Annotated in this window: 56 protein-coding genes (2 of these 56 only partly in view); 10 read left to right on the top strand and 46 right to left on the bottom strand. The window is 69.1% G+C overall.

Features of this window, described 5'->3' with window-relative positions; all coding sequences use genetic code 11:
- The 3 genes in view from H3309_RS13470 to H3309_RS13480 are tightly spaced (each overlapping or abutting the next) and all read left to right on the top strand, a layout consistent with a single transcriptional unit that may run on beyond the window.
- Window positions 1-604, top strand: partial view of a SufS family cysteine desulfurase gene (locus tag H3309_RS13470; RefSeq protein ID WP_182295192.1) — the end only. 620 nt of this gene lie to the left of the window's left edge; the window shows 604 of its 1224 coding nt (coding positions 621-1224); its start codon lies off the left edge, out of view; it ends in the stop codon at window positions 602-604.
- Window positions 601-1068, top strand: a complete 468-nt coding sequence (locus H3309_RS13475) for an SUF system Fe-S cluster assembly protein (protein WP_182295193.1) — start codon at window positions 601-603, stop codon at window positions 1066-1068. Before H3309_RS13470 ends, H3309_RS13475 begins: the two co-directional genes overlap by 4 nt.
- Window positions 1065-1433, top strand: coding sequence for a HesB/IscA family protein (locus tag H3309_RS13480; RefSeq protein ID WP_182295194.1), 369 nt, complete (start codon window positions 1065-1067; stop codon window positions 1431-1433). The genes H3309_RS13475 and H3309_RS13480 overlap by 4 nt, the downstream gene beginning before the upstream one ends.
- A gap of 3 nt (window positions 1434-1436) precedes the next feature.
- Here the strand turns inward: H3309_RS13480 and H3309_RS13485 are convergent, their stop codons facing one another.
- Window positions 1437-2936 carry an alkaline phosphatase gene (locus H3309_RS13485; RefSeq protein WP_182295195.1) on the bottom strand — a complete coding sequence of 500 codons (1500 nt, stop codon included), beginning with the start codon at window positions 2934-2936 and terminating at the stop codon, window positions 1437-1439.
- 54 nt (window positions 2937-2990) lie between these two features.
- Window positions 2991-3902 (bottom strand): isopenicillin N synthase family dioxygenase, encoded by a 912-nt coding sequence (locus H3309_RS13490; protein WP_182295196.1) that lies wholly within the window; start codon window positions 3900-3902, stop codon window positions 2991-2993.
- Window positions 3903-3993: 91 nt separating this feature from the next.
- Here H3309_RS13490 and H3309_RS13495 point away from each other — a divergent pair, with 91 nt between their 5' ends.
- Complete coding sequence (locus H3309_RS13495; RefSeq protein ID WP_182295197.1) at window positions 3994-5628, top strand: GMC family oxidoreductase; 1635 nt, start codon at window positions 3994-3996, stop codon at window positions 5626-5628.
- A 12-nt stretch (window positions 5629-5640) separates the two neighbouring features.
- Here H3309_RS13495 and H3309_RS13500 read toward each other — a convergent pair whose 3' ends face one another.
- From H3309_RS13500 to H3309_RS13525, 6 genes are all read right to left on the bottom strand, one after another.
- Window positions 5641-6030 (bottom strand): MerC domain-containing protein, encoded by a 390-nt coding sequence (locus tag H3309_RS13500; protein ID WP_182295198.1) that lies wholly within the window; start codon window positions 6028-6030, stop codon window positions 5641-5643.
- 44 nt (window positions 6031-6074) lie between these two features.
- Window positions 6075-7352, bottom strand: a complete 1278-nt coding sequence (locus H3309_RS13505; protein WP_182295199.1) for a right-handed parallel beta-helix repeat-containing protein — start codon at window positions 7350-7352, stop codon at window positions 6075-6077.
- 306 nt (window positions 7353-7658) lie between these two features.
- The gene (gene nadB / locus H3309_RS13510) at window positions 7659-9284 is read right to left on the bottom strand and encodes an L-aspartate oxidase (protein WP_182295200.1); all 1626 of its coding nucleotides are present in this window, start codon (window positions 9282-9284) and stop codon (window positions 7659-7661) included.
- A complete protein-coding gene (locus tag H3309_RS13515) occupies window positions 9281-10228 on the bottom strand; it encodes an ABC transporter ATP-binding protein (RefSeq protein WP_182295201.1) in 948 nt (315 codons plus the stop codon). The genes nadB and H3309_RS13515 overlap by 4 nt, the downstream gene beginning before the upstream one ends.
- A gap of 196 nt (window positions 10229-10424) precedes the next feature.
- On the bottom strand, window positions 10425-11834 hold the full coding sequence (leuC, locus tag H3309_RS13520) for a 3-isopropylmalate dehydratase large subunit (protein WP_182295202.1): 1410 nt from the start codon (window positions 11832-11834) through the stop codon (window positions 10425-10427).
- Window positions 11835-11943: 109 nt separating this feature from the next.
- Complete coding sequence (locus H3309_RS13525; RefSeq protein WP_207791510.1) at window positions 11944-12183, bottom strand: ribbon-helix-helix domain-containing protein; 240 nt, start codon at window positions 12181-12183, stop codon at window positions 11944-11946.
- A gap of 95 nt (window positions 12184-12278) precedes the next feature.
- Here H3309_RS13525 and H3309_RS13530 point away from each other — a divergent pair, with 95 nt between their 5' ends.
- Window positions 12279-12761 carry a GNAT family N-acetyltransferase gene (locus tag H3309_RS13530; RefSeq protein ID WP_182295203.1) on the top strand — a complete coding sequence of 161 codons (483 nt, stop codon included), beginning with the start codon at window positions 12279-12281 and terminating at the stop codon, window positions 12759-12761.
- A gap of 165 nt (window positions 12762-12926) precedes the next feature.
- Here the strand turns inward: H3309_RS13530 and mltG are convergent, their stop codons facing one another.
- From mltG to H3309_RS13555, 5 genes are all read right to left on the bottom strand, one after another.
- A complete protein-coding gene (gene mltG / locus H3309_RS13535) occupies window positions 12927-13901 on the bottom strand; it encodes an endolytic transglycosylase MltG (RefSeq protein WP_182295204.1) in 975 nt (324 codons plus the stop codon).
- 1 nt (window position 13902) lies between these two features.
- Window positions 13903-15159: a beta-ketoacyl-ACP synthase II gene (gene fabF / locus H3309_RS13540; protein WP_182298770.1), complete on the bottom strand. Its 1257-nt coding sequence runs from the start codon at window positions 15157-15159 to the stop codon at window positions 13903-13905.
- A gap of 123 nt (window positions 15160-15282) precedes the next feature.
- Window positions 15283-15519 (bottom strand): acyl carrier protein, encoded by a 237-nt coding sequence (locus H3309_RS13545; RefSeq protein ID WP_182295205.1) that lies wholly within the window; start codon window positions 15517-15519, stop codon window positions 15283-15285.
- Between the two features lie 228 nt (window positions 15520-15747).
- Window positions 15748-16482 (bottom strand): 3-oxoacyl-[acyl-carrier-protein] reductase, encoded by a 735-nt coding sequence (gene fabG, locus H3309_RS13550; protein ID WP_182295206.1) that lies wholly within the window; start codon window positions 16480-16482, stop codon window positions 15748-15750.
- 2 nt (window positions 16483-16484) lie between these two features.
- Window positions 16485-17375: an ACP S-malonyltransferase gene (locus H3309_RS13555; RefSeq protein ID WP_243453933.1), complete on the bottom strand. Its 891-nt coding sequence runs from the start codon at window positions 17373-17375 to the stop codon at window positions 16485-16487.
- A 249-nt stretch (window positions 17376-17624) separates the two neighbouring features.
- Here H3309_RS13555 and H3309_RS13560 point away from each other — a divergent pair, with 249 nt between their 5' ends.
- On the top strand, window positions 17625-18713 hold the full coding sequence (locus H3309_RS13560; protein ID WP_182295208.1) for a tetratricopeptide repeat protein: 1089 nt from the start codon (window positions 17625-17627) through the stop codon (window positions 18711-18713).
- Here the strand turns inward: H3309_RS13560 and pgeF are convergent, their stop codons facing one another.
- Genes pgeF through H3309_RS13590 form a run of 6 tightly spaced genes read right to left on the bottom strand, consistent with a single transcriptional unit; the run spans window position 18714 to window position 23792 of the window.
- The gene (gene pgeF / locus H3309_RS13565; protein WP_182295209.1) at window positions 18714-19466 is read right to left on the bottom strand and encodes a peptidoglycan editing factor PgeF; all 753 of its coding nucleotides are present in this window, start codon (window positions 19464-19466) and stop codon (window positions 18714-18716) included.
- On the bottom strand, window positions 19463-19978 hold the full coding sequence (locus H3309_RS13570) for a GNAT family N-acetyltransferase (RefSeq protein ID WP_243453730.1): 516 nt from the start codon (window positions 19976-19978) through the stop codon (window positions 19463-19465). Before H3309_RS13570 ends, pgeF begins: the two co-directional genes overlap by 4 nt.
- Window positions 19975-20826, bottom strand: coding sequence for a formyltetrahydrofolate deformylase (gene purU / locus H3309_RS13575; RefSeq protein WP_182295211.1), 852 nt, complete (start codon window positions 20824-20826; stop codon window positions 19975-19977). The genes H3309_RS13570 and purU overlap by 4 nt, the downstream gene beginning before the upstream one ends.
- Window positions 20823-22001, bottom strand: a complete 1179-nt coding sequence (locus H3309_RS13580) for an acetyl-CoA C-acyltransferase (protein ID WP_182295212.1) — start codon at window positions 21999-22001, stop codon at window positions 20823-20825. The genes purU and H3309_RS13580 overlap by 4 nt, the downstream gene beginning before the upstream one ends.
- The gene (locus tag H3309_RS17685) at window positions 21994-22668 is read right to left on the bottom strand and encodes an acyl-CoA dehydrogenase family protein (protein WP_182295213.1); all 675 of its coding nucleotides are present in this window, start codon (window positions 22666-22668) and stop codon (window positions 21994-21996) included. Before H3309_RS17685 ends, H3309_RS13580 begins: the two co-directional genes overlap by 8 nt.
- Window positions 22665-23792, bottom strand: coding sequence for an acyl-CoA dehydrogenase family protein (locus tag H3309_RS13590; RefSeq protein ID WP_243453731.1), 1128 nt, complete (start codon window positions 23790-23792; stop codon window positions 22665-22667). The genes H3309_RS17685 and H3309_RS13590 overlap by 4 nt, the downstream gene beginning before the upstream one ends.
- A gap of 55 nt (window positions 23793-23847) precedes the next feature.
- Between H3309_RS13590 and H3309_RS13595 the strand changes: the two genes are divergently transcribed.
- Complete coding sequence (locus H3309_RS13595; protein ID WP_182295214.1) at window positions 23848-24645, top strand: crotonase/enoyl-CoA hydratase family protein; 798 nt, start codon at window positions 23848-23850, stop codon at window positions 24643-24645.
- Window positions 24646-24714: 69 nt separating this feature from the next.
- Here the strand turns inward: H3309_RS13595 and ftsZ are convergent, their stop codons facing one another.
- From ftsZ to H3309_RS13700, 21 genes are all read right to left on the bottom strand, one after another.
- Window positions 24715-26280, bottom strand: coding sequence for a cell division protein FtsZ (gene ftsZ / locus H3309_RS13600; RefSeq protein ID WP_182295215.1), 1566 nt, complete (start codon window positions 26278-26280; stop codon window positions 24715-24717).
- Between the two features lie 15 nt (window positions 26281-26295).
- A complete protein-coding gene (gene ftsA / locus H3309_RS13605) occupies window positions 26296-27621 on the bottom strand; it encodes a cell division protein FtsA (protein WP_182295216.1) in 1326 nt (441 codons plus the stop codon).
- Window positions 27621-28436, bottom strand: coding sequence for a cell division protein FtsQ/DivIB (locus tag H3309_RS13610; protein ID WP_182295217.1), 816 nt, complete (start codon window positions 28434-28436; stop codon window positions 27621-27623). The genes ftsA and H3309_RS13610 overlap by 1 nt, the downstream gene beginning before the upstream one ends.
- 43 nt (window positions 28437-28479) lie before the next feature.
- Complete coding sequence (locus tag H3309_RS13615) at window positions 28480-29445, bottom strand: D-alanine--D-alanine ligase (protein WP_182295218.1); 966 nt, start codon at window positions 29443-29445, stop codon at window positions 28480-28482.
- On the bottom strand, window positions 29442-30500 hold the full coding sequence (gene murB / locus H3309_RS13620) for a UDP-N-acetylmuramate dehydrogenase (protein ID WP_243453732.1): 1059 nt from the start codon (window positions 30498-30500) through the stop codon (window positions 29442-29444). Before murB ends, H3309_RS13615 begins: the two co-directional genes overlap by 4 nt.
- Complete coding sequence (murC, locus tag H3309_RS13625; RefSeq protein ID WP_182295219.1) at window positions 30497-31909, bottom strand: UDP-N-acetylmuramate--L-alanine ligase; 1413 nt, start codon at window positions 31907-31909, stop codon at window positions 30497-30499. The genes murB and murC overlap by 4 nt, the downstream gene beginning before the upstream one ends.
- Window positions 31906-32997, bottom strand: coding sequence for an undecaprenyldiphospho-muramoylpentapeptide beta-N-acetylglucosaminyltransferase (murG, locus tag H3309_RS13630; RefSeq protein ID WP_243453733.1), 1092 nt, complete (start codon window positions 32995-32997; stop codon window positions 31906-31908). Before murG ends, murC begins: the two co-directional genes overlap by 4 nt.
- A 76-nt stretch (window positions 32998-33073) precedes the next feature.
- Entirely contained in the window at window positions 33074-34246 is a 1173-nt protein-coding gene (locus tag H3309_RS13635) for a peptidoglycan glycosyltransferase FtsW (protein WP_182295221.1), read from the bottom strand.
- Entirely contained in the window at window positions 34243-35592 is a 1350-nt protein-coding gene (gene murD, locus H3309_RS13640) for a UDP-N-acetylmuramoyl-L-alanine--D-glutamate ligase (protein ID WP_182295222.1), read from the bottom strand. The genes H3309_RS13635 and murD overlap by 4 nt, the downstream gene beginning before the upstream one ends.
- Window positions 35589-36662 carry a phospho-N-acetylmuramoyl-pentapeptide-transferase gene (gene mraY / locus H3309_RS13645; protein ID WP_182295223.1) on the bottom strand — a complete coding sequence of 358 codons (1074 nt, stop codon included), beginning with the start codon at window positions 36660-36662 and terminating at the stop codon, window positions 35589-35591. Before mraY ends, murD begins: the two co-directional genes overlap by 4 nt.
- A complete protein-coding gene (locus H3309_RS13650) occupies window positions 36662-38008 on the bottom strand; it encodes a UDP-N-acetylmuramoyl-tripeptide--D-alanyl-D-alanine ligase (RefSeq protein ID WP_182295224.1) in 1347 nt (448 codons plus the stop codon). Before H3309_RS13650 ends, mraY begins: the two co-directional genes overlap by 1 nt.
- Window positions 38009-38084: 76 nt before the next feature.
- The gene (locus H3309_RS13655) at window positions 38085-39530 is read right to left on the bottom strand and encodes a UDP-N-acetylmuramoyl-L-alanyl-D-glutamate--2,6-diaminopimelate ligase (protein WP_182295226.1); all 1446 of its coding nucleotides are present in this window, start codon (window positions 39528-39530) and stop codon (window positions 38085-38087) included.
- Window positions 39531-39534: 4 nt separating this feature from the next.
- Entirely contained in the window at window positions 39535-41247 is a 1713-nt protein-coding gene (locus H3309_RS13660; RefSeq protein ID WP_243453734.1) for a peptidoglycan D,D-transpeptidase FtsI family protein, read from the bottom strand.
- A gap of 7 nt (window positions 41248-41254) precedes the next feature.
- Complete coding sequence (locus H3309_RS13665) at window positions 41255-41866, bottom strand: hypothetical protein (RefSeq protein ID WP_182295228.1); 612 nt, start codon at window positions 41864-41866, stop codon at window positions 41255-41257.
- Complete coding sequence (gene rsmH / locus H3309_RS13670; protein ID WP_182295230.1) at window positions 41863-42786, bottom strand: 16S rRNA (cytosine(1402)-N(4))-methyltransferase RsmH; 924 nt, start codon at window positions 42784-42786, stop codon at window positions 41863-41865. Before rsmH ends, H3309_RS13665 begins: the two co-directional genes overlap by 4 nt.
- Window positions 42783-43253 carry a division/cell wall cluster transcriptional repressor MraZ gene (locus H3309_RS13675; RefSeq protein ID WP_182295232.1) on the bottom strand — a complete coding sequence of 157 codons (471 nt, stop codon included), beginning with the start codon at window positions 43251-43253 and terminating at the stop codon, window positions 42783-42785. Before H3309_RS13675 ends, rsmH begins: the two co-directional genes overlap by 4 nt.
- Before the next feature lie 237 nt (window positions 43254-43490).
- Entirely contained in the window at window positions 43491-44279 is a 789-nt protein-coding gene (locus H3309_RS13680) for a hypothetical protein (protein ID WP_182295234.1), read from the bottom strand.
- Window positions 44276-46027 carry a heparinase II/III family protein gene (locus H3309_RS13685; RefSeq protein WP_182295236.1) on the bottom strand — a complete coding sequence of 584 codons (1752 nt, stop codon included), beginning with the start codon at window positions 46025-46027 and terminating at the stop codon, window positions 44276-44278. Before H3309_RS13685 ends, H3309_RS13680 begins: the two co-directional genes overlap by 4 nt.
- Entirely contained in the window at window positions 46017-46682 is a 666-nt protein-coding gene (rpe, locus tag H3309_RS13690; protein ID WP_182295238.1) for a ribulose-phosphate 3-epimerase, read from the bottom strand. Before rpe ends, H3309_RS13685 begins: the two co-directional genes overlap by 11 nt.
- Window positions 46683-46738: 56 nt before the next feature.
- Window positions 46739-46957 carry a DUF1289 domain-containing protein gene (locus tag H3309_RS13695; protein WP_182295239.1) on the bottom strand — a complete coding sequence of 73 codons (219 nt, stop codon included), beginning with the start codon at window positions 46955-46957 and terminating at the stop codon, window positions 46739-46741.
- Window positions 46957-47376 carry an organic hydroperoxide resistance protein gene (locus H3309_RS13700; protein WP_182295241.1) on the bottom strand — a complete coding sequence of 140 codons (420 nt, stop codon included), beginning with the start codon at window positions 47374-47376 and terminating at the stop codon, window positions 46957-46959. Before H3309_RS13700 ends, H3309_RS13695 begins: the two co-directional genes overlap by 1 nt.
- Before the next feature lie 84 nt (window positions 47377-47460).
- On the opposite strand from H3309_RS13700, the gene H3309_RS13705 reads away from it, so the two are divergent.
- Window positions 47461-48600 carry an Acg family FMN-binding oxidoreductase gene (locus H3309_RS13705; RefSeq protein WP_182295243.1) on the top strand — a complete coding sequence of 380 codons (1140 nt, stop codon included), beginning with the start codon at window positions 47461-47463 and terminating at the stop codon, window positions 48598-48600.
- Here H3309_RS13705 and H3309_RS13710 read toward each other — a convergent pair.
- From H3309_RS13710 to H3309_RS13725, 4 genes are read right to left on the bottom strand one after another with little or no spacing between them, the layout of a single operon-like run.
- Entirely contained in the window at window positions 48589-49131 is a 543-nt protein-coding gene (locus tag H3309_RS13710) for an ActR/PrrA/RegA family redox response regulator transcription factor (RefSeq protein WP_182295245.1), read from the bottom strand. The genes H3309_RS13705 and H3309_RS13710 overlap by 12 nt on opposite strands.
- Entirely contained in the window at window positions 49128-50423 is a 1296-nt protein-coding gene (locus tag H3309_RS13715) for an ActS/PrrB/RegB family redox-sensitive histidine kinase (protein WP_182295247.1), read from the bottom strand. Before H3309_RS13715 ends, H3309_RS13710 begins: the two co-directional genes overlap by 4 nt.
- A 10-nt stretch (window positions 50424-50433) precedes the next feature.
- Window positions 50434-51762, bottom strand: coding sequence for a PQQ-dependent sugar dehydrogenase (locus H3309_RS13720; RefSeq protein ID WP_182295249.1), 1329 nt, complete (start codon window positions 51760-51762; stop codon window positions 50434-50436).
- Window positions 51759-52370: an ankyrin repeat domain-containing protein gene (locus H3309_RS13725; RefSeq protein WP_243453735.1), complete on the bottom strand. Its 612-nt coding sequence runs from the start codon at window positions 52368-52370 to the stop codon at window positions 51759-51761. The genes H3309_RS13720 and H3309_RS13725 overlap by 4 nt, the downstream gene beginning before the upstream one ends.
- Before the next feature lie 49 nt (window positions 52371-52419).
- Here H3309_RS13725 and H3309_RS13730 point away from each other — a divergent pair, with 49 nt between their 5' ends.
- Window positions 52420-53037 carry an SCO family protein gene (locus tag H3309_RS13730; RefSeq protein ID WP_182295251.1) on the top strand — a complete coding sequence of 206 codons (618 nt, stop codon included), beginning with the start codon at window positions 52420-52422 and terminating at the stop codon, window positions 53035-53037.
- Window positions 53027-53467 (top strand): YcgN family cysteine cluster protein, encoded by a 441-nt coding sequence (locus tag H3309_RS13735; RefSeq protein ID WP_182295253.1) that lies wholly within the window; start codon window positions 53027-53029, stop codon window positions 53465-53467. The genes H3309_RS13730 and H3309_RS13735 overlap by 11 nt, the downstream gene beginning before the upstream one ends.
- Before the next feature lie 79 nt (window positions 53468-53546).
- Here H3309_RS13735 and H3309_RS13740 read toward each other — a convergent pair whose 3' ends face one another.
- Window positions 53547-53981: a (deoxy)nucleoside triphosphate pyrophosphohydrolase gene (locus tag H3309_RS13740; protein WP_182298777.1), complete on the bottom strand. Its 435-nt coding sequence runs from the start codon at window positions 53979-53981 to the stop codon at window positions 53547-53549.
- Window positions 53978-55195 carry the 3' portion of a M48 family metalloprotease gene (locus H3309_RS13745; protein ID WP_182295255.1) on the bottom strand. Its footprint extends 180 nt past the window's final position, so only the last 1218 of its 1398 coding nucleotides appear in the window; its start codon lies off the right edge, out of view; it ends in the stop codon at window positions 53978-53980. Before H3309_RS13745 ends, H3309_RS13740 begins: the two co-directional genes overlap by 4 nt.

Below are 55195 nucleotides of genomic sequence, written 5' to 3' on the forward strand. Positions count from 1 at the left end.
CCCACGCCTCGCGCTCGACATGGCCGCGCTCGGTGCCGATTTCTATGTCTTATCCGGCCACAAGCTCTACGGTCCCACCGGCATCGGCATCCTCTGGGCCCGCGCCGACCTCCTCGCTGCCATGCCCCCCTGGCAGGGCGGCGGTGCCATGATCGAAAGCGTCGCCTTCGACTGCGTCACCTACGCCGCCCCACCGCTGCGGTTCGAGGCCGGCACGCCGCACATCGTCGGCGCCGTCGCGCTGGCCGCCGCGGTCGACTGGGTGGAAGCCATCGGGGTCGAGCGCATCCACGCCCACGAAACCCGCCTGCTGGCCGAAGCCCGCGCCGCGCTCGCCGGCGACAACCGCCTGATCCTGCACGGCCCCGCCGACAGCGCCGGCATCCTCAGCTTCAGCCTCGATGGGGTGCATCCACACGACATCGGCACCATATTGGACGAAGGCGGCGTCGCCATCCGCGCCGGCCACCATTGCGCGCAGCCACTGATGGCCTGGCTCGGCGTCCCCGCCACCGCCCGCGCCAGCTTCGGCGCCTACAGCAATGCCGATGACGTCGACAAACTGGTCACGGGCATGAAAAGGGTAAGGAAGATTTTCGGATGAACGAACCCCGCCGCTTCGACGTCGAGATCATCGACGAAGCCCCCGCCCTGCCGCGCGGTTTTGTTGCGCCAGAGGCGCGCAACAACGGCTCGGTGCAGCCCCGCGAGCGCGACTATCTCGAAGGCTTCCTCGCAAAGAAGCCCGAACCCGCGCCGGAAAGCGGCGGCGAGCTTTACGACAATATCATCGCCGCGCTGCGCGACATCTTCGACCCGGAAATCCCGGTCAACATCTACGACCTCGGCCTGATCTATGGCGTCGAGATCGACGACGGCCATGTCGTCGTCAACATGACGCTCACGACCCCCCACTGCCCGGTCGCCGAATCCATGCCCGGCGAGGTCGAGCTGCGCGTGATGTCCGTCCCCGGCGTCGCCACCTGCGAAGTCAACCTGGTCTGGGATCCGCCTTGGGACCCGGGCAAGATGGCCGACGAAGCCCGCCTCGAACTGGGAATGCTATGACCACCGAAACCCTGCCCCGCCCCGCCCGTGCCCGCCCGGCCCCCATCACGCTGACCGACGGCGCGCACGCCCGCATCGCCAGCCTGATGGCCCGCGCCCCCGAAGGCACCGCCGGCGTCCGCCTCTCCACGCCGAAACGCGGCTGCTCCGGCCTCGCCTATTCGATCGACTATGTCGCCACGCCGAAACCCACCGACGAAGCCATCCCCACCCCCGGCGGCACGCTGTTCGTCGATGGCGCGTCGCTGCTCTACCTGATCGGCAGCGTGATGGACTGGCAGGAGGACGACTTTACCGCCGGCTTCACCTTCAACAACCCCAACGCCAAGGGCAGCTGCGGCTGCGGCGAAAGCTTCACGGTCTGACCGCTATTTCCATCCCAAAGCCTGCGCCATGATGTGAAAGATCGTGTTCTGCTCGATCACCCCGCTCACCAGCGCGCTCCCCGGCCCCACTGCGAACAGCGCCACATCCTCCCCGCCATGCGTCTCGCTGTCCAGGCCGTGCAGCTTGTTCGCCAGATAATTCTTGTCCGTCGGGGGCAGCTGCCGGCTCAGCACCGTCTGCCCGATCCTGCCTTCGAACGGCCCGTTCTGATAGCCCAGCGTGGTCATCGGCACGCCCCGGTCATCCAGCGCAAACCCCTCCGGCGTCAACCCGGTGCGCGATTCCCCGCCCCCCACCGGCTTGATATAGCCCAGGATGTCATTTCCCCGCTCCGGATAGCCGGCGATGGTGAACACATGGCTGTGATCCGCTGTCACCAGGATCAGCGTGTCCGGCCCCACCAGCTTCTGCAGCGCCGCCACCGTGTCCGACAGCTCCACCGTCTCGTCCAGCGCGCGATAGGGGTTGGTGGCATGATGCGCATGGTCGATCCGTCCCGCCTCCACCATCAGGTAGAAGGGCTTGCCCGTCGCCTGCAACCGCCGCACGGCAAAGCTCGCCATCTCGGGGAGTGACGGCTCCACCGCCGGATCGCGATCCGCCCGGTAACTGATATGGTCATCGTTGAACAAGCCCAGCACCGGGCCTTTCCCGCTCGCGCTCAGTGCCCGGAACGTCCCCGCCTCCTCGACATAGCTGCCGGCGGGAAAGCGCTTCTTCCACTCGTCGCGCAAATCGCGGCCATCGTCGCGCGTGCCGCCGGCGTCGATCGGCACGAACCGCGCCCGTCCGCCCCCCAGCACCACATCCAGTCCGCCGCCCGGCGCGAACGCCACCAGCTGGCTGGCGATGTCGGTGCAGGCGTTGGACCGCTGCATCTCCGGCCAGCTGCGGTCGCGCGCCTCCCAGTTGCGGCTCGGCACATGGGCATAGACGGCAGCCGGCGTCGCATGGGTGATCCGCGTCGTCGTCACCACCCCCACCGCCATGCCCTGGCCCTTGGCGATCTCCGCCATGTTGCGCGGAAATTCGGCCGGCGTCGCGCAAGTCTCCGGCGTCTGGTCCTGCCGCATCCCGATCATGCCGATCTTCGTCTTGATGCCGGTGTTGAACGCGCTCGCCGTCCCCGCGCTGTCCGGCACCTGGGCGTTGGTGTTGTAGGTCTTCACCATCGCCAGATGCGGAAAGCGCTCGAAACTCAGGCTGTTCTCCTCGCCGAACTCGGCGAACCCCGCGGCCTTCGTCTTCTGCTGCTTCTCGAAAATCCGCGCCGCGGTGATGGTCGAAATCCCCATCCCGTCGCCCACCAGCAGGATGACATTGCGCGCGCGGGCCGGCTTCACATCCTTCAGCCGCTCCTTCAGCTGCTCGCGGCCGATGCCCCAATATTCGTCCACCGTCGCCGGCCCGCCCAGCACCTGCGCAGTGGCCGGCGCGGTCAGCGCGATGGCGGTCACACAACCAAGAAACAGGCGGAACATGCTGGCTCTCCCCGATGGAATGCCCCTGTCTGCCCAGCCAACCTTGCCGCATTGTTACAGCAGTTTGATTTCCCGTAACCGTTGCATCAGATAGTCATTCGCCGTGATCGGTGCCGCATCCCCGTGCATCGGCTGGATCAGATAATCCGGCCGGTAATGCAGGAAAAACGGCGTCGAATAGCGCGGCAGGTGGCGCCGCGCCGGCGCCGGGTTCACCACCCGGTGCGTGGTGGAGGGCAGCAGCCCGCCGGTGAAGCGTTGCAGCATGTCGCCGATGTTGCACACCAGCGTCCCCGGCGGTGCCTCCACGTCCAGCCACTCGCCGTTGGACAGCAGCTGCAACCCCGCCTCGTCCGCCCCCAACAGCAGCGTGATGACATTGATGTCCTCATGCGCCCCGGCGCGGATCGGCCCGGCGTCCTCGCTGACCGGCGGATAGTGCAGCAGCCGCAACACGCTGTTGCCGTCGCGGCACGGATCGTCGAAGGCGTCCGGCGCCAGCCCCAGATGCACCGCGACCGCGCGCAGGATGCGCCGCCCCGCCGCGTCCAGCGCGTCGAACAGCGCCAGCGCCGCGCCACGGAATTCGGGCACCATCGCCGGCCAGATGTTCGGCGGCATGAAGGCCTCGAACGGGTGCCCCGGCGGCAGCTCCCGCCCGACATGCCAGAACTCCTTCAGGTCATGGTGCGTCGCGTCCTTCGCCGTCTCCACCCCGAACGGCGTGAACCCGCGCGCGCCCCCCTGGCCGGGCACCAGCGCGCCGCGCTTCACATCCTCGGGCAGTGCGAAAAATGCCCGCATCGCCGCCAGCGCGTCCGCCACCACCGCGTCGGGCACGCCATGGCCGCTCACCACGGCGAACCCCGTCCGCCGGAAACTGTCCCCGAACGCCGCGGCGGCCGCGGCCAGGTCCTCCTCCACCTGGGTCAGCGGGATCGGCGCGATATCGGCAAAACGGGTCATCCCCCATCCTACCGCCCTCGCCCCACCGCAAGCAACAGGTTGAGACGATCAACCATAAGCGCCACAGTCGCGTCCGAGGGAGAGGGACACGATGGCACCCGGAGAATATGATTACATCATCGTCGGTGCCGGCAGCGCCGGCTGCGTGCTGGCGAACCGGCTCACCGCCGACGGCAAGGCCACCGTGCTGCTGCTGGAGGCCGGCGGCAAGGACTGGAACCCCCTCATCCACATCCCCGTCGGCTATGCCCAGACGCTGAAGGACCCCAGCGTCAACTGGCTCTACCAGACCGACGAGGACCCGGAGACCGGCAACCGCCCCCATGTCTGGCCGCGCGGCAAGGTGCTCGGCGGCTCCTCCAGCATCAACGGCCTGATCTACGTCCGCGGCCAGATGGCCGACTTCGACGGCTGGTCGCAGCTCGGCGCCACCGGCTGGGGCGCCGCCGACGTGCTCCCCTATTTCAGGCGCGCCGAGAATAACGAGCGCGTCAAGGACGAGCTGCACGGCAACGACGGCCCGCTGCACGTCACCGACCCGCGCGACCATCACCCCGTCTCCGACGCCGTGATCGAAGGCGGCAAGGAACTCGGCCTGCCCTTCAACAATGACGTCAACGGCGAGAGCCAAGACGGCATCAGCTATTTCCAGCTCACCATCAAGGATGGCCGCCGCTGGTCCACCGCCATGGCCTATCTCCGCCCCGCGATGAAGCGGCAGAACCTCCGCGTCGAAACCGAAGCGCATGTCGCCGCCGTGCTGTTCGACGGCAAGCGCGCCACCGGCATCCGCTACCGCCAGGACGGCCGCACCATCGAGGCGAAGGCGCGCCGCGAGGTCATCCTCTCCGGCGGCGCCGTCAACTCGCCACAGCTGCTGGAACTCTCCGGCATCGGCGACCCCGACATCCTGAAGGCCGCCGGCGTGGCGGTGCGCCACGCCTTGCCCTCGGTCGGCACCAACCTTCAGGATCATTATGTCGTCAGCGTGCAATATCGCCTGAAACCCGGCGTCATCAGCGTCAACGAGATGAGCCGCGGCTGGCGCCTGATGGTGGAAGCCGCCAAATATGCGACGCAGCGCAAGGGCTTGCTCACCCTGTCGGCCGCCCACGTCCAGGCCTATATCCGCACGCGTCCCGGCCTCGCCGGGCCGGACGTGCAATATCACATCCTGCCCGCCACGGTGGACATCGAGAAGTTCGTGACGACGCAGCTGTGGGAGCTGGAGAAGGTCCCCGGCCTCACCATCGCGCCGTGCCAACTCCGCCCGGAAAGCCGCGGCACCATCCACATCGGCAGCGCCGACCCCTTCGTGCAGCCGCGCATCAAGCCCAATTACCTCTCCGCCGAACTCGACCGGGTCACCATCGTCGAAGGGCTGAAATGGGCGCGCAAGCTGGCAAACACCAAGGCGCTCGAACCCTATGTCGCGCACGAACTCTACCCCGGCCCCGATTGCCAGGACGATGCCGGCTTCCTGCAATTCGCGCGCGAATCGGGCTCCACCATCTATCACCCGGTCGGCACCTGCCGCATGGGCACCGATGCCGACGCCGTCGTCGATCCCGCCGGGCGGGTCCATGGCATCGCCGGCCTGCGCGTCGTCGATGCCTCGATCATGCCGCGCCTGGTCAGCGGCAACACCAACGCCGCCACCATCATGATCGCCGAGAAGATCAGCGACGCCATCCTCGCCGACGCGCGGGCGAAGCTGGCGGCGTAGCGCCAGCGGCGCTCAAAACCGTCTGCGAATCGCGTTCCAGTTGATCCAGTGCCCGGCGGCCACCAGCAGTCCGCCGGTCACGGTGGCGAACTGCTCCGCCAGCCCGTGGATGCTCGCCCCCAGCGCCATCAGCGCGAACCCCGTCACCGCCAGCGCCAGCGGCACCTGCCGCGCATGCCGCGCCCGCCCGCGCCACAGCGCCCAGGCGCTCACCGGCGCGGCCAGCGCGATCAACAGCCAATGCGTCGCATGATTGTGCCCGCCGTTGATCCCGGCGAGCGTCGGCAGCAGCAGCGCCCCCAGCGGCAGCGCCAGGCAATGCACCAGGCAAAGGCTGCTCAACAGCGCCGCCCAGCCATCGGGCGAGCGCAACAGGGGCGGTTCTGGCTCGGCCGGGGACATGACCTTGCCATGTAACAAAGTCACATCCCCGTCAAGCCATCACCTTACTCGTCATACTCCCCGCCGTTCCGCGCCATCGTCGCCAGCCGCGACAGCGCCGCGCCATAGCGCGTCTCGATCACGCTCGCCGCCACGCTGCCGATCTCGCTCGTGGGCGTAAACCCCGCCAGCGCCAGCGCCGCCTCGCTGCCGGCCCTCACCCGGAAACTGTTGATCGCTGGGTTCAGCATCGCGACATTCCCCGTGAACTGCGCCGCCGTTTCCGCCCCCGTCGGATAGATGCTGTCGGCGAGGTCGATGTTCGCGCTCTGCGTCGGCGTCGCATTCTCCAGGTACAGCAAGGGCATGATGTTGCGGCTCAGCGAGATGCTTGTCGAGTTGCGCAGCAGGATGGCCGGCTCGTGGGTGAAATCCGGGCTGCTTACCAGCGTGTTCTTCGACACCGTGATGCTCTTTGAATCAGCAACGCTGATGCCGTTGCGCATCGCCCCGAAATACAGGTTGTTGCTGATGTTGATGCTGCCGTGGTTATAGGCCGGGTTGCCGGTCTCGTTGCGGATGAAAATCCCCTGGGCCTGCCAGTTGTTCAGGATCATGGCGTTGTTGGTGAAGGTCAGCCCCGTGCTCGCCACCGGCACCGCCCCGGCATAGACCTGGATCGAATCGCTGTGATCCCCCAGCGCCAGGTTCGGCCGGATTTCCCGGAACAGGTTGCGGTCGAACACCACGTCGCGTGCGGCCTGCAGGTTCACGGCCTCCCGAACCACCGAGAAACTGTTTGAAACCAGCAGCATATCCTGCGCGCCGTCCGAAAAGAAAGCGATCCGTGCCTCGCTGAAACTGTTGCCCATCAACAGGATGCGGGCACTGTTCATCACGCGCACATGCATCCCGTCGTCATTGGGATCATCGTTGCGCGTGCCATAGAAATTGCACGACGTGAACCGGATGTCGCTGCTGTCGCGCACGAACACCGCGGCTGCGGTCTGGCCTTCCCCCGGCTGCAGCGCATGCGACACATCGATGGCATGAAAGCGCAACCGGCTGCTGTTGCGCACGAACATGTCGGTGAACACCGCGCGCGAGCTGCTGGCGGAGCGGATGCGCACATCCGCCGGCGGGTTGATCGATTGCAGGTTCAGCACACCATAATTGCCCGGCGCCAGCGCGATATCCGCCGGCTGGGTGATGGTCTTCAACAGCGCGACAAGCTCGGCACTGCTGCTGGCGTTGAAAACGGGAATCGATTGCGCCTGCACCGAAACCGATAGCAGCACAGCCGGAATCACCGGCGCCACGCGCCGGATCAGAAACGAAATCATGGAATTATCGACCTTTTATTATTGCGTGAAAGACCACGCTATTGTTGCAATCTGCCGTGCCCTTGTTTCACATGCCGCGTCAAAGCCAACGCGACGAAACGTGCGCCGAATCTGTCCAGCCACACGGATACCAAGGAAGTTTGAACATTTCGCACCAATCGCCCAGCGCTTTCCACAGCAGCCTGCGACCCTGGCCAGCCCCACCGCCGGTGTGCGCCCCTTGGCGCCACACTCAACAAATGTCGAGCATAATTTAATTCGTATTAACTATGTTTACACTTATCATGTCCGATTATCGGCAGGCGGTCAGATATTCGGATATAATACCGTGTCCCGCGCCGGCTCCACCTGCCCCGGATAATCGCTGGTGAAATGCAGCCCGCGCGATTCCTTCCGCGCCGCCGCCGAGCGCACGATCAGGTCACTCACCTCCACCAGGTTGCGCAGCTCGATAAGGTCGGGCGTCACCCGGAAGGCACCATAATAGGCGGCGATCTCCGATTTCAGCAACGCCACCCGGTGCGCCGCCCGCTCCAGCCGCTTGTCGGTGCGCACGATCCCCACATAATCCCACATGAAACGGCGCAGCTCCGCCCAATTGTGGCTCACCACCACTTCCTCGTCGCTGTCGGTCACCCGGCTCTCGTCCCAGTCGCGCACCGCCGGCGGCGCCGGCGTATCGCCCAGCCGCGCGATGATGTCATCGGCCGCGCTCGCGCCATAGACCAGGCACTCCAGCAAGGAGTTGGACGCCATCCGGTTCGCCCCGTGCAGGCCCGACTGGCTTACCTCGCCGATGGCATACAGCCCCGGCAAATCCGTCCGCCCGTGCCGGTCCACCAGCACCCCGCCGCAACTGTAATGCGCCGCCGGCACCACCGGAATCGGCTGCGTCACCGGGTCGATCCCCAGCTCGCGCAGCCGCTTCACGATGGTCGGAAAATGCCCCTCCACGAACGCCGCCGGCAGATGCGTCATGTCCAGCAGCACATGGCTCAGCCCCAGCCGCTTCATCTCGGCATCGATGGCGCGCGCCACCACGTCGCGCGGCGCCAGCTCCTCGCGCGGGTCATAGCGGTCCATGAACCGCCGCCCCGCCGCCACGCCCCGCTCGGCATCCGCGGCCTTCGGCGGCAGCCGCAGATGCCCGCCCTCGCCGCGCATCGCCTCGGTGATCAGGAAATTCTTCACCACCGGATGGAACAGGCAGGTCGGATGGAACTGGTTGAACTCCATGTTCGACACCCGGCATCCCGCCCGCCACGCCATCGCCATGCCATCCCCCGTGCTGCCGTCGGGGTTCGTCGAGTAGAGATAGACCCGGCTCGCCCCGCCGGTCGCCAGCACCGTCGCCCGCGCCCGCAGCGTCTCCACCCGGCCGCTCGCCACGTCCAGCGCATAAAGCCCGTGCGCCCGCCGCTCGCTGAAGCCGTGCGCCGCCACATGCCGGTCGGTCACCAGGTCGATCGCCAGCCTGCCGCTCAGCAGCGTGATGTTCGGCTGCGCCCGCGCCGCCCGCTCCAGCGCCTGCTGCACCGCCCAGCCGGTCGCGTCGTCGACATGCACGATCCGCCGCGCGCTGTGCCCGCCCTCCCGCGTCAGGTGCCAGCGCTCGCTCACCGTCTCGCCCGGGTTGAACGGCACGCCCAGCGCCGCCAGCCGCTCGATCGCCGCCGGCGCATGCTCCACCACAAACTCCACCGTGCGCCGGTCGTTCAACCCGGCGCCGGCCACCATCGTGTCCTCGATATGCGCCTCGAACGTGTCGCCCTCGTCCAGCACCGCGGCGATCCCGCCCTGCGCCCAGGCGGTCGATCCGGCGCTGATCTCCCCCTTGCTCAGCACCGCCACCCGCGCATGCGGCGCCAGGTTCAGCGCGGCCGTCAACCCGGCGGCGCCGCTTCCCACCACGATCACGTCGAAATCGCTCAACCCGCCACCCCGTCCTGCGCAACCCCGTGCCGTGCCGTCAGCGCCAGGAACACATCCTCCAGGTCGGCCTCCTTGGTGGTCACATCGACAATGCCATGCCCGTCCGCCACCAGCGCCGCCAGCACCGCGCCGGCATTGGTCTCCCGCTTGTCAAAACCATAGGTGACGATGTTCGGCGTCGCCGCCTCCACCTCGCCGCGCCGCGTGCCCTGCACCAGTGGCGGCGATCCTACCGGCCGGTCGAGCGTCACCCGGATCACCTTCTCCTGCGCCCGCGCCAGCAGCACCGGCGTCGCCTCATTGGCGACGATCCGCCCCTGGTCGACGATGGCAATGCGGTCGCACAGCGCCTCCGCCTCCTCCAGATAATGCGTCGTCAGGATGACCGTCACACCATCGGCATGCAGCGTCTTCACATAGGCCCACAGCTGCTGCCGCAGCTCGATGTCCACCCCCGCGGTCGGCTCGTCCAGGATCAGCACGGGCGGATTGTGCACCATCGCCTTCGCCACCATCAGCCGCCGCTTCATCCCGCCGGACAGCGTGCGGGAATAGACATGCGCCTTGTCGTCCAGCCGCACCGCCCGCAACAGCTCCATCGTCCGGCGTTTCGCCCTGGGCACGCCGAACAGCCCGGCCTGCAACTCCAGCGTCTCGAACGGCGTGAAGAAAGCGTCGAACAAAATCTCCTGCGGCACGATGCCGATGCTGGCCTTGGCATTCCGCGGATGCGCGTCGATATCGAACCCCCACACGGTCGCCTGCCCGGCGCTCTTGTTCACCATCCCCGCCAGGATGTTGATCAGCGTCGATTTCCCGGCACCATTGGGCCCCAGCAACCCGAACAAGGACCCGCGCGGCACATCCAGATCGATGCCATGCAACGCCACCTTGCCATTGCCATAGGTCTTGGCCAGACCCTTCAGACTAATGGCGTTGCTCATTTTTTGTTGACCAGCTGCGCCGGAGCGAGGTCGCGTTCCCGCATCACGCTCAGAGACCGTTTGAGAAATTGTCCAGGCCGACGGCGAAAATGGTGATTTGCGAGCACCGAAGCGCAGCGACCTTCAGGGTCGTGAGCATCGGAGCGCAGCAAATCGCCATTTGCAGCCCGGCATGGACGATTTATCAGACGGTCTCTCACGCGGTCACCAGCTGCCGCACATCCGTCAGCCGTCCCGTCACCGCCGCCGCCGCCGCCATTGCCGGCGACAGCAGGTGCGTCCGCGCACCCGGCCCCTGCCGCCCGACGAAATTGCGGTTGCTGGTGCTGGCGCAGCGCTCGCCCGCCGGCACCTTGTCCGGGTTCATCCCCAGACACATGCTGCACCCCGGCTCGCGCCAGTCGAACCCGGCCTCGATGAAGATCGTGTCCAGCCCCTCGGCCTCCGCCTGCCGCTTCACCAGGCCGCTGCCCGGCACCACCAGCGCCTGCCGCACATTGCTGGCCACCCGCCTGCCTTTCGCCACCGCCGCCGCGGCGCGCAGATCCTCGATCCGGCTGTTGGTGCAGCTGCCGATGAAGATATTCTCAACCGCCACATCCTCCAGCCGCATGCCGGGCGTCAGGCCCATATAGGCGAGCGACTTCTCCACCGCCGCCCGCTTGTGCGCCTCGAAACTCTCCAGCGAAGGCACCACGCCGGTGATCGGCGCCACATCCTCGGGGCTGGTGCCCCAGGTCACCAGCGGCGCGATCTCGTCACCGCGCAGCACCACCTCCCGGTCGAACCGCGCATCCGCATCGCCCGGCAGCGTCCGCCACCAGTGCAGCGCCGCATCCCAGTCCGCCCCCGTCGGCGCGCGCGGCCGACCCTTCACATAATCGAACGTCTTCTCATCGGGCGCCACCAGCCCGGCCCGCGCCCCGCTCTCGATCGCCATGTTGCACAGCGTCATGCGGCCTTCCATGCTCAGGTAGCGCACCACATCGCCTGCATATTCGATGACATGCCCGGTGCCACCGCCGGTGCCGATCGCGCCGATGATCGCCAGCGCCACATCCTTCGCGCTCACCGAAAAACCCAGCGCGCCATCAACGGTCACCCGCATGTTCGCCGACTTGCGCAGCAGCAGCGTCTGCGTCGCGAACACATGCTCCACCTCTGACGTGCCGATGCCGAACGCCAGCGCGCCAAAGGCGCCGTGCGTCGCGGTATGGCTGTCGCCGCAGACCATGGTCACACCGGGCAGCGTGAATCCCTGCTCCGGCCCGATCACATGCACGATGCCCTGCTCGGCGGCGTTCATCGCGATATGCTCGATGCCGAAATCGCGGCAATTCGCCTCCAGCAACCGCACCTGCTCCGCGCTTTCGGGATCGGCGATGGCGGCAAAGCGGTTGTTGGTCGGCACATTATGGTCGGGCACCGCCAGCGTCAGGTCGGGCCGCCGCACCCGCCGTCCGGCGACCCGCAGCCCCTCGAACGCCTGCGGCGTCGTCACCTCATGGATCAGGTGCCGGTCGATGAAGATCAACGCGGTGCCATCCGCCCGCGTCGCCACCACATGGTCGTCCCAAATCTTGTCGTAAAGCGTCCGTCCCATCATCCCGCCCGGTTAGGCCCGGTGCGCAAAGGGGTCAAGAAAAGCCACTCCCCTCCCCTTGAGGGGAGGGGTTGGGGGTGGGGACGTCATGCAACCTGCCTCCGGACAATCGTCAAGGCCGGTGATCCCACTCGGCACGCATCGCCATTTGATAGGCCAGCCCATCCTCATAGGGCCGTCCCGCATCCGCCCAACCCCCGAACTGCGCCATCAACCGCTCCTTGCGCCGCGCATTCAGCCATTCATCGATCGCCTCGCGCACCAGCGCCGCCCGCGACGTCCCGCCCTCCCGCGCCATCGCATCGAGTATCGACACCTGCTCATCCCTCAGATCGACCAGTGCACGCATCATGCATTTCCGAATGATATACAGGCACATATCACACCCCCTCCCGATTTCAACGCCCGCCCTTGCACCCCCTCCGCCGCCATGCCACCCCACGCCGCATGACCGACATCGCCCTCACCGATCCCCTCCCCGGCGACTGGTGCCACATGGCGCTCCGCCACTGCGAAACCTACATCGACGGGTTCGGCTATCCGCCGGTCTTCGAAACCTACGCGCTCGCCGTCATCGCCCAGATGGCGCAGGACTACAGCCCCCCGCGCGACCGGCTGATCGTCGCCCGCCGCGGCAGCCAACGCCTCGGTACCATCGCCATCCGCTTCACCGATGATGAGACCGCACAGCTCCGATTCCTGCTGCTCGAACCGGCGGCGCGCGGCGCGGGCCTCGGCCGCCGCCTGGTCGCCGCCGTCATCGACCATGCCCGCGCCCACGCCGCCCGCACGCTGTTCCTTGAAACCGCCAGCGACCTCGCCCCCGCCCGCGCCCTCTACGCCGCCGCCGGCTTCCGGCTGGAAAGCGCCGAACCCGTCGATTTCCTGCCGCCCGGCGTCACCAGCGAACGCTGGAGCCTCGTCCTGTAGCGCCGGTCAGAAAAGGCTTGACCGAATCAGCGCAAGATGATAACCATATCGGTTACACACAACATTTCCCCCCGAACCGACGCGCCAGTGCAGGAAAAAAGAACAAAAACGCAAAAATCGTCAAGATTTCATTCTTGTCACATTCACCCAAGCACCTGAACGCCCTCACATTTCCCCACGTGAACGCCGAACATCATACCATTTCGCCACATTGGCCCGATGCTCGTCATAGCTCCGCGCAAAGATGTGCCCGCCCTTCCCGTCGGCCACGAAGAACAGATAGTCATGCCGCTCCGGATCGAGCACCGCGGCGATGCTGTCGCGCCCCGGATTGGCGATCGGCCCCTTCGGCAGGCCCGGCCGGACATAGGTGTTATAGCCGGTATCCCGCCGCAGCTCGCTCAGCCGGATGCGCCGGCCCAGCGGCTTGCCCTGGGTGATCGGATAAATGACGGTCGGATCGGCATCCAGCTTCATCCCCACCCGCAGCCGGTTGGAATAGACGCCCGCGATCCGTCGCCGCTCGCTTGCAATCGCGGTCTCCTTCTCCACGATCGCCGCCAGCGTCACCGCCTCCGCCTTGCTCTTCACCACGCTGTGGCCTTTGCGCGTCGGCCACAGCGCCTCCAGCGTCCGGACCATCCCGTCCTGCATCCGCTTCAGCACGGCGGCGCGCGTCTCGCCCGCCTTGTAGTCCCAGGTCGCCGGTAGCACGCTGCCCTCCGCCGGCACCTCGACCGGCCCCACCAGATCATCCGCCGCCCGCAGCCGCTCGGCCACCATGATGCTCGGCCAGCCCTCGGGGATCACGATGCGCGAGCGGATCACATCGCCCGCCTGCATCTTCTCCAGGATGCGCCCCCAGCCCAGCCCGCGCGGGATCTCATAGCGGCCGAACTGCACGGCGCGATCCCCCCCGAACAGCCGCGCCATCACCCGGAAGCCCTCGGCGCTCGCCACCACGCCCGCCGCTTCCAGCGCCCGCGCCGCGCCCGCGACCGAGGCGCCCTTCGGCACCGTCACCACCACCGCCGCGGCGCCGGGCGGCGCGTCCCGCACCCACAGCCAGCTCAACCCGGCACCCAGCGCCACGATCAGCGCGAAGCCCGCGATGGCCAGCAGCGACAGCCGCCGCATCATGTCAGACCGGCTTGACGATCAGTGTCGCGTTCGTCCCGCCAAAGCCGAAGCTGTTGTTCAACACCGCCCGCACCCGGCGCTCTTTGGCCACATGCGGCACCAGGTCCACCCCCAGGCAGCCGTCCGACGGATTGTCCAGGTTCAGCGTCGGCGGCACCACCTGGTCGCGCAGTGCCAGGATGCAGAAGATCGTCTCCACCGCCCCGGCACCGCCCAGCAGATGGCCGATGGCGCTCTTGGTGCTGCTCATGCTGACATTGTCGATGGCGCTGCCGAACAGCCGCTTCACCGCGCCCAGTTCCAGCTCGTCGCCCAGCGGCGTCGAGGTGCCATGCGCGTTGATATAGTCGATGTCCGCCGGCGCCAGCCCGGCACGCTTCAGCGCCATCTCCATGCTGCGATAGGCGCCCCGCCCCTCGGGATGCGGCGCCGTCACATGATGGGCGTCCCCCGTCAGGCCATAGCCCACCACCTCGCCATACATTTTCGCGCCGCGCTTGCGCGCCCGCTCATACTCCTCCAGCACCACCATCCCGGCGCCCTCGCCCATCACGAAGCCGTCCCGGTCCTTGTCATAGGGCCGGCTCGCCCGCGTCGGCTCGTCGTTGAACGCGGTCGAGAGCGCCCGCGCCTGGGCGAAGCCGGCGATCCCCAGCGGGCAGATCGCCCCTTCGGCGCCGCCCGCCACCATCACGTCGGCGTCGCCCAGCCCGATCATCCGCGCCGCGTCGCCGATGGCATGCGCACCCGTCGAACAGGCCGTCACCACGGCATGGTTCGGCCCCATCAGGCCATATTTGATCTGCACCTGGCCGCCGATCAGGTTGATCAGCCGGCCATGGACGAAATGCGGGCTCACCCGCCGCGGCCCCTTCTCGTGGCACACGATGCTCTCATGCTCGATGCCGGGCAGCCCGCCGATGCCGGCCCCCATCATCGTGCCGGCCATCAGCCGCTCTTCCTCGCTCATGTCAGTCAGGCCGGCATCCTCCAGCGCCTGCCCCGCGGCGTCGATGCCATAGATGATGAACGGATCGACCTGGCGCTGCACCTTGTGATCGACGCGCAGGTTGGCATCGAACGCGCCCTCGCCACTGGTCTTCACCTCGCAGGCGATGCGCGCCACTTGGTTGCTGGCATCGAAGCGCGTGATCGGCCCGGCGCCCGATTCGGATGCCAGCAGCCGCCGCCACACCGTCGCCACGTCCGCGCCCAACGGCGTCACCAGCCCCAATCCCGTGACCACAACACGACGCATCATCGTCTCCCTTGTCCCCGCCATACCCGTAGCGCGCGCACCACCGCTTCTCAACAGGCCCTTACAAGCGAACGGCCCCCCGGTTTCCCGGGAGGCCGCTCAACGCCCCTCGAAGGGCCTGGCTTATTTCCCGTTCGCCGCGATGAAATCGATGGCGTTCTGCACCGTCAGGATCTTCTCCGCGGCATCGTCCGGAATCTCCACGCCGAACTCATCCTCGAACGCCATCACCAGCTCCACCGTGTCCAGGCTGTCGGCGCCCAGGTCGTCGATAAAGCTCGCCTCGTTCGTGACCTTGTCGGCCTCCACCCCCAGATGCTCGACAACGATCTTCTTCACCCGGTCTGCGACATCGCTCATGGTTCGGCCCTCTGGTTTGGGTTGTTTCAACGGCAGCGATAGCCGTGCCCGCCACCCCGCGCAAGCCTCACCCCATGACATGACGTCGGACGGGTTCGGCGCACCAGACCCGCTGGCGGTCGGCAAAGCCGCCGCTGGCGGGCCTGCCGCCCCGCCCCGCCGTCCGATGGCTTCGCGAGTCTGCACCCATCGTCCGCTCGCTCCACGATCGGACGATGGGTGCCGCCGCTACGCCATATACATGCCGCCATTCACCGCCAGCGTCTGCCCGGTGACATAGCGCGCCTCGTCGCTCGCCAGATACACCACCGCCGCCGCCACATCCGCGCCCGTCCCCAGCCCGCCGGCCGGGATCCGCCCCAGCAGCGCCGCCTTCTGCGCCTCCCCCAGCGCGTCGGTCATCGGGCTTTCGATGAACCCCGGCGCCACGCAATTCACCGTCACCCCCCGGCTCGCCACCTCCTGCGCCAGCGCCTTAGAGAGGCCGATGATGCCGGCCTTGGACGCGGCATAGTTCGCCTGCCCCGGATTGCCGGTCTGCCCCACCACGCTGGTGATGCTGATGATGCGCCCGGCGCGGGCCCGCATCATCGGCTTCAGCGCGGCGCGCGCCAGCCGGAACGTCGCCTCCAGGTTGACGGTGATCACCGCCTGCCAGTCCTCGTCGTTCATCCGCATCGCCAGCCCGTCGCGGGTGATGCCGGCATTGCACACCAGGATGTCCAGCTGGCCCAGCGCTTCCACCGCCGCCGGCACCAGCGCATCCACCGCCGCCGCGTCATCCAGCCGACACGGCAGCACCACGCTTCCCGGCAGCTCGCCGGCCAGCGCCGCCAGCGCGTCGGCGCGCGTCCCCGACAGCGCCACCCGCGCGCCGCGCGCCGCCAGCGCGCGGGCAATGGCGCCGCCGATCCCGCCGCTCGCGCCGGTCACCAGCGCGGTCTTTCCGCCCAAATCGAACATGCTCACAAATCCTTCAACAGCGCTTCGATGTCCGCCATGCCCACCACGCTCGTCACCGGCGCGTCGGGCGCGATGCGCTTCCCCATCGGCCCCAGCACCTTGCCGCCCAGTTCCACGAACCGCGCCACGCCGGCCCCTGCCATCCACAGCACCGATTCCCGCCAGCGCACCACGCCCGTCACCTGCTCCACCAGCAGCGCCTTGATCGTGGTGGCGTCGCTCACCGCTTCCGCCCGCACATTGGCCACCAGCGGCACCACCGGGCCGCGCAGCGCCGCGCCCGCCAAGGCCGCCGCCATCGCATCCGCCGCCGGCGCCATCAGCGGGCAGTGGAAGGGCGCCGACACCGGCAACAGCACCGAATGGCGCGCGCCGCGCTCCTTCGCCAGCCGCATCGCCCGCGTCACCGCCTCGACATGACCGGAGACCACCACCTGCCCCGGCGCATTGTCATTGGCGGCCGCGCACACCTGGTCCTGCGCCACTTGCGCCGCGATCGCCACCACCTCGTCATAGCCCAGCCCCAGCAGCGCCGCCATCGCGCCGACCCCCGGCGCCACCGCCGCCTGCATCGCCTCGCCACGCACCCGCAGCAACCGGGCCGTCTCGGCGACGCTCAGCGATCCGGCCGCGCACAGCGCCGAATATTCGCCCAGGCTGTGCCCCGCCACATACGCCGCCTTGTCCGCCAGCCGCACGCCGCCCTCGCGCTCCAGCACCCGCAGCACCGCCAGGCTCACCGCCATGATCGCCGGCTGCGCGTTGGCGGTCAGCATCAGTTCCTCGTCCGGTCCCTCCCGCATCAGGCGCGACAGATGCTGCCCCAGCGCCTCATCCACCTCCTCGAACAGCTCGCGCGCCACCGGGCTGGCGTCCGCCAGCGCCGCGCCCATGCCGACCGACTGGCTGCCCTGTCCCGGAAAGATGAATGCCTTGGTCAAACCCATGCTCCATGATGCTTTTCTTGCTGCCGGGCTTAGGCGTGCATCCCCGGAGACGCAAGATTCTGCCACTTCCAAAGCCCGGAACGATTCGATAAGGCGCAAGGCAACTGCCCATGGGAGGGACAGCGCGGTTCAGCCACCAGCCAGCCTGGATCGGCCATATCCCCGCCATCGCACCCACAAAAGCAAAGGAAGACCATGCGCCTCGTTTCCGGTTTCGCCCCCGCTGCACTGATCGCCGCCCTGCTCCTCGCCACGCCCACGGTGGTCGCCGCCGAAGCCCTGCCGGCCGCCGTCGGCAAGCCGCTGGAAGCCGCGCGCAAGGCCGCGACCGCCGGCAACATCGGTGCCGCCACCGCCTCGATCAACCAGGCGCGCAGTGCCGCCAACTCGCCGAACGAGCGGCGCAAGGTCGCCGAGATGGCCGCCTTCGTCTACACCCGCGGCGGCCAGTTCGGCAAAGCCGCGGCCGAGCTGGAAAGCATCGGCGCACCCGCCAGCCAGCTCGCCCCGCTCTATTATCAGGCACGGGACTATTCCAAGGCGATCGAGGCGGGCCGCCGCTCCGGCCAGATGACCATCGTCGGCCAGTCGCTGCTGCAACTCGGCCGCGCCAAGGAGGCCGTCGGCGTCTATCAGCAGCTCGTCCGCTCCAATCCGAACAACATCGGCTTCCTCACCAACCTCGCCGGCGCGCAGGCGAAATCGGGGGACAAGGCCGGCTATATCGCCACCACCACCCGCATCGTCCGGCTCGACCCGTCGCCCGCCAGCTGGCGGCGGCTGCTCGTGGACATGAAGGGCAGCAACCTGCCGCGTGAAGGCAAGCTCGGCCTCTATCACCTGATGCTGGCAACCGACACGCTGACCAATGCCGACGACATCCAGGAATTCGCCAAGACCGCCATCGTCGCCGGTCAGGCGGGCGTGGCGGCGGACGTCGCCAAGAAACTCCCCGCCACCGATCCGATGGGGCCGCGCCTGGCACAGGCCGCCGCGCAGCGTGCCGCGCCCGCGCTGGCTGCCGCCCCGGCGCAGGCACGCAATCCCGCCACCGCGATGCAGGCCGGTGGTGCCTTCCTGGGGGCGGGGCAATATCCCGCCGCCATCGCCGCCTTCAACACCGCCAAGACCGGGCCCGACCCGGCGGCGGCCCAACTGTTCGTCGGCATCGCGCAGGTCCGGGCCGGTCAGGCCGCGGCTGCCCGCACCACCTTCAACGGTGTTCCCGCCGGCCAGTTGAAAGACCTCGCCAACCTCTGGGCGCTTTACGCCTCGACCAAATAATCACAATCCGATCAGGCTGATCTGCCGCCCATAATCCGGTTCACCCCGGTGCGTGGTGCGGCGGAAGCTGAAGAAGCGCGCCGCGTCGGCGTAGGTATCCACGCCCAGACAACCGATGCGCGCCACCCCCGCCGCCGCCAGTCGCGCCGCGCAATAGCCTTCCAGGTCGAACATCAGATGTCCGGGCCGGCCGCCGTGGAAAAAACGTGCGTCCGCCGGATCGCCGGCCAGAAACGGCGTGGCAAACGCCTCGCCCACTTCGTAGCTCCCCCGTGCGATACACGGCCCGATCACGGCCGAAATGCGGTCCCGCCGCGCCCCCAGGGCCTCCATTGCCCCCACGGTATTTTCCAGCACGCCGCCCAGCGCGCCCTTCCAGCCGGCGTGCGCCGCGCCCACCACGCCCGCCTCAGGCTCGGCGAACAGCACCGGGGCGCAGTCCGCGGTCAGGATCCCCAGCAGCAGGCCTCGTGTCGCGCTCACCACCCCATCGGCATGCGGCCGCGCCGCGTCGCCCCAGGCATCCGCCTCGACCACAGTGGCGCTGTGCACCTGGTGCAGCGTCACCAGCCGCGCCCCCGGCGCCACCGCGGCCACGCCCCGCGCCCGGTTTTCCCGCACGGCCGGGGCCTCGTCGGACGATCCCAGCCCCATGTTCAGGCTGGCGAAGATCCCGGCCGAAACGCCGCCCGTCCGCCCCAGGAAGCCATGGCGCACGCCCGCCAGCAGCGGGCTCTCAAGCCGCGTGATCATGCCAGCCTCAGCCGCATGATGCGGTCATCGTCGATGGTGCCGCCCACGACGAAGGCATAGCGCCCGACCTCGACGAACCCATAGCGCTCATAGAATCGCCGGGCGCGGTGATTGTCGATCCACACCGTCAGGTAAATGTCCTCCATCCCCCGGCGCGCCGCCTCGGCGAGCGCCCATTCCATCAACCCCGCTGCCACCCCGAGCCCCTTCGCGGCCTCATCGACATAAAGCTGCCGCAGCTCGATCGCCCGCCGGCCTGCCCGGTCGATCGGCAGCGCCGTCGGCCCCAGCTTGACGAAGCCGATGAGCGCGTCCCCCTCGAACGCCAGACGAAAACCATGATCTGCATCCGCCAGTTCGCCCGCGAACGCGGCCCCATCGCATCCCGCCAGAAAGCCTGCCAGATCTTCGGGCGGATAGAGGTGCCCGAAAGTCGCGGTGAAGCTTCGGGCGAACAGCGCCGCCACCTCCGCCGCATCGGCCACGCCGCCATCGCGATCGTGCCGGCTCACCGGAACACCACCGTCTTGCTGCCGTCCATCAGCACGCGGTTCTCCGCATGCCATTTCACGGCCCGCGCCAGCACCAGCGTCTCCAGGTCACGGCCCAGCGCCGCCAGCGTGTCCGCACTCATGCCATGATCCACCCGCGCCACCTCCTGTTCGATGATCGGCCCTTCGTCCAGGTCCGTCGTCACATAATGCGCGGTCGCCCCGATCAGCTTCACGCCGCGCGCATGCGCCTGGTGGTATGGCCTGGCGCCCTTGAAACTGGGCAGGAAACTGTGATGGATGTTGATGATCCGCCCCGGCATCGCCGCGCAGAATTCACCGGACAACACCTGCATGTAGCGCGCCAGCACGATGCCGGCAGCACCGCTGTCCTGGTGGATGGCCCGCAGCCGCGCTTCGGCCTCGGGCTTGTTGCCGGGGCCGACCGGCACGTGGTGAAACGGCACGCCATGGGTCGCCGCCAACCCCGCCATGTCCTGATGGTTGGACACGATCGCCACCACGGTCACCGGCAGGGCGCCGATGGACACACGGAACAGCAGGTCGTTCAGGCAATGCCCCGCCCGGCTCGCCATGATCAGCAGCGGCAGCTTCGCCGCGCAATCATGAATACCCCATTCCATGCCGAACCGGGCCGCCACGCCGGCAAAGGCGCGGCGCAGGCCCGTCAGCCCGCGTGCCGCCTCGTCGGCGAAGCTCACCCGCATGAAGAAACGCTGCGTCTCGGCGTTGCCGAACTGCGCGCTGTCGATGATGTTGCACAGCGCCTCGCTCAGGAACCCGGCCACCGCGGCCACGATGCCGCGCCGGTCGGGGCAGGACAGGGTCAAGACGAATTGCTCGCTCATGGCAGCTCGAACAGCCCCGCTGCCCCCATCCCGCCGCCGACGCACATCGTCACCACCACCCGCTTCGCGCCCCGCCGCCGGCCCTCGATCAGGGCATGGCCCACCAGCCGGCTGCCGCTCATGCCGAACGGATGGCCGATGGCGATGGCGCCGCCATCCACGTTCAGCCGCTCATCCGGAATGCCCAGCCGGTCGCGGCAGTAAATTACCTGCACCGCGAACGCCTCGTTCAGCTCCCACAGGTCGATGTCGTCAACCGTCAACCCATCCTTTGCCAGCAGCTTCGGCACCGCGAACACCGGGCCGATCCCCATCTCATCCGGCTCGCAGCCGGCGACCGCGAAGCCACGAAACACGCCCAGCGGCGCCAAGCCCCGCCGCGCCGCCTCAGCGCTGCTCATCACCACGCAGACGCTGGCGCCATCGCTCAGCTGGCTGGCATTGCCCGCCGTTACCGTTCCGCCCTCCTTCACCGGCTTCAGCCCGGCGATGCCCGCCAGCGTCGTCTCCGGCCGCATGCCCTCGTCGCGATCGAGGGTCAGCGCCACCTCGCCTGTCACCGTGCCATCGCGCTCCCGCAGCTTTTTCGTGACCGTGATCGGCACGATCTCGTCCGCCAGCCGACCTTCCGCGAACGCCGCGCTCACGCGCGCCTGGCTCGCCGCGCCATAGGCGTCCTGCGCCTCCCGCCCGATGCCATAGCGGGCACTGACGATCTCCGCGGTATCGATCATCGGCAGCATCAGCGCCTGCCGCCGCGCCTGCACCCAGGGGGAATGATAATGCGCCAGATTCTTGTTCGGCAGCACCAGGCTGACGCTGTCCAGCCCGCCGGCGACATAGATGCCGTCCTCCCCGGCCCTGATCCTTTGCGCCGCCAGCGCGATGGTCTGAAGGCCGCTCGCGCATTTCCGGTCCACCGTCATCCCCGGCACCGCCGCCGGCAGTCCCGCCTGCAACGCGCTCACGCGGGCGATATTGTTCCCCGTCGCGCCCTCCGGATGCGCGCTCCCCAGCAGCACATCGGCGACCTCCTCGCCCGCCACGCCTGCCCGCGCCAGCGCCGCGCGGATGACATGCGCCGCCAGCTCGGCGCCATGCGTGTCGGTGAAGGCACCGCGATGCGCCTTGCCGATCGGCGTGCGCGCCGTCGAGACGATCACCGCCTCAGCCATGTTCCATGCTCCTGTCGCTGCGCGCCGTCATATCCGCCCACCAATCCCCCGTCACCATCGCACCCACTCGCGCCGCCCAATCCGCATCGCTGCCGCCCGTCCGCCGCCAGCGATTGAGGTCGACGCTATGCCGGTGCAGCGGATAGTCGGCGGTAAACCCGATCGCGCCGTGCAGCTGGTGCGCCACCGCCGTACCACGCGGCACCGCCTGCCCGGCCCACAATCGCGCCGCCGCCACCTCGAACGCCGCATCCTGTCCGCTGTCGATCACCGCCGCCGCGCCGTGCGCGGCCGCCGCCACCGCCGCCACTTCGCAGGCAAAGTCCGCAAGCGCCTGCTGCACCGCCTGCTGCTTCGCCAGCGCTTTGCCAAACTGCACCCGCGCCGACACATGTGCCAGCGTCAGCGCCAATGCCGCCTCCAGCCCGCCAGCGATCAGCGCCGCCAGCGCCAACGGGCGCACATGCTCCGGCACGCCTGCCAGCAGCGCCGCCTCCACCGCCTCGCCCACCGCCGCGCGTCCGGCCTCGATGAACAGCGCCACCAACTCGCCATGACTGCCGCCGTCGGCCAGCAGCCGCGCGAACCCGCTCGCCTCCAGCGCGCCGGCGTCTGGCGCGCGAGCGAACAGCCGCGTCGCCGCCTCGCGTACCAGCGCCGCGCTCATCGCAGGCCCAGGCCGCGGGCGATCATGCCACGCATGATCTCCGTCGTCCCGCCGCGCAGGCTGAAACTCGGGCTCGCCAGCAACAGCGCGTCCAGCAGCGGCCGCAACTCGGCGTCGCGGTCCAGCACCGCATCGGGCAATCCCGCCACGATCTGCGGCAGGGCCTGTTCAAAAGCATTGCCCAGCACCTTCACAACCGCCGCTTCCACCGCTGGGTCCTGGCCGGCCGCCAGCTTCGCCGCGCAGCCCCAGCTCAGCTGCCGCAATGTCCACAGCGCCGCCGCCAGGCTTCCCAGCAGCGGCTGCAACGCCGGGACGCCCTGCGCCACCCGCGCCAGCGCCACGAGCAAGGCATGCGCCGACAGGTATCGTTCCGGCCCCGAACGCTCCAGCGCCAGTTCCGCCGTCACCTGCCCCCAGCCCTCGCCCTCCACCCCCAGCAAGGCATCGTCACCCAGCCGAACCTCGTCGAAGAAGACCTCGTTGAAGTCGCTCGCCCCCGTCATGTCGCGGATCGGCACTACCCGGATGCCGGGCGTATCCATCGGCACCAGGAACTGGCTCAGCCCGGCCTGCCGCTCGCTGCCCCCGCCCGTCCGGAACAGCCCCACCATCACATGCGCGATGCCGGCATTGCTGGTCCAGAGTTTCTGCCCGCTCAGCAGCCAGCCGCCGTCCACCTTCGTGGCGCGGCTGCGCACCGCCGCCAGATCGCTGCCCGCGCCCGGCTCCGACAGGCCGATGCAGGCAAAAACCTCGCCCCGCACCATTCCCGGCAGCCAGCGTTCCCGTTGCGCCGGCGTGCCATATCGCAACAACAGCGGCCCGGTCTGCCGGTCTGTGATCCAATGCGCCCCCACCGGCGCGCCGGCGGCCAGCAGCTCTTCCAGCACGATCAGCCGCGCCATCGCGCTCCGCCCCTGTCCACCATATGTGCGCGGCCAGGTCATGCCGATGAACCCGGCCGCCCCCAGTTCGCGGCTGAAATCCGGATCCGCCTGCGCCCAGTTGTTCACCCGCCGCGCCGCGGACCAGGTCCGCCCTGCCAGAAACGACCGGATCGCCCCGCGCATGGCGATGTCATCGGGGCCCAGCGTCGGCGGTTCAAAGGAAAAGGCCTGCACGGCGCAAAGCCTATCACCCACTTCACCGCGCGCAACCTTCGTGCCACAAACCCCCATGGCTTTTGTCACCACCACCGTTCACGGCCGCATTGCACGCCTCACCCTGTCCGCGCCGGACAGCCTCAACGCCATCGGCACCTTGCAGGACTGCGACGACTTCGTTGCCGCCATCACCGCACTCGACGATCCCGGCATCTCGGTCGCCATCCTGACCGGCGAAGGCCGTGCCTTCTCGACGGGCGGCAATCTGAAGGCGATGCACGGCAAGACCGGCATCGGCCCCGGCGACCAGCCGGCCACCACGCGCGACACCTATCGCCGGGGCGTGCAGCGCATCAGCCGCGCGCTCGCCGAGACCGAAGTGCCGCTGATCGCCGCCATCAACGGCCACGCCATCGGCCTGGGCCTCGACATCGCCTGCCTGTGCGACATCCGCCTCGCCGCCAGCACCGCGCGCATGGCCGCCAGCTTCATCAAGGTCGGCCTTGTTCCGGGCGATGGCGGCGCCTGGGCGCTCTCCCGCGTCGTCGGCCATTCCAAAGCCGCCGAGCTTTTCCTGACCGGCGACCCGTTCGACGCCGCGGAGGCGCTGCGTATCGGCCTTGTCAGCCGTGTCACCCCGCCCGAAACGCTGCTCGACGAAGCGATGGCGCTGGCCGGACGCATTGCCGCCAATCCGCCCCGCGCGCTTCGCCTCACCAAACGCCTGCTGCGCGAAGCCCAGAACCAGCGCCTGGGCGACATCCTCGAACTTTCGGCCGCCTATCAGGCGCTCGCCCATGAAACCGCTGACCATGCCGAAGCGGTCGCCGCCTTCCTGGAAAAACGCAGCGCCAGCTTCAGCGGAAACTGACCGCGGGGTCGGCCGGCGGACGTCCGCCGGCAATCCCCGCGATCACGGCGCCAGTGGGCTCCAAGGGGATCAACCGTTGCGCTGCGCCCGGAAGAAGGGGGGAATCGCCGTCGCATCTTCCCGCGTCGTCTCCTGCTCCGGCGCCAGCGTGGCGACCGGTTCGGGCTCCGCGCGAGGTTTGCGGTGCATGTTCATCATCCGCTCGAACAGGGTCAACGGGCGCGGCTCCTCGACATGAACGGGTTCTGCCGGTGCTGCGGCGACGGGTTCGGTCAGCGGCAGTTCGACGACCACGGGTGCCCGCGCAGGGGCTTCCATGACCGGTTCGTCCAGCTGGTCATCAAGGTCGAGGATGTCATCTTCGGGGGCCGCGCTGGCGGCAGGCGCCAGGTCCGGCATCGGTCGTGGCGCCGGCGTGGCGGGCATGCCGGGGAAGGGGGTGCCGGCATCGGCGAACATCGGGGCAGGGATGGGGAGACCGCCACCGGGGCCGCCGTTCGGCCCCATCGGCGGGGTCGGCGGCGGGGTGAAATGACCGCCGGGCGGCGTGGCACCGGGAGGAGGCGGCATGATGCCGTGGCTGATCGCGCTGTTGGTGGCCGGCGCGCGGGCGGCGGCGGTGACGCCGGGCGTGGCGAGTCCGGCCTGGGCAACGCCGGGCAGTGTCATCTGGTTGTCGATGCCGGTGGCAACGACGCTGACACGCATGCGCCCTTCCAGTGCGGCATTGAAGCCGCTGCCGACGATGATGTTGGCGTCGGCGTCGACCATCTCGCGGATATGCTGCGCCGCCTCCTCCACTTCCATCAGGCCGAGGTCGTCGCCGCCGGTGATGTTGATGATCACCGCCTTGGCGCCGCGCAGCGACACTTCATCGAGCAGCGGGTTGCTGATGGCTTTTTCCGCGGCTTCGATGGCGCGGCGTTCGCCCTGCGCTTCGCCGGTGCCCATCATCGCCTTGCCCATTTCGGACATGACGGTGCGGACGTCGGCGAAGTCGAGGTTGATGAGGCCGGGCAGGATCATCAGGTCGGTGATGCTGCTGACACCCTGGCTCAGCACATCGTCGGCCATGGCGAAGGCGGCCTTGATGCTGGTCTGGGCGTTGGCGATCAGGAACAGGTTCTGGTTGGGAATGACGATCAGCGTATCGACGTGGCGTTGCAGCTCGGCGATGCCGGCCTCGGCGGCGCGCATGCGTTTCTGGCCTTCGAAGCTGAACGGCTTGGTGACGACGCCGACGGTCAGGATGCCCTTTTCGCGCGCGGCGCGGGCGACCACGGGGGCGGCGCCGGTGCCGGTGCCGCCGCCCATGCCGGCGGTGATGAACAGCATGTGGCTGCCCTCGATCGCGGCATCCAGCGCATCCATCGCTTCTTCGGCCGCCGCCGCGCCGATTTCCGGGCGGGCGCCGGCGCCCAGGCCTTGCGTGATCTTCGGCCCAAGCTGGATGCGGTTGCCGGCGGGCGAGGCAGCGAGGCTTTGCGCGTCGGTGTTGGCGACGATGAAATCAACGCCTTCCAGGCCGGCGCTGATCATGTTGGCGACGGCGTTGCCGCCGGCGCCACCGACACCGATGACGCTGATGCGGGGTTTCAGCTCGATGAGGCTGGGCGGCAGGAAATCAAAGGCCATGGGTGGTCTCCCTCTTCAAATCTGGGTCTTCAGTTGCTGGAACAGCCGCGCGAAGCGGCCGGGCTGGGTTTCGGGGCCGCGGGCGGCTCTGCTGCTGGCCCGGGGCGGCGTACGGGCAAGGTCGATACGGCTGGTGGCGCCGTAGTGGATGAGGCCGACGAGCGCGGCGAAGGCGGCGCCCGATTGCGCCTCGGGCAGGCCGATCAGGCCGCGTGGCCGGCCGAGCCGCACGTTGCGGGCAAGTGCCCCCTGCGCGAAATCGGCAACGCCGCGCAGTTCGGCGCCGCCGCCCGTCAGCACCACCTGGCGCCCGGCGCTGCCATGGAAGCCCATTTCGCCGAGCGCCTGGGCGACCTCGCGGAACAGCAGGTCGGCGCGGGAGCGGATGACGGCGATCAGTTCAGCCTTGGCGACACGGCGGGATTCCCCGCTGTCGTCGGTTTCCAGCGGCGGGATTTCGATCATCTCGTGATTGTCGCGCGGCGAGGCGGTGGCGGCGCCGTGCAGTGTTTTCAGCCGTTCCGCGGCACTGCGCGCGCAGGCGAAATTGGTGGCGATGTCGGCGGTGATGTCGGCGGCGCCCATCGGGATGGCGGCAAGCCCCAGCAGCATGCCGCCGCCATGGACGGCAACGGTGGTGACGCCCGCGCCGATCTCGACCACCGCGACGCCGAGCTCGCGCTCTTCCTGGCCCAGGATCGACAGGCTGCTGGCGACGCCGGCGGCGACGATGCTTTCGACGTTGAGGTGGGCGTTGCGCACGGCCAGGTCGAGGTTGCGGCAGGGCGGCGTGTCGGCGGTGATGACATGGATGTCCACCGCCAGCCGGTTGGCATGGAAGCCGCGCGGATTGGTGACACCGTCGACCCCATCGATGGTGTAGAGGGTTGGTTCGGCGTGCAGGATGGTCCGGCCCTTCAGCCGGTCGTTCGCTTCGATGCGGGCGCGGCCGGCGGCGAGCAGCGTGGCGACGTCGGCATCCTCGATGCGGTGGCCGGCGATGTCGATCTCCACCGGGGCGACATCGCTGTCGAGGCCGCCGGCCGACAGGTTGACGAGGACGCTTTCGATTTCCAGCCCGGCGGCGCGTTCGGCTTGGTCCATGGCGGCGCGGACCGCCGTTTCGGTGCGCGCCATGTCGGCGACCAGGCCGCGACGCAGGCCGTTGCAGGCGCGGACTCCAGCGCCGATGACGCGGGGCGGGTTCTCGCCGTCGGCGATGGCGATGAGGGCGGCGACCTTGGAGGTGCCGACATCGAGCGCGGCGACGAGACGCTCGCCGCGCGGCTTCAACAGGTTGCCCGGATTGAGTTTCGCAGGCGAAAGCGCGGCCACGGCCATCAGATGGTCACTCCTGGAGGCATGGGTTTGGGCCGCGCGTCGGCGGCGACGCGCACCACCATCTTGTCCGGCAGGCGCAGGTCGAAGCGAAGGAAGCCGCGGCCGGTGAGCGGCGTGCGACGGTCGAGCTCGGCGAATTTGCGCAGCGCAACACTGGCGGCGGGTCCTTCGGGAAGCGCCAGTGTCTCACCGGTTTTCAGGCGGACATCCCAGCGGCGGTCACCAACGAAGGTGGCACTGTCCAAGCCGGCGGCGACACGGGGTTGGGTGGCGAGCATCGCCAGGAGCGCGTGGGCATGGTCGTTGGCGGTGGCGCCGATGACGATGGGGAGCGCGCCGAAGGCGGTGAGGTCGTCGCTGGGCAGCGGTTGGCCATTGCGATCGATCAGGGTGAGGCGCTGGCGATATTGCCAGAGCGCGATCGGGCGCTTTTCGGTCACGCGGATGACCAGGGTGTCCGGCCAGCGGCGGGCGACACTGGCGTCGGCGACCCACGGGAGCGACTTGACCCGGTTGCGGATGCCGTCGAGGTCGACGAGCAACATGGAGTCAGTGGCGCCGGTCAGCGTCTCCCGATAGATTGACAGGCGAGGCTGGTTGACCTGGCCAAGAATCTGCACCTGGCGGACAGCGAAGCCGTTGCCGGCGGCAAAGGTCGCGGTGGTGAACAGCGCGCGTTGCGGCAGGCCGGCGGCGAACAGGGCGATCGTGCCGGCAACAAGGCCGAGGCTGAGGCTGCCCCAGCCGAGCAACCGGCGGAGGCGGGCGGGGGCCATCGGCACGCGGACAGGAGCGGCGGCGGGTTTGCCGCGCACCGGGGGAGTGGGCCGCGTGGTCTTGCCGGACTTTCTTGACGGCTTACGGCCGAACATGGGCGGCCTCCAGAGCGTCATCGAGAAGAAGCTGGACGAGGGTGGGATAGTCGATGCCCAGCGCCTTGGCCTGTTCGGGAACGAGGCTGAGCGGGGTCATGCCGGGCTGGGTGTTGATCTCGATGAAGTAAAGCCCGGCGTCGTCCCGGCTTTCGTCCCAGCGATAGTCGGAGCGGGAGACACCGCGGCAACCGAGCACGCGGTGGGCCGTCAGTGACATTTCGCAGGCGGCGGCGGCAATGGACGCGGGGATGTCGGCGGGGCAGATGTGGATGGTGAGGCCGTCGGTATATTTGGCGTCATAGTCGTAGAAGCCGGAGACCGGCCGCAGTTCGGTGACGCAGAGCGCACGGGCCTTTTCGCCACTGCCCAGCACGGTGACGGTAAGTTCGCGGCCCGCGATGTAGGTTTCAGCGAGCAGGGTGGCATAATGCTGCCACGGACCGGCGACGTCGCGGCCGATGGGGCTGCCGTGGTTGCTGTGGTCGGTGACGATGGCGACGCCGACGCTGCTGCCCTCGTTGAAGGGTTTCAGCACATAGGGGCGGGGCAGCGGATCGGCGTGGTGCAGGCCGGCGCTTTCGATGATGCGCCCCGCAGGAGCCCGGACGCCGTGAGGCGCGAGCACGGCCTTGGTCAGCTGCTTGTCGATGGCGATGGCGGAAGCGGTGACGCCGCTGTGGGTGTAGGGGATGCGGAGCAGGTCGAGCAGGCCCTGGACGACGCCGTCCTCGCCCGGCGTGCCGTGGAGGGCGTTGAAGATTACGTCCGGCGTCGTGGCGGTAAGGCGGGCAGCCAGCGTGGTGCCATCGGCGGGGGTTTCGCCCATGTCGAGCGGGGTGACATGGTGGCCCAGCGTTTGGCAGGCGGCAATGATGCCTTGGGCGGAGACGAGGCTGACCGCGCGCTCGGCGCCCCAGCCGCCCATCAGGATGGTAACGCGGAGGGTCATGGGGTGTCGCCTTCAGAGCGTGCGAGCGACCCACCCCCGCTCGGCTGCGCCGGGTCGCCCCTCCCTTGTACGCTTCGCGTCAGGGAGGGGAGACCCACGCGCTGGATTTCCCACTCAAGGGTGACGCCGCTGTGGGCGGCGACGCGGTCGCGAACGATGTCGCCGAGCGTTTCGATCTGCGCGCTGGTGGCACCGCCGGTGTTCAGCAGGAAATTGGTGTGTTTTTCGCTGACCTGCGCGCCGCCGAGGCGAAGCCCGCGGCAGCCGGCGGCGTCGATCAGCGCCCAGGCTTTGTCGCCGGGGGGATTCTTGAAAGTGCTGCCGCCGGTGCGGCTGCGCAGCGGCTGGCTGGCTTCGCGTTCGGCAGCGATGCGGTCCATCTCGGCGGCAATCGTCTCCCGATTGCCGGGCCGGCCGCGCAGCAGGGCTTCGACGACGACATGGCCGACGGGAAGCGCGCTGTGGCGATAGCTGTAGGCGAGTTTCGCAGCCGGCCAGGTTTCGATGCGGCCGTCCCGGGTGACGACACGGGCCTCGACCAGGATGTCGGCCATGTCGCGGCCATAGGCGCCGGCATTCATGCGCACCGCGCCGCCGATGGTACCGGGGATGCCGCGCAGGAATTCGAGACCGGAAAGTGCGGCGTCGCGCGCGGCGCTGGCGACGGTGATGCCCATGGCGGCGGCACCGGCGCGGATCAGATTGCCTTCGATGGCGACCCGCGCGAAGGCTTTGGGCAGGCGGATGGTGAGACCGGGGACGCCGCCATCGCGCACGATCAGGTTGGAGCCGACGCCGACGGGGAAGACCGGCGTTTCGGCAGGGACGGCGGCGAGAGTCTGGGCGAGATCGGCCTCGTCATGCGGTTTCAGCAGCCATTCGGCCGGACCGCCGGTGCGAAACCAGATGAAATCGGCGAGGGAGGCGTTCGGGGTAAGGAGGCCGCGCGGGGTGATGGGGAGGGACGTGCTTGCAGGCGAGGGGGAGACACCCCCTCCGCTCGCCTGCTGCGAGTCGCTCCCCCTTGCAGGGGAAGAGCTGATGGCCGCCATCATGCGCGCAGCCTTTCGAGCGCGGAGGCGAGGTTCGCGGCCCATTTGGTGATGTCGCCGGCGCCCAGGCAGATGACCATGTCGTCCGCATTGGCAAGGCCGGCGACCAGTTTCTGCATGTCGGCTTCGCTGGCCGCGGTCAGCACCTGGCGGTGGCCGGAGCGTTTGAGGGCAGCGGCGAGATGCTCGCTGTCGATGCCCTCGATCGGGGCCTCGCCGGCGGGATAGACAGGGGTGAGGATGACGGTGTCGGCGTCGTTGAAGGCGGCGCGCCATTCCTCGAACAAATCGCGGAGCCGGGTGAAACGGTGTGGCTGCACGACCGCGATCACCCGCGCGGCCGCGCCTTCGCGGGCAGCGGCAAGGACCGCCTTCACCTCGACCGGGTGGTGGCCATAGTCATCGATGATGGTGATGCCCTGAACCTCGCCGACCTTGGTGAAACGCCGCTTGACGCCGCCGAAGCGCGCGAAACCCTGCCGGATCGCTTCCGCGCCAATCCCGAGCTGGTGCGCGGCGGCGATGGCGGAGAGCGCGTTCGAGACATTGTGCCGGCCCGGCATCGGCAGTTCCAGGCCGGTGATGCGGGTCTCCTCCTGCCCGGGCAGCCGGATGGTGACGTCGAAGCGGTTGCCGCCGGGGATGGGCGTGACATTGTCGCCGCGCACGTCGGCCTGGCCGGCGAAACCATAGGTGATGACGCGGCGGTCGGCGACCTTGGGCAGCATCGCCTGCACTTCGGCGTGGTCCAGGCAGAGGATGGCGGCGCCGTAGAAGGGGACTTTTTCCACGAACCGGACGAACGCGGCCTTGGCCTTCTCGAAGTCGCCATAATGGTCGAGATGTTCGGGATCGATGTTGGTGACGATGGCGAGCGTGGGGGGCAGCCGCAGGAAGCTGCCGTCGCTTTCGTCCGCCTCCACCACCATCCAGTCGCCGGCACCCAGCCGGGCGTTGCTGCCATAGCTGTTGATGATGCCGCCATTGATGACGGTCGGATCGAGGCCGCCGGCGTCGAGCAAGGCGGCGACCATCGAGGTGGTGGTGGTCTTGCCATGGGTGCCGGCGACGCAGACGGTCTGTTTCAGCCGCATCAGCTCGGCGAGCATCTCGGCACGGCGGACGACGGGGATGCGGCGTTCATAGGCCGCCTCGATCTCGGGATTGCCGCGCTTGATCGCGGTGGAGACGACGCAGACGGCGGCATCGCCGAGGTTGGCGGCGTCCTGGCCGATGAAGATGGTGATGCCCTTGTCCCGCAGGCCCTGGACGACATAACCCTCCGCCGCGTCGCTGCCCTGCACGCGGTAGCCGAGGTTGGCCATGACCTCGGCGATGCCGGACATGCCGATGCCGCCGATGCCGATGAAGTGGATGGGGCCGATGTCCTTGGTGAAGGTGGAGGCGGTCATGCGATCAGCCCTTCGACAAGATCGGCCAGGCGGCACGCGGCGTCCGGGTGGCCGGTGGACTTGGCGGCAGCGGCGGCGTGGGCGAGGCCGGCGGAATCACGCATGAAACCGGTGACGGCGCCGGCGACGGTGGTGGCGGTGAACTCGGCTTCGCGCAGCATGATGCCGCCGCCGGCGCTCACGAATTCGCGGGCGTTGGCGGCCTGGTGATCATCGGTCGCGGCGGCGAAGGGAACGAGGATGGCGGGGCGGCCGATCACCGACAGCTCGGCCATGGTGGAGGCGCCGGAGCGGGCGATGACAAGATGGGCGGCGGCGATGCGGGCGGGAAGATCCTCCATATAGGTGAGGCATTCGGCTTCGATCCCGGCGGCCTTGTACACCGTTGCAACCTCGCTCAGATCCTCGGGCCGGCATTGCTGGGCGATGCGCAGGCGTGACTTGTCGGCGGGGGCGAGCGTGGCGAGCGCCGCGGGCAGGATGCGGGACAGGATGCTGGCGCCCTGGCTGCCGCCGGTGACGAGAAGGTGGAAGGGTTCGTTCGGCGCGGGGGCGGTGAAGGGCGCGGCGGCGCCGGCGAGGACATCGGCGCGCACGGGGTTGCCGGTCGTGATGGCGCGGGCGGCGTCGGTAGGGCGCAGGCGGGCGGTGTCGGCATAGCTGAGCGCGATGGTGCCGACACGGGACGCGAGGAAGCGGTTGACGCGGCCGAGCACGGCATTCTGTTCATGCAGGATGGCGGGCAGTCGGGCGGCGAGGCCGGCGAGCAAGGCCGGCAGCGCGGGGTAGCCGCCGAAGCCGACGACGGCACGGGCCTGGGTGGTGGCGATGATGGCGCGGGCCGCGGCGCGGCCCTTGCGGATCGTGTTCAACGCCGACAGCCACCGCAGCGGGTTGAGGCCGCTGATGGTGGCGGCCGGGATGACGTGCCGGTCGACACCGGCGAACAGGCCGGGAAAGCGGAGCCCGCGCGCGTCGGTCAGCAGGGTGATGTGGTGGCCACGTTGGCGCAGCACTTCACTGAGCGCATGCGCCGGGACCATATGACCGCCCGTGCCGCCGGCGGCGAGGATGATCGCCGCGGTCACCGGGGCCATCCTTCGACAGGCCCAGGATGAGCGGTGCAGGGATTGGACGATCGCCCATGGTGAGCTTGTCGAACCGTCATGCCGGCACGCCGCGCAGATAGGGGCTGGCCTGGATGTGGCGGTTGCGGCGGGTGAGCGCCAGCAGGAGCCCCATGCCGAAAGCGGTGGCGATGAAGCTGGAGCCGCCATGGCTGATGAAGGGCAGCGTCATCCCCTTGGAGGGCGCCAGCGCCAGATTGACCGCCATGTTGATCACCGCCTGACCCCCGAACTGTGCCACCAGACCCACCGCCGCAAGCAACGTGAACGGATCATCCTCCTCTACCAGTTGTAGCAACACCCGGGTGACAATCGCAAGATATAGGATGGCCAGCGCAATGCAGGCGATCACGCCGAACTCTTCGCCGATAACCGAGAAGATATAGTCGGTTTGCGGTTCCGGCAGTTTGAACTTGACCACGCCTTCGCCCGGGCCGGTGCCGAACAGGCCGCCGGATTTGAAGCAGTCGAGCGCGCGATCGACCTGATAGGTGTCGCCCTCGCCGTGCAGGAAGCCGTCCAGACGCTTCCGGACATGCGATTCGAACTGATAGGCGAGGGCCAGCCCGCCGATGCCCCCGCCGATGATGCCGCCGACCACCCACAGGCTCATGCCGGCAAGGCAGGCCTGCGCCACCCAGATGGCGACGATGAGCGCGGCCTGGCCGAAATCGGGCTGGCCGACGAGCAGGACGACCATGACGCCGAGCAGCGCCGCCCCGATCGGGATGACCGGAAGGTCGCGATCCTCGAACCGGGCAGCGAAAAGCAGGGCCGTTGCAACGATGAAACAGGGTTTCAGGAATTCGACCGGTTGCAGCTGGAAGCTGCCGATCATGACCCAGCGCACGGCGCCGTTGACCTCATGGCCGATCAGGGGGACCAGCATGAGCAGCAGGAAGAAGAAGCCGAAACCGAGGATGGCGACCCGTTTCGCCCAGCTTTTCGACAGCATCGAGATGCCGAGCAATACGGGAAGGCCGATGGCGACCCAGAAGAATTGCCGTTGCAGGAAATGCAGCGGATCGAGTCGGGTGTTGGCGTCGGAATAGCGGAAGGCGGCCGCTGGCGAGGCCGCGGCGACGGCGATGATGCCCAGCCCGATGAGAACGAGCAACAGCGACAGCAGTGTGCGGTCGATGGTCCAGAACCAGCGGGCCGCGGCGGTGCGGTCAGCGCGGCCGAGGCCGAGGCGGTCGGTCAAGGTCATGCGGCGTCCTTCAGGGCATGGACGAGGGTGCGGAACTGGTCGCCGCGGTCTTCGTAATCGCGGAACTGGTCGAAGCTGGCGCAGGCGGGCGACAGGAGGACGGTGTCGTCGGGCTGTGCGGCGGCAGCGGTATCGTTGACGGCCTGCGCGAGGGTGCCGGAGCGGGTGACCGGGAGGTGCGGGGCGAGGATGTCGGCGAAGAGCGGCGCGGCCTCGCCGATGACATAGGCGGCTTTCACACCGGCGAGATGGGGCAGGCAGGCATCAAGGTCGGGGGTTTTGGCCTGGCCGCCGAGAATCCAGTGCAGGTTGGGGAAGGCACGGAGCGCGGGGGCGACGCTGTCGGGGTTGGTGGCCTTGCTGTCATTGACGTAGCGGACGCCGGCGACCGTGCGCACGATTTCCATGCGGTGAGGGAGGCCGGGGTAGGTACGGAGGCCCGTGGCGATGGCGGTGTCATCAAGGCCGAGGAGGCGGGCGGCGGCGATGGCGACGGCGGCGTTCTGCCCGTTGTGCGGACCTTGCAGGGCCGGCCATTCAGCCTGTTCGCTGTTGGTGATTTGCGAGCCGTGCACGAGGATCGTTGTCGATTCATGGCCCGGGCGCATCCATTGCCGCAGGTGGATGTCGCGGCTGGACGCATCATCGCCGGCGATGATGGCGGCCTTGCCGGCGGACTGCATGGCAAACAGCCGTTCCTTCGCTGCGGCATAAGCTTCGAAACTGTCATAGCGGTCGAGATGGTCGGGCGTGATGTTGAGCAGCACCGCGACGTCGCAATCGAGGCTGAAGGTCAGGTCGATCTGGAAGCTCGACAGTTCGAGGACATAAACGCCGCCCGAGGTCAGCGGGTCCTGCCCGAGGATGGGGAGGCCGATGTTGCCGCCCATGGCCGTCGGCACGCCGGCGGTTTTCAGGATGTGGTGGATGAGGGCGGTGGTGGTGCTCTTGCCGTTGGTGCCGGTAATGCCGACGACCTTGTGGGGCGGCAGTTCGGGGCGGGCGAGCGCGAAGAGTTCGATGTCGCCGATGATGGGGATGCCGAAGCGCCGCGCATGGGCGGTGACGGGATGGCGGTTCAGCGGTACGCCGGGGGAGACGACGACGCCGTCGAAGCCGGAGAGGTCGAGGGTGAGGGGGTCGGCGAGGGTGAGACCTGCATGCGGCCCCACCCCCGGCCCCTCCCCTGAAGGGAAGGAGAGAAAGGGTTGACGTTTGGTTTCGTCGCTGTCCCAGGCGATGACACGGGCACCGCTGGCAAGCAGCGATTCAACGGTCGCGGTTCCGCTGCGTGCAAGGCCCAGCACGGCGTAGCGTTTGCCGCGGAAGGCCTCTGCGGTGATCACCGCAGTTTCAGCGTGGCGAGGCCGGACAGCGCCAGCACGAGGGAGATGATCCAGAAGCGGACCACAATAGTTGGTTCGGACCAGCCCTTCTTCTCGAAATGATGGTGGATGGGGGCCATCAGGAAGACGCGTTTGCCGGTGCGCTTGAACACGGCGACCTGGATGATGACGGAGAGCGCCTCCACCACGAACAGCCCGCCGACGATGACAAGGACGATTTCGTGGTTGGTGATGACCGCGATGGTGCCGAGCGCGCCACCCAGCGCGAGGCTGCCGGTGTCGCCCATGAAGACGGCGGCCGGCGGCGCGTTGAACCAGAGGAAGGCGAGGCAGGCACCGATGAGGGCACCGCAGAACACGCCGATGTCGCCGGCACCGGCGACATAGTGGACGCCGAGGTAATCGGCGAATTTCACATTGCCCACCAGGTAGGCGATGATGCCGAAGGTGAGCGCGGCGATGATGACCGGCATGGCGGCGAGGCCATCGAGGCCGTCGGTCAGGTTGACCGCGTTGCCGGCACCCACCAGCACGATGGCGCCGAAGACGATGTAGAACAGGCCGAGCTGGATGCCGACATCCTTCAGGAAGGGCAGGTAGAGCGTGGTGCCGGTGAAGCTGGCGATATACCAGACCGCGGCGCCGGCGATGATGAACTCGGCGAGCAGGCGCACCTTGCCGGGGACGCCGGCATGGCTGCGTTTCGTCACCTTGTGGTAATCGTCGATGAACCCGATGGTGCCGAAGCCCAGCGTCACCAGCAGGCAGGCCCAGACGAAGGGCTTGTCCCACTCCATCCACAGCAGGGTGGACACGGTGAGGCAGATCAGGATCAGCAGCCCGCCCATGGTGGGCGTGCCCTTCTTGGTGAGCAGGTGGGAGGCGGGGCCGTCCTCGCGGATCGGCTGGCCCTTACCCTGCTTGCCGCGCAGCCAGGCGATGAAGGGCGCACCCATCAGGATGCCCAGGAACAGCGCGGTCATCATGGCGGCGCCGGTGCGGAAGGTGAGGTAGCGGATGAGGTTGAAGACGCCGGGGAAATCGAACGCTTCTGCCAGATGATAGAGCATCAGTCGTTTTCCCCCAGGGTTTTGACGAGCGTGCCGAGGCCGACCGCGTTGGAGCCCTTGACCAGGCAGACATCGCCGGGCCGCAGCGTTTCGCGCGCCCATGCGAGCGCATCCGCGGCGGTGGCGAGATGGGTGGCGTTCGGGAGTTTCAGCGCTTCCATCGCCGGGCCGACCAGGGCGAGGGCATCGACCTTGGCGGCGGCGATGGGGGCGGCGAGGCCGGCGTGATAGGCCGCGCTGCCCTCCCCCAGCTCGCCCATCTGGCCAAGGATGGCGAGGCGGCGCGGCGCGGCGATGCTGCCCAGCACGGCGAGCGAGGCGGCCATGCTGGCGGGATTGGCGTTGTAGCTTTCGTCGAGCAGCGTGGCATGACCGCCACGGACGGCGACGCTAAGCCTGGCACCGCGACCGGGGAGGCCATTGAGGTCGGCGAGCGCCAGCCCGGCGGCGGCGATGTCGCCACCCGCCGCCTTCACCGTGGCGAGGACGGCGAGCGCGTTGTTCACCCAGTGCGCGCCGGCCATCCCGACCCGGAAGGCGAGCGTTTCGCCCATGATGTCCGCTGTGATGTCGGTGCCATCGGCGGTCATGGCCACGCTGAGCGGGCGCACGTCGCCGGTGGCGCCGAAGCTGATGGTGCGGGCGGCATGGGTTTGCGCGGCGGCGCGCAGGATGGCGATATGGGGATTGTCGGCGGGGATGATGGCGGTGCCGCCGGGTTCCAGGCCCTCGAAGATTTCGGCTTTCGCATGGGCAATGCCGGCTTCGCTGTCGAAGAACTCAATATGGACGGGAGCGACCCAGGTGATGAGGGCGACATGCGGGCGCACCTGGCGGGTCAGCGCAGCGATTTCGCCGGCGTGGTTCATGCCCATTTCGAACACGCCGAAGCGGCTGTCGGCGGGCATGCGGGCGAGGCTGAGGGGCACGCCGCTGTGGTTGTTGTAGCTTTTGACGCTGGCGTGGACGGCGGGGGTGTTTTGCAGCAGCGAGAGGCGAATCGCTTCCTTGACACCGGTCTTGCCCACACTGCCGGTGACGCCGATGATGGTGGCGCCTGTGCGGGCACGGGCGGCACGGCCCAGCGCTTCGAGCGCCGCGAAACTGTCAGTCACGCGGACATGCGGGGCGTCGATGGCGGTTTCGCACAGGATGCCGGCGGCGCCGCGTTGCAGCGCGCTGTCGATGAAGCGGTGGCCGTTGGTGGTATCGCCGCGCATGGCGATGAACAGTTCGCCGCCGATGATCTCACGGCTGTCGAAGGCGACATTGTCGACGGTGAAGGCGCCGTGCGCGGTGCCGCCAGTGGCAGCGGCGATGGCGTCGCTGGTCCAGAGGGGGGTCATCGGGCCCCCTCCGTCAGCCTTTGGCTGACACCTCCCCCGCGAGCGGGGGAGGGGCTTGGCGTGGCGCGACGTGTCGTCATTGCGCGGCCTCCCTTGCGACGCTGACGTCGTCGAAGGGGAGCGTGCGGCCGGCGACGATCTGGCCCTGTTCATGGCCCTTGCCGGCGATCAGGACGACATCGCCGGGACCGGCCATCCGCACGGCGGCGGTGATGGCGGCGCGGCGGTCGCCAATCTCGCGCGCGCCGGGGGCGGCGGTGAGAATCATGGCGCGGATGGCGGCGGGGTCTTCGCCGCGGGGGTTGTCGTCGGTGACGATGGCGACGTCGGCCTCCGCAACCGCGATCGCGCCCATTTCCGGGCGTTTGCCGGTGTCGCGGTCGCCGCCGGCGCCGAAAGCCAGGATCAGGCGGTTGGCGGTGTGCGGGCGCAGCGCGGCGATGGCGGCCCTCAGCGCGTCCGGCGTGTGGGCATAATCGACATAAACGGGGGCGCCGGAAGCGGTGATGACCGCCCGCTCCAGCCGGCCGCGGACGCCGGTGACGCGGGAAAGCGCGGCAAGCGTTTTCGCGGTGTCGCCGCCTGTCGTCATGACAAGGCCGGCGGCGCAGAGGGCGTTGGCCGCCTGATAGGCGCCGATCAGCGGCAGGGTGATGCTGTGGCTCTTGCCGTCCGCCTCGACGGCCAGCGTCTGGCCGAGCAGGGTGGGGGTGCGCTTGACGAGGCGCAGGGTTTCCCCGTCGGGGCCAACGGTGAGCAGGCGCAGGCCCCGCGCCGTGACCGCCTCGCAGATGCGGCGGTTGTAGTCCGCGCCTTCGGCCTGGTCGTCGCGCCAGACGACCGCGGCGCCATTGTCCGCCAGCACTTCGGTGAACAGCCGCAGCTTGGCCTGGAAATAGGCCTCCATCGTGCCGTGATAGTCGAGATGGTCACGCGTCAGGTTGGTGAAGGCAGCGGCGGCGACCGGCAGCCCCTGGGTGCGGTATTGGGCGAGGCCATGGCTGGAGGCCTCGAAGGCGAGATGGGTGATGCCTTCGCGGGCGAGGCCGGCGACATTGGCAAGAAAGCTGACGACGTCCGGCGTGGTCAGTCCGCCGGTGCCGTCCTTCAGGCTGCCGTCCGCGGTGGTGATGCCGAGCGTGCCGACCGACGCCGCGCGTTCGCCGACGAGATACCAGAGCTGGCGGGTGAGTTCGACGGTCGAGGTCTTGCCGTTGGTGCCGGTGGGGGCGACGCAGGTGGCGGGGAAAGGCGCGAAGAAACGGGCGGCGAGGTCGGCAAAGGTGGCGCGGGGATTGTCGCTGCCGATGTGAAGCGCGCCTTCCACCAACGCCTGCGGCCGGGCGACTACGGCGATGGCGCCGGCGGCGACCGCGGCGGGGATATAATCCTCCCCGTTGACGGTGGCGCCCTGGAACGCGCCGAAGATGGTGCCGGGGGCGACCTTGCGATTGTCGATGGCGAAGCCGGTGACGACCTCGTCCGTGGCGGTGGCATGGCCGAGCAGTGCGGACAGCTTCATCGTCTCACCCTTTATGCTTGGGGACGATGAGGGATTTGACGCTGCTCATGTCCACTTCCCGCGCGGCGTCCGGTGCCACGCCCAGGACGGGGGCGATGCGCAGCACGGTGCGCTTGAAGATCGGCGCGGCGAGCCAGCCGGCGGTGCGAAAGCCATAGGTGTCCTTGGTGCCCTTGCCGTCCATCAGGCTGACGATCACGGCATAGCGCGGGGCGTCCATCGGGAAGGCGCCGGCGAAGGTGGTGATGTTCTTGTCGTGGTAATAGCCGCCACCGAGTTCGCGCGGGCGGGGCATTTCGGCGGTGCCGGTCTTGCCGCCGACGCGATAGCCGGGGGCGTCGGCCTGGCCGCCGGTGCCTTCGGTCACCGCGGCGCGGAGCAGAATGCGCATGGTGTCGCTGGTCGATTGCTTGAACACGCGGCGGCCGGGGTTGGCGCGGGCGGGATCGACCTTCAGGAAGGTGGCGGGGCGATAGATGCCGCCGTTGACCAGGGTGGAGTAGGCGACGGCAAGGTGCAGCGGCGTGACGGCGATGCCATGGCCGAAGCCGACCGTCATCACCGCGCTCTGTCCCCAGTTGCTGACGGGTGGGTAGAGGGTACGGCCCTTTTCCAGCAGCTCGCCGCTGACCTTGTCGAGGAAGCCCATCCGGCGGAGATATTCGCGCTGGACGGGTTCGCCATATTCCAGCGCCATCTTCGCGGTACCGATGTTCGAGGAGTAGACGAAGACATCGGGCACCGACATGATGCGGTTCTGCGGGTGGTCGTCCTTGATCACGAAACGGCCGGTGTGCAGCGGCGCGCGGGCGTCATAGGTCTTGGCGAGCGACGGGATGGTGCCGACGTCCAGGCCCATGGCGATGGTGAAGCCCTTGAAGGTGCTGCCCAGTTCGAACACGGCGAGTGTGGCGCGGTTCATGTAGGCCGGCATGCCCATCGCCCCGCCGGGTGCGTTGGGGTTCCAGCTGGGCAGTGACGCCATCGCCAGCACCTCGCCGGTATGCACGTCCATGACGACCCCGGCGGCGCCCTCCGCGCTGTGTTTCGCCATGGCGAAGGCCAGTTCGCTTTCCAGGCTCTGCTGCACGCGGGCGTCGAGTGCCAGCGCCAGCGGCGTGCCGAGCAGCTTCGGGTCGGACAGGCGGGCGTTGAAGGCGCGCTCGATGCCGGCGCCCTTGCCGTCCTCGCTCATCACACCGAGCACCTGCGCCGCCATGGTGAGATTGGGGTAGAGGCGTTCGCCCTCGCGCTCCAGCGTGATCCCCGGGTCACCCAGGCGACGGATTTTCTCGGCGTCTGCGGGCAGCACGCGGCGAGCGATATATTTGAATTTCCCGGGATGGGTGAGCGCGGCGAAAATCTGCGCCTCGCTGCGGCTGGGCAGGAGCGCGGCGATGCGCGATGCAAGGACCCGCTTGTCGCTGACGATGTCGTAGGGGCGCGCGGCGATCGCGAAGGCCTGGAAATTGCGGGCAAGCGGCGTGCCGTGGCGGTCGGTGATGTCGGCGCGGGCGGGGACGGTGGAGGCGATGGCGTTGCGCCGGTCGGGGCCGTCATAGAGCAGGCCGAGCTCCAGCAGGCGGAGGATGAGGATGGCGATGAGACCAAAGACGATGAGCAGGCCGATGACCATCCGCTGCCGCGCGACCGCCAGCGCCATCGCCCGGTGACCGGGGAGGCGGAGTTCGGCGGCGCGGGCGGCGGCGGGGCTCACGGGTGTTTCATGGGCGGGGGGTGGTGGCGATCTGGAGCAGGTCGGCGGGCGGGCCGCCGCGCTGCTCCTGGCTGGCGGCGGCATCGATGCTGGCGATCAGCGTCGGGTCGAGACCATGCGGCGCGGCGGGTTCGGGGCGAAGCCGCGGCGCGGCAGGCTTCGGCGCGGGGGTTATCGCCACGGTCGGTAGTGATGCGCGCAGCAGCGGCGCGGCGGGGGCCCGCGCCGGGGCTTCGGCGACGGCAAGCTGCACGGGGTTTTGCGCCATCGCCGGCGCGGCATCGCGGCCATAGCTGGCGAGCTGCATCGGATCGTTCAGGAACTGTTCGGCGTTGACCGGCTGCAGGCCCAGCACGTCACTGTTCCAGCGCTCCAGTTGCGGCAGGCGCATGCGCACCCGCAGCTCGGCATCGAGCGCGCGGATCTTTGATTGCAGCGCGGCATTGTCGCGGGCGAGCTTTTCCGCGGCCGTTCGCTCGTTGCTGACCGACAGGCTGGCGGCATAGCCGGCGACCGAGATGGCCAGGGTGCCCGCCACCATCAAGGCGGTTCGGGTCCATTTCTTGCGGGCGACGGGCGTGGGACCGGCGAAGTCGGTGGTCATCAGGCGCTGGATCATGCGTGGGCCTCCCAGGCTGGAGCGGGGGTACGGTGCGCGGCGCGCAGCGTCGCGGAACGCGCGCGGGGGTTGCCGGCAAGTTCCGCCGGCGACGGCCGGATCGCCTTCGACGCACGGGCAAAGCTGGGCGCGCGGGCGGCGGCGAGGACGGGCAGGTGGCGTGAGCCGCCGGGCAGCGCGCCGGTGCGGGCGGCGAAAAACTGTTTCACCATGCGGTCCTCAAGGCTGTGGAAGCTGACGACGGCGAGGCGGCCACCGGGGCGTAGCACGCGCTCCGCCGCGGCCAGGCCGCGGTCCAGCTCGCCGAGCTCGTCGTTCACATGGATGCGGATCGCCTGGAAGGTGCGGGTGGCGGGGTCGCGCTTCATGCCCGGGTGCCAGCCCAGCGCGCGGCGCACCAGGGTAGCCAATTCCCCGGTGCGGATGAGCGGGCGGGCGGCGAAGATGGCACGGGCGATGCGGCGCGAGGCGGGTTCCTCGCCATAGCGGTAGATGACGTCGGCGATGTCCGATTCATTGGACGCGTTCAGGAAATCGGCGGCGGTCAGCCCCTCTTGGCCCATGCGCATGTCGAGCGGGCCGTCCTCGCGGAAGGACATGCCATAGTCCGGCTGGTCGAGCTGCATCGAGGAGACGCCGAGGTCGAGCGCGATGGCGTCGGCGCTGGCCTCCCCCAGGATTTCGGCCATGCGGGAAAAGGGGGCCTCGATCAGGCGCAGCCGGCCGTTGCTGGCGGCCTCCAGGCTGCGCCCGGCGACGATGGCGCGGGGGTCGCGGTCGAAACCGATGGCGGTAACGCCGGCGGCGAGCGCGGCACGGGCATAGCCACCGCCGCCGAAGGTGCCATCGACGTAGGTTTCGCCGGGTTGCAGGGCGAGCGCGGCCATGACCTCGGCCAGCAGGACGGGAATGTGGCTCATGCGCGCGCCGCCATCAGGCTGCGGACCGTGCGTTCCAGCCGCGGCGACAGGTCGGGCAGGGCCAGGAAGGTTTCCGGTGCCCACAGTTCGAAGCGGTCGCCAAGACCGAGGAACAGCGCGGCGCTGCGGTGGGTGAGTTCGGCGAGGTCGCGCAGCAGCGGCGTGAGCGAAAGGCGGCCGGTGTCATCATAGCGCAGCACTTCCGCGAGCGCGAAGGTCTCACGCGCGCGGTTGGCGGGGGCGGAAGAGAAATCGCCCTCGAACCGGTTGTTCAAGGTATCGACCTGGGCTTCGAAATGGCGGACGTCATAGCCGACAAGGCAGGGGCGATGCTCGTCCGGCGTCAGGGCGAGGGCTTTTTCACCGCTGCGTGATTCGAGCGCCTCGCGCAGGCCGGCAGGCACCGACAGGCGATGCTTGGCATCGATGCCATTGATGCAAGAGCCTGAAAAAATGGTGCGATTCACGACGCTTTACTTCCCCATCGGGAGTGGGCGCCGCCCCGGTCAGGGGAAAAATGTCTCCGAGATACCGCGCCATTCCCTGGGGAAAACTGCTATCATGGGAAATTATGGTATCGCAATGGGAAATCGTGGTTCATCAACTCAATTTGCGGCCAAGCGACTGATAATGCGCATGGAATATTTTCGAGCCGGTTCGACTGTGATGGCATCGTCTGCCTGCGGATAAGTGGGTGCAAAACATCAGGGCAACACCGGTTCGACACGCCAGGCATAACGCCGCGCCATGCGCAGTTCCGGATCGGTGGGGGACGTCAGGCGAACATGGTTGCGACCATCGCCGGCGGGCAGCGACTGGATTTCGATAAGGCTGCCATCGCGCCGCGTGGCCTGGAGATAGTCCGCCCCGGCCCAGTTGACGCTGGCCGCGGCGACGAAATCCTGCGCGCTGAGGCGCGACAGGATCGTGCCGAGGCGGGCGGTGTCTGACGGGCTGAGGGGCGTGCTGCCGGCGGCGCTGATCCGGCGGGCGGAGACGATGCTGTCGGCGGCGATGCGTGGCGGTTGCAGCGTGGACCAGGCCGACGGCCAGAGCGGCAGCGAGGGCGTATGGTCGAGCATGAGGTGGCGCGCCCCGAGCACCGCGCGGCGGTCGAAAAAGCCGGCGCTGGCAAGCGTGAGGCCCTGCCGGTCATAGAGCCTTAGTTGCAGCGGTTCCTCCGCCGGCAAGGGCGTGACCGGCGGGCGGCCGCGCAGGCGCGTGAGGTCGCGCAGCAGGGCATCGATGCGGCGCTCGTCGGCCGGGGCGTCGGCGGCGGACAGCACCACCCAGCGGTCGAGGTCGGCGCGGCGCAGCAGCACCACCTGTGCCCGGCCGCGCGCCAGTTCGATGCGCGTGACGGCCGAGGGATCGAGACCGGGAAACAGCCGGTCGCTCTGCCGCCAGTCCCTGAGGCCGATCAGCAGCAGGACGAGAAACGGCAGGGTGACGAGCAGGGCGACGAGGCGGGGGGTGCTGAGGGTCGCGCTCACTTGCCCTGCCGCTTGAAGCTCCAGCCGATGCTTGCCTGCCGGTCGTCGGGCAGGTCGGCCGCCAGGATCAGCTGCTGGATGGCATGGCTGTCGCCGTCCGGGTCGATCCACAGGCTGGGTTCGAGGAGCAGCGTGCCGGGATCGGAGTTGAAGGAGGCGCGGAACGCCCAGGCGGCGCTGCCCAGGCGGACCAGGGCGCCGAGGCCGTCGCTGGTGAGGCTGGGCTCGGCATCGGGACCGAGGTGGAAGCGGATGGCGACGGCATGGCGGTGGCTGCGGCGGAAGCGGCTGAGCGGGTTGGGGACGGGAATCAACCGGTCCTCCCCGCGCAGGTCGGTGCCGTCGGCGGAGAGGTAGAGGGTGCGGCGGTGGTCAAGGCCGAAGCGGCGGCGGTAACCGTCGTGGGTCGCCTCGACGAACTGCGCGCCCTCGTGGCTGCGGCGCTCCACCGTGACCGCCTCGACGCCGGAGGCCATGCGCGCGCTGCCGTCCTGCAGGCGCGTGCTGTTGGTGTCCGCCAGCACCAGCGTGCTGTGGGCGGCGGTCGAGCGCAGGCCTTCGGCAAGCTCCGCCGGCAGCGGCTTGCGCTGGCCGCCGTCGCTGCCGCAGTTGACGATCAGCAGCGCCGCGCCATCGGACAAGGTGAAGGCGAGCGTGGAGGCATGGGCGCGCGGGTTGACGCGCGAGGGCGGCGGCGGCCCGGCATCCAGAATGGCGATGGTCCTGCCGGCGGCGAGGCGCTGATAGCCGGAGCGCGGGCCAGGGGCGCTGTCCGCCGCGGCGTGCCCGGCGGTCGCCAGACGCTTCACCTGCGCGGCGCTGGGGGTGCCGCCGTGCCAGGCGGCGGGGTGGCCATCGCCCATCGACAGGCCCTTCAACGTCGGCCCGATGCGGTCGAGCGTGTCGCGGACGATGGCGGGGGGCGAACTGCCACGCGCCGTGGCGGCGGCGGCGACCATCAGCAGCAGTTCGCCGATCAGCGTCAGGTCGAGCGGGCAGCGGCTGACGGCGGAGCCATCGTCGAGCAGCAGCGCCGACAGGGATGTTGCCAAAAGGGCCTCGGCGCTGTCGTGGCGGGTGTCGCCGCCGGGGAGAAGCAGCCCGGCGACCAGCAGGCCGGCCGCCGCCTCGACCCGCGCGAAGCCTTCGGCCATGCGCGGCACCGCGCGGTCGAGATGGCGCGCCCAGCGGGCGATGGCGTTGAGCGTGGTGGAGCGGTGGACATGGTCGTTGCTGGCGATGATCCAGGGGGAGTAGGCCGTCCACATCAGGATGCGTCGGCCGGTGAGATCGGGCCGCCAGGCGAGCGGATGATATTCCGGGAATTGCGCCAGCCAGCGCTTGGCGACGGCCTCCACCCGCCGGCCGTCCCGGCCATGGTCGGCAACCGCCGCCATGTCGCGCAGCCAGCCCCAGCCGTTCGCCCAGTCGAGCCAGGCGGCCGGCGCGGCGGGGGCGTCGAAACGCACCTCCGCCATCGCCTGGCCATAGCTGCTGTGATAGAGGCGCCCGGCCTTCAACCGCTCGCCCACGCCGGGGTCGCCCGGGATCGGATCCACCGGCACGGCGAGCAGCTTCAGCGGGAAGCGGCCCTTCAGATGGCGCTTGCCGAGGGGCGAGGCGAAGGTGAGGCGGTCGAGCCGGGCGGCGACGCGTTCGGCGAGCGACAGGCCCTTGTCGCCACCAGCGCGAACCAGGCGGAAACTGTCGGCCCCGTTGCCGCCATCATCCGCGCTGTCATCCGCCATGGCGCAAGGCCGCGATATTGCCGGCATAGGCGGACGGGCCACCGCGGAAGCTGGCCGTGCCGGCGACCAGCACGTCGGCGCCGGCGGCCAGCGCGCGAGGAGCAGTGGTCATGTCGATGCCGCCGTCCACCTCCAGGTCGATGGCGCGGCCGGTCGCGTCGATCATGGCGCGCAGCCGTTCGATCTTGGGCAGCGCGCTGTCGATGAAGGCCTGGCCGCCGAAGCCCGGGTTGACGCTCATCACCAGGATCAGGTCGACAAGGTCCATGACATGGTCGAGCGCGCTGACCGGCGTGGCCGGGTTGAGCACGACGCCGGCGCGCTTGCCCAGCGCCTTGATGCGTTGCAGGCTGCGGTGCAGGTGCGGCGAGGCCTCCGGGTGGATCGAGAGGATGTCGGCGCCGGCCTCGGCAAAGGCGTCGAGATAGGGATCGGCGGGCGCGATCATCAGGTGCACGTCCATGACCTTCGCGGTGTGCGGGCGCAGCGCCTTCACAACGGCAGGGCCGATGGTGAGGTTGGGGACGAAATGCCCGTCCATGACGTCGACATGGATATAATCGGCGCCGGCGGCGTCGATGGCGCGCACTTCGGCGCCCAGCGCCGCGAAATCGGCGCTGAGGATCGAGGGAGCGATGCGGACGGGGCGCGACATGGCGTCTGTTAGCGCAGCGCGTCGAATCGGGGAAGGCGGTCAGCGCGGCTTTTTCGTCAGCCGCGTTGCGCCGGACCGGCGCACTTCAACCGTTGCGCCGGACCGGCGCACTTCAACCGTTGCGCCGCGTCGGCGCGGATGCGGCGCCGTTCAGCGTCGTCCGCGAAGGGCCAGCGCTCGATTTCGGGGAGCGTCCGCCCGCAGCCGGTGCACAACCCGCGGCGCACCGTGCAGATGTTGCGGCAGGGGCTGGGGACAGTGCGGGCGGCGAGCATCAGACCGTGGTGAGGTGGACGGGCACATTGCCGCGGGTGGCGTTGCTGTAGGGGCAGACCTGGTGGCCGGCCTCGGTCAGTTCGGTGGCGGTGGCGAGATCGAGGTTGGGGATGTGCACCTGGAGGGCAACCTCGAGCTGGAAGCCGCCACCGTCCTTGGGGCCGATGCCGACCTTTGCCGTGACCTCGACCGGCTCGATCTTCAAGCCGCGGCTGCGGGCGACGAACTCGACGGCGCTGGAGAAGCAGGCGGCATAGCCGGCGGCGAACAATTGTTCGGGGTTGGTGGCGCCGGCCTTGCCGGGGCCGCCCATGGATTTGGGAATGCTGGTGTCGAAATCGATCACGCCGTCGTCGCTGCTGGTGTGGCCGTTGCGGCCCCCGGTGGCGCGGGCGGTGGCGGTGTAAAGGCTGGACATGGGGCTTCTCCTGCGGGACGGTGCTGCCGGGCGATGCTTGCGCTGCTTGTATGACAGGTGCAAGCGCGCAGTGGGAGTGCAGAGATGGCAATCGGGCGACGCGGGCTGATCTGGGGCGCGGGCGGGGCGACCGTGGCGCTGGCGGCGGCGGGCGGCGGCTGGTGGGTGGCATCGCGGCCCCCCGAGACGGCGCGGGAACCCTGGACGCTGGCCGGACCGGTGCCGAAGGATGTGCGGCTGGATGCGTTTCGTCACGCCATCCTGGCGCCGAACCCGCACAACCGGCAGCCATGGCGCATCCGGTTGCTGGGCGATGATGCGGCGCTGCTCCATTGCGATCTCGATCGGCGGCTGCCGGCGACCGATCCGTTCGACCGGCAGACCGTTGTGGGGTTCGGCACGTTCATCGAGCTGGCGCTGCTGGCGGCGACGCAGCGCGGGGTCTCGGTGGCGGTGGAGCCTTTTCCCGAGGGCGAGCCGGCGCCGCGGCTGGACGCGCGGCCGGTGGCGCGGCTGCGCTTTCAAACGACCGGTGTGGCGCCCGATCCGCTGGCGGCGATGATCCCGCACCGGCGGACCAACCGGAATGCCTTCGACCGCGGGCCGGATGCCGGGGCGCAGGCCGCGCTGAGCGCGCGGGGTAATGGCGTGGTGGTGCGGGCGAGTGCCGACCCGGCGCTGCTGGCGGCGCTGCGGCCACTGCTGGCGGAGGCATGGCGGGTGGAACAGGGCCTGCCGGCGACCTGGATGGAGAGCGTGGAACTGACGCGGATCGGGCGGGCGGAGGTGGAGGCGGCGCCCGACGGCATCAGCCTGCTGGGGCCGATGATCGAAGCGCTGCGCACGACCGGGGTGTTGACGCGCGACAGTCTGGCCGATCCTGGCAGCACGGCCTTTTCGCAGGGGATGGCGCAGCAGGTGGCGCTGTTGCAATCGCTGCCGGGCGTGCTGACCGTGGTGACGCCGGACAACAGCCGCGCCGACCAGATCACCGCCGGCAGGGCCTATGCGCGGGCGGCGCTGCTGGCGGTGCGCAACGGGCTGGACCTGCATCCCGCGAGCCAGGCGTTGCAGGAGTTTCCCGCGATGGCGGCGCTATACGCCAGGGTGCATGCGATGCTGGCGCCCAAGGGGAGCACGGTGCAGATGCTGGCGCGGCTGGGGCGCGGGCCCACGGTGCCACCGGCGCCGCGCTGGCCGCTGGCGCGGGCGCTATTTCGGTGAGCGTTTGGCGAGGATGCGTTGCAGGGTGCGACGGTGCATCTTCAGGCGGCGGGCGGTTTCGCTGACGTTGCGGTCGCACAGTTCATACACGCGCTGGATATGTTCCCAGCGGACGCGGTCGGCGCTCATCGGCTCGGTGGGGGGTTCTGGGCGCTCGCCGCTGGTGGCGAGCAGGGCCGAGATGATGTCTTCGGGATCGGCGGGTTTGGCGAGATAGTCGGCGGCGCCTTCCTTCACCGCGGCGACGGCGGTGGCGAGGTTGCCATAGCCGGTCAGCATGACGATGCGGATGTCGGGCCGCATGGCGCGCAGTTCGCCGACCATTTCGAGGCCGTTGCCGTCGCCCAGGCGCAGGTCGAGCACGGCGAAATCGGGTTTCAGGGGGGCGGCGGCGGCGCGCGCCTCCGCCAGGCTGGCGGCGGTGGTGACGGCAAAGCCGCGGCGGCCGAGCGTGACGGCGAGGCGCTGGCGGAAGCTGGCGTCGTCGTCGGCCAGCAACAAGGTGCCATGATGTTCGGCGATTTCGGTCATTCGGCTGCCATCCTGCTTTCCCCTTCGATATGGGCACGTTCCCAGCGCAATTCCACCCGCGCGCCGCCCTGCGACATGTTGGCGAAGCTGAGGCGGGCGCCGGTGCGTTCCAGGAGCGTGGTGGCGATGAAGATGCCAAGCCCGGTGGAGCCGCTTCCCGACCAGCTGGGACCGAGGAAGGGTTCGCCCAGGCGCGGCAGCAGCGCCGGGTCGAAGCCATGGCCATCGTCGGTGATCGCCACCCAGAAATCGGCGCTGTCCTCGCCTGCCTCCAGCCGCACCGCGCTGCGGGCGTGGCGCAGCGCGTTCGACAACAGGTTGTTGAGCCCGTGCAGCAATTCGGGCGAGCGGCGCACCGCCGGCCCGCCGCCGGGTTCCCACATCACGCCGATGGTCACCGGCACGCGCGTGGGTTCGAAGGGTTCGACCACCTCGTGCAGCAGCGCCGGGAGCGGCAGGAAGGGGAAGGGATCCTCGGCTTCGGCGCGCTCGGCGATGCCGGCGAGGATGTCGCGGCTGCGGCGCGCCTCCTGGTTCAGGAGGTGGATGTCGGCACCGAAATCCGGGTCGTTGCCGAGCGCGCTTTCCAGGTCGCGTGCAACCAGCGTGATGGTGCCCAGCGGCCCGCCGAGTTCGTGCGCGGCGGCGGCGGCGAGGCTGCCGAGCGCGGCCATGCGGCTCTCCCGCTCCAATGCCGCCTGGGTCGCCACCAGCGCGGCCTGGCGGCGACGCGCCTCGGCCGAGACCTGCCAGGCGTAAAGCGACAGGAATACCATGCCGAGCGCGATGGCGATGAGCAGCGCGACGCGATACATGTCCGGCAGTTCCAGCGGCACGCCGCGCCAAGGCAGCGGCAGCGACCATTGCCAGAGGATGACGAGCAGCCCGAGCGCGCCGGCCACGAGGAGCGCGGTGGCGCGGGCCGAAAGCAGGGTGGCCGAAATGGTGACCGGCACCAGCAGCAGCAGCGCGAAGGGATTGGCGAGGCCGCCGGTCAGGAACAGCAGCACCGAGAGCTGCGCCAGGTCGAAGGCGAGGTGCAACAGCGCGCTGGCCCCTTCGAGGCGGTCACGGCGGCGGTACAGCCAGGCGAGGCCGAGATTGAGCGAGATGCTGGCGCCGACGGCGGCGAGTGCGCTGGGCCAGGGAATGGGAAAGCCGAGCAGCAGGCCGACGATCAGCAGGGTGGCGAGCTGGCCGGCGATGGCGGCCCAGCGCAGCTGCACCAGCGTGCGGACGCGAACGCCGGGGCGGTCGAGCGCCTGCGCGAGAAGGCTGCGGCTGGAGGTCATTGCGCCATGATCAAGGGGCGGCGCTGACCCGCCAGACGGTGTCGCCGGCGTCGTCGGCCACCAGCAGCCCGCCCTTGGCATCGACCAGCACGCCGGCGGGGCGGCCAAAGGCTTCCTTGCTGTCGCCGCCCTTCAGGAAGCCGGTCAGGACATCACGGGGAGGGCCGGCGGGCTTGCCGTTGGCGAAGGGGACGAAGATGACCTTGTAGCCGGCGAAGGCGTTGCGGTTCCAGCTGCCGTGCTGGCCGATGAAGGCGCCGCTGTTCCAGCCGGCGGGCATGGCGGGGGTGGCGAAGGCGAGGCCGAGCGAGGCGGTGTGGGCGCCCAGCGCATAATCCTTGGGCAGCGATTTCGCCACCATGTCGGGGCGGGCGGGCTCGACGCGGCTGTCGACCACCTGCCCATAATAGCTCCACGGCCAGCCGTAGAAGCCGCCGTTCTTCACGCTGGTCATGTAATCGGGCACCAGATTGTCGCCCAGCATGTCGCGCTCGTTGACGGCGGTCCACAGTTGGCCGCCGCCGGGTTCCAGCGCCATGCCGACGGGATTGCGCAGGCCAGAGGCGAAGAGGCGGCTCCTGCCGGTGGCAAGGTCGAGCGCGTGGATGGCGGCGCGGCCTTCCTCCTCCGCCATGCCATGCTCGCCGATGTTGCTTGCCGACCCGACGCTGACGAACAGGGTCTTCCCATCCGCCGAGAGCAGCAGGTTGCGCGTCCAGTGGTTGTTGTAGCCGCCGGCCGGCAGCGCCATGATCCTGGTGCCCGGGATGGTGATGCGCGTGGCGCCGGGGGTGAAGGCAAAGGCCAGCACGGCATCGGTGTTCGCGACGTAGAGCACACCGGGTTGCGGCACCGCGCCGACGACGTCGCCTGCGAAGCCAGGGCGATACGCCATGCCGAACGGCTGTTTCAGGCCTTCGAGTAGCGTGTGGCGTTCCTCCGCGATGCCGTCGCCGTCCTTGTCGCGCAGCAGCGTGATGCGGTTGGCGCTGGGGCCCTGGCTGCGGGTGCCGTTGAACAGGCGCTGTTGCAGCTTGCCCGACAGGCCCTTGTCGCCGCTGGGCGCGGTGCGGGCTTCGGACACCAGGACGTCGCCGTTGGGCAGCTGATAGAGCCAGCGCGGATAGTCGAGGCCGGCGGCGAATTTGGTCACGCGCCAGCCCGGCGCCGGCGTCGGCGCCTGGCCATCGGCCCAGCCGGTGACGGTGACGGTGCGGACGACGGGGATGGACTGCGCATCGGGCGCGGGCAGTTCGGGGTTGGCGCCGAAGCCCTTGTCCGGCGGCGCGTCGCCGCTGGAGCAGGCGGCAAGCAGCAGCAGCGGCAGCAGCGCCCTCACAGCTTCGGCCCGGTGGTGGGGGCGGACTTCTTCTTCGGCGCGTCGGCCAGCAGCTTTGCCATGGCGCTGTTGCGCCGGTCCTGCGCGGCATAGTCGCGCGCCGACAGGCCGGCGGCATTGTCGGGCCGGTCCGGATCGGCGCCGGCCTCCAGCAGCGCGCGGGCGGTCGGCAGGTCGCGCTGCTGCACCGCCTTGATCAGGGCCGTCTCACCGCGGCCGTTGGCGACATCGACGCCGGCCTTGCCCAGCAGCAGCACGCGGATGCCATCGGTGAAGCCCATCTGAGCGGCGATCAGCAGCGGCGTGTTGCCCTCGCCATCGCGGATGTTCGGATCGGCGCCGTTCTGCAGCATGAAGGCCATCCAGGGCACGTCGCCGCGCCGCGTGACGATGTGCAGCGCCGCCTCCCCCGTGGTGCGGTCCTTGGTGTTGACGAGCACGCTGCCGGGCTTGTCGAGGAAGCCCTTGGCTTTCAGCACGTCCTTTTCGCGCACCGCCTTCAGGAAGTTGAAGCTGTCGGAGAATTGCGCGGCGGCGGGGGTGACGACCAGCGCGAAGGCAATCGCGGCGACTGCGACACGAACCCAGCTTGTGAAAAAACGCATCATCTCTACACCCCGATCAGTCCATCCCACCGCTTAGCCTTAAGGTCGTTCGATGAACAGTCGCTTGCCCCGCCTGCCGCTGATCCTTCTTGCCGCAGCGCTGTTGCTGCTGGGCGGGCTGTGGGCGCTGCGCTCGATGAACCCGCCGGTGCCGGCGGGGAACCTGGCCGGCGCCAGCATCGGCGGGCCGTTCACGCTGGTGGACGGCGATGGCCGGACGGTGACCAGCGCCACGTTCGACGGACGGTATCGGCTGATGTATTTCGGTTATACCTTCTGCCCGGACGTGTGCCCGGTGGATACGGCAAAGCTGGCGGCGGGATACAAGGCGTTCGAGACGGCGGAACCGAAGCGCGCCGCGCAGGTGCAGCCGATGTTCGTGACGGTCGATCCGGCGCGGGACACGCCGGCGGTGGTGAAGGCCTTCGCCGCCGCCTTCCACCCGCGGCTGCTGGGGCTGTCGGGGTCGCCGGAGCAGGTGGCGGCGGCGCTGAAGACATTCCGGGTCTATGCCAACAAGGTGCCGGGCAGCGCGCCGGACGCCTATCTGGTCGACCATCTGGCGGTCTTTTATCTGTTCGGGCCGAAGGGGGAGCCGATCGCCTTCCAGGTGGGCAAGGAGGCGACGCCGGAAACAGTGGCGGCGATGCTGAAGACCTATGTCCGCTGAGCTGCCCGGCGGGCGTTTCTGGGAGCGGAAGTCGCTGGCGCAGCTGTCGCGCGCGGAATGGGAATCGCTGTGCGACGGCTGCGGCAAATGCTGCCTGCACAAGCTGGAGGATGAGGAAACGGGCGAGATGTTCGGCACCAACGTGGCGTGCCGGCTGCTCGACCGGCACGCGGCGCGCTGCACCGATTATGCCCGGCGCAAGACCCTGGTGCCCGATTGCGTGCGGCTGACGCCCAAGCTGGTGCGGACGCTGGACTGGCTGCCCTCCACCTGCGCCTATGTGCGGGTGGAGGCGGGGCTGCCGCTGCCGGAGTGGCACCATCTGCTGACGGGCGACCGGGAGAGCATCCATCGCGCCGGCGCCAGTGTTCGCGGCTGGACGATCAGCGAGGTGGATGCAGGCGAGCTGGAGGATCATATCCTGGAGTGAGGGGGTTGCGGCCGCCGGCATTGCTGCTCGCTGCGCTCGCGCCCACCCCCGACCCCTCCCGTGAACGGGAGGGGAGTGATTACAGCAGCGCGGCGATCTGGCCCAGCAGCGGCTTGTCGGCGGCGGGCATGTCGAGCGTCCAGAGCTCGTTGACACGGAGCCAACGCAGCGCCTGGCCCTCGCGCCCGCGCGGCGTGCCGCGCCATTTGCGGATGGCAAAGGCCAGCAGGATCAGGTGGAACCGGTCATAGCCATGGCTGGCGAAGCCGATCGGGGCGAGGCAGCTTTCATGCGTGTCGATGCCCAGCTCCTCCCGCAGCTCGCGCACCAGCGCGGTTTCCGGGGGTTCGTCGGGTTCGAGCTTGCCGCCCGGGAATTCCCACAGACCGGCCATCGGCTTGCCGGCCGGCCGCTGCGCCACCAGCACGCGGCCGTCGGCATCGACCAGCGCGGCGCAGGCGACAGTGAGGATCGGCTGCGAACGCGGGCTGCCGCCGGGGCAGTCGGCGGTTATTTCCACACGATCAGCTTCACCCGGTCGCCGGGGCGGACCCGCTCGATGCCGTTCAAATTGGTGAAGCGGGCGACCGGATTGTCGCTGACCGCCATGCGCGCGGCGAGCGACTGCACCGTTTCGCCGGGCTTCACCGTGACGACGTCGATGATGCGGGTGCGCACGCTGCCGGCCTCGGCCGGGGAGAGCCGGCGGAAGCTGTTGACGAGGCGGTCGAACTGGCCGCCGTCGCCAGCCGGCGCGATGGTGCGGATGACGAAATTCTGTTCGCCGAAGCGGTAGGCGGCGATGCCGACGTCGACCGTGCCGCGGTTGGTGTTGAGGCGCGCGCTGCTGAGCGCGGCGTCGAGGCCGTTGATGGTGGTGCGGCGGGTCTGCGCGTCCGGCACCTGGCCGTTCAGCATGCCGGCCCAGGTCTGGCGCACGCTGTCCTCCGGGTTGGCGGCGGGGGCACCGGCGAAGACGAAATTGGCGCCGCTGCTGCTTTCGCCGGTCACCGCCTGCGTGCCGTTGTTGAGCCGGAAGCCGCTCGGCGCGTCGAAGGCTAGGCGCAGGCCGGGGTGGCGGAAGCTGCTGCCCTGCACCACGCCCTGGTCGGCGCTGTCGCCGAACGGCATGCCGTCGATGGCGTTCAGGAAGGCGTCGCGGTTGACCGGGCGGGTGCCGGGCGCGATGCCGGTCTTCTGCGCCAGCGCCTGCGTGCGGCGGACGCGGTCGGTGGTGACAGGGTGGGTGCTGAACCAGCTGCTGATGCCCCGCGCCTCGCCCTGGCCGGAGGAGGCGTTTTCGCGCGCCAGCGCCGCGAGCATCGAGGGCGTGGCAAAGGGGTCATAGCCGGCGGCGGCGCTGTAGCGCATGCCGAGCGCGTCGGCCTCGTTCTCCTGGGAGCGGGAGAAGCCGGCGACATAGGCGCCGGCGCCATAGTTGGCGAGGGTGCCGACGAGGTCGGAACCGGTGATGGCGCCGGCGAGGCCGGCGAGCAGCCCGCCGACGCCGGCGCGCGTGTTGCGGCTCTGGCTGTGCTGCGCGGCGACATGGCCGACCTCGTGGCCCATGACGCTCGCCAGCTCCGCCTCGCTGTTCATGATGGCGAGCAGGCCGCGCGTGACATAGATGAAGCCGCCGGGCGTGGCGAAGGCGTTGGGCACGGTCGAGTTGAGCAGCGTGACGGTATAGTCCTCCGGCCGGGTGCGCGGGTTGGACTGGACGGCAAC

Origin of the sequence: Sandaracinobacteroides saxicola (assembly GCF_014117445.1) — a bacterium.
Lineage (GTDB): Bacteria > Pseudomonadota > Alphaproteobacteria > Sphingomonadales > Sphingomonadaceae > Sandaracinobacteroides_A > Sandaracinobacteroides_A saxicola.

What these genes read in the sequence shown, in the direction of transcription:
- H3309_RS13475 (WP_182295193.1), top strand. Translation starts at nt 601, where the DNA reads ATGAACGAACCCCGCCGCTTCGACGTCGAGATCATCGACGAAGCCCCC.
- H3309_RS13580 (WP_182295212.1), bottom strand. Translation starts at nt 22,001, where the DNA reads ATGGCTGAGGCGGTGATCGTCTCGACGGCGCGCACGCCGATCGGCAAG.
- H3309_RS13655 (WP_182295226.1), bottom strand. Translation starts at nt 39,530, where the DNA reads ATGAAGCTGTCCGCACTGCTCGGCCATGCCACCGCCACGGACGAGGTC.
- H3309_RS13490 (WP_182295196.1), bottom strand. Translation starts at nt 3,902, where the DNA reads ATGACCCGTTTTGCCGATATCGCGCCGATCCCGCTGACCCAGGTGGAG.
- H3309_RS13530 (WP_182295203.1), top strand. Translation starts at nt 12,279, where the DNA reads ATGACCGACATCGCCCTCACCGATCCCCTCCCCGGCGACTGGTGCCAC.
- H3309_RS13710 (WP_182295245.1), bottom strand. Translation starts at nt 49,131, where the DNA reads ATGACCGAAATCGCCGAACATCATGGCACCTTGTTGCTGGCCGACGAC.
- H3309_RS13725 (WP_243453735.1), bottom strand. Translation starts at nt 52,370, where the DNA reads ATGATGCGTTTTTTCACAAGCTGGGTTCGTGTCGCAGTCGCCGCGATT.
- H3309_RS17685 (WP_182295213.1), bottom strand. Translation starts at nt 22,668, where the DNA reads ATGAGCGCGGCGCTGGTACGCGAGGCGGCGACGCGGCTGTTCGCTCGC.
- mltG (WP_182295204.1), bottom strand. Translation starts at nt 13,901, where the DNA reads ATGATGCGGCGGCTGTCGCTGCTGGCCATCGCGGGCTTCGCGCTGATC.
- ftsZ (WP_182295215.1), bottom strand. Translation starts at nt 26,280, where the DNA reads ATGGCCTTTGATTTCCTGCCGCCCAGCCTCATCGAGCTGAAACCCCGC.
- H3309_RS13705 (WP_182295243.1), top strand. Translation starts at nt 47,461, where the DNA reads ATGGCAATCGGGCGACGCGGGCTGATCTGGGGCGCGGGCGGGGCGACC.
- mraY (WP_182295223.1), bottom strand. Translation starts at nt 36,662, where the DNA reads ATGCTCTATCATCTGGCAGAAGCGTTCGATTTCCCCGGCGTCTTCAAC.
- H3309_RS13500 (WP_182295198.1), bottom strand. Translation starts at nt 6,030, where the DNA reads ATGTCCCCGGCCGAGCCAGAACCGCCCCTGTTGCGCTCGCCCGATGGC.
- H3309_RS13560 (WP_182295208.1), top strand. Translation starts at nt 17,625, where the DNA reads ATGCGCCTCGTTTCCGGTTTCGCCCCCGCTGCACTGATCGCCGCCCTG.
- H3309_RS13635 (WP_182295221.1), bottom strand. Translation starts at nt 34,246, where the DNA reads ATGACCTTGACCGACCGCCTCGGCCTCGGCCGCGCTGACCGCACCGCC.
- murB (WP_243453732.1), bottom strand. Translation starts at nt 30,500, where the DNA reads ATGATGGCGGCCATCAGCTCTTCCCCTGCAAGGGGGAGCGACTCGCAG.
- H3309_RS13735 (WP_182295253.1), top strand. Translation starts at nt 53,027, where the DNA reads ATGTCCGCTGAGCTGCCCGGCGGGCGTTTCTGGGAGCGGAAGTCGCTG.
- H3309_RS13555 (WP_243453933.1), bottom strand. Translation starts at nt 17,375, where the DNA reads ATGGGCGCGGCGCTGGCGGACGCCAGCCCGGTGGCGCGCGAGCTGTTC.
- H3309_RS13505 (WP_182295199.1), bottom strand. Translation starts at nt 7,352, where the DNA reads ATGATTTCGTTTCTGATCCGGCGCGTGGCGCCGGTGATTCCGGCTGTG.
- H3309_RS13480 (WP_182295194.1), top strand. Translation starts at nt 1,065, where the DNA reads ATGACCACCGAAACCCTGCCCCGCCCCGCCCGTGCCCGCCCGGCCCCC.
- H3309_RS13485 (WP_182295195.1), bottom strand. Translation starts at nt 2,936, where the DNA reads ATGTTCCGCCTGTTTCTTGGTTGTGTGACCGCCATCGCGCTGACCGCG.
- pgeF (WP_182295209.1), bottom strand. Translation starts at nt 19,466, where the DNA reads ATGATCACGCGGCTTGAGAGCCCGCTGCTGGCGGGCGTGCGCCATGGC.
- H3309_RS13545 (WP_182295205.1), bottom strand. Translation starts at nt 15,519, where the DNA reads ATGAGCGATGTCGCAGACCGGGTGAAGAAGATCGTTGTCGAGCATCTG.
- H3309_RS13695 (WP_182295239.1), bottom strand. Translation starts at nt 46,957, where the DNA reads ATGCTCGCCGCCCGCACTGTCCCCAGCCCCTGCCGCAACATCTGCACG.
- H3309_RS13685 (WP_182295236.1), bottom strand. Translation starts at nt 46,027, where the DNA reads ATGGCGGATGACAGCGCGGATGATGGCGGCAACGGGGCCGACAGTTTC.
- rpe (WP_182295238.1), bottom strand. Translation starts at nt 46,682, where the DNA reads ATGTCGCGCCCCGTCCGCATCGCTCCCTCGATCCTCAGCGCCGATTTC.
- H3309_RS13665 (WP_182295228.1), bottom strand. Translation starts at nt 41,866, where the DNA reads ATGATCCAGCGCCTGATGACCACCGACTTCGCCGGTCCCACGCCCGTC.
- H3309_RS13715 (WP_182295247.1), bottom strand. Translation starts at nt 50,423, where the DNA reads ATGACCTCCAGCCGCAGCCTTCTCGCGCAGGCGCTCGACCGCCCCGGC.
- H3309_RS13615 (WP_182295218.1), bottom strand. Translation starts at nt 29,445, where the DNA reads ATGACCCTCCGCGTTACCATCCTGATGGGCGGCTGGGGCGCCGAGCGC.
- H3309_RS13650 (WP_182295224.1), bottom strand. Translation starts at nt 38,008, where the DNA reads ATGACCCCCCTCTGGACCAGCGACGCCATCGCCGCTGCCACTGGCGGC.
- H3309_RS13595 (WP_182295214.1), top strand. Translation starts at nt 23,848, where the DNA reads ATGGCTTTTGTCACCACCACCGTTCACGGCCGCATTGCACGCCTCACC.
- H3309_RS13495 (WP_182295197.1), top strand. Translation starts at nt 3,994, where the DNA reads ATGGCACCCGGAGAATATGATTACATCATCGTCGGTGCCGGCAGCGCC.
- H3309_RS13515 (WP_182295201.1), bottom strand. Translation starts at nt 10,228, where the DNA reads ATGAGCAACGCCATTAGTCTGAAGGGTCTGGCCAAGACCTATGGCAAT.
- rsmH (WP_182295230.1), bottom strand. Translation starts at nt 42,786, where the DNA reads ATGAGCCACATTCCCGTCCTGCTGGCCGAGGTCATGGCCGCGCTCGCC.
- leuC (WP_182295202.1), bottom strand. Translation starts at nt 11,834, where the DNA reads ATGATGGGACGGACGCTTTACGACAAGATTTGGGACGACCATGTGGTG.
- fabF (WP_182298770.1), bottom strand. Translation starts at nt 15,159, where the DNA reads ATGCGTCGTGTTGTGGTCACGGGATTGGGGCTGGTGACGCCGTTGGGC.
- H3309_RS13700 (WP_182295241.1), bottom strand. Translation starts at nt 47,376, where the DNA reads ATGTCCAGCCTTTACACCGCCACCGCCCGCGCCACCGGGGGCCGCAAC.
- murC (WP_182295219.1), bottom strand. Translation starts at nt 31,909, where the DNA reads ATGACCGCCTCCACCTTCACCAAGGACATCGGCCCCATCCACTTCATC.
- ftsA (WP_182295216.1), bottom strand. Translation starts at nt 27,621, where the DNA reads ATGGCCGTGGCCGCGCTTTCGCCTGCGAAACTCAATCCGGGCAACCTG.
- purU (WP_182295211.1), bottom strand. Translation starts at nt 20,826, where the DNA reads ATGAGCGAGCAATTCGTCTTGACCCTGTCCTGCCCCGACCGGCGCGGC.
- fabG (WP_182295206.1), bottom strand. Translation starts at nt 16,482, where the DNA reads ATGTTCGATTTGGGCGGAAAGACCGCGCTGGTGACCGGCGCGAGCGGC.
- H3309_RS13525 (WP_207791510.1), bottom strand. Translation starts at nt 12,183, where the DNA reads ATGATGCGTGCACTGGTCGATCTGAGGGATGAGCAGGTGTCGATACTC.
- H3309_RS13730 (WP_182295251.1), top strand. Translation starts at nt 52,420, where the DNA reads ATGAACAGTCGCTTGCCCCGCCTGCCGCTGATCCTTCTTGCCGCAGCG.